44 protein-coding genes, 1 pseudogene and 1 other annotated feature are annotated in these 43546 nt (G+C 29.6%); of the genes and pseudogenes, 10 read left to right on the top strand and 35 right to left on the bottom strand.

The window, feature by feature from the left end; all coding sequences use genetic code 11:
- Positions 1 to 113: 113 nt before the first annotated feature.
- The 3 genes from CLLI_RS00225 to murI form a co-directional block, all read right to left on the bottom strand.
- On the bottom strand, positions 114 to 1904 hold the full coding sequence (locus tag CLLI_RS00225) for an N-acetylmuramoyl-L-alanine amidase (protein ID WP_106062278.1): 1791 nt from the start codon (positions 1902 to 1904) through the stop codon (positions 114 to 116).
- 243 nt (positions 1905 to 2147) lie between these two features.
- Positions 2148 to 2492: a DUF3870 domain-containing protein gene (locus CLLI_RS00220; RefSeq protein ID WP_106062277.1), complete on the bottom strand. Its 345-nt coding sequence runs from the start codon at positions 2490 to 2492 to the stop codon at positions 2148 to 2150.
- A gap of 186 nt (positions 2493 to 2678) precedes the next feature.
- Positions 2679 to 3464 carry a glutamate racemase gene (gene murI, locus CLLI_RS00215; RefSeq protein WP_106062276.1) on the bottom strand — a complete coding sequence of 262 codons (786 nt, stop codon included), beginning with the start codon at positions 3462 to 3464 and terminating at the stop codon, positions 2679 to 2681.
- Positions 3465 to 3771: 307 nt separating this feature from the next.
- Between murI and CLLI_RS00210 the strand changes: the two genes are divergently transcribed.
- Entirely contained in the window at positions 3772 to 4413 is a 642-nt protein-coding gene (locus CLLI_RS00210; protein WP_106062275.1) for an MBL fold metallo-hydrolase, read from the top strand.
- Between the two features lie 39 nt (positions 4414 to 4452).
- Here CLLI_RS00210 and CLLI_RS00205 read toward each other — a convergent pair whose 3' ends face one another.
- The 4 genes from CLLI_RS00205 to CLLI_RS00190 all read right to left on the bottom strand — a co-directional run bounded on the left by CLLI_RS00205 (position 4453) and on the right by CLLI_RS00190 (position 9793).
- The gene (locus CLLI_RS00205) at positions 4453 to 4818 is read right to left on the bottom strand and encodes an ArsR/SmtB family transcription factor (RefSeq protein ID WP_106062274.1); all 366 of its coding nucleotides are present in this window, start codon (positions 4816 to 4818) and stop codon (positions 4453 to 4455) included.
- 74 nt (positions 4819 to 4892) lie between these two features.
- A complete protein-coding gene (locus tag CLLI_RS00200) occupies positions 4893 to 7094 on the bottom strand; it encodes a Mur ligase family protein (protein ID WP_106062273.1) in 2202 nt (733 codons plus the stop codon).
- Between the two features lie 69 nt (positions 7095 to 7163).
- Positions 7164 to 7673, bottom strand: a complete 510-nt coding sequence (gene nrdG, locus CLLI_RS00195) for an anaerobic ribonucleoside-triphosphate reductase activating protein (protein ID WP_106062272.1) — start codon at positions 7671 to 7673, stop codon at positions 7164 to 7166.
- Between the two features lie 2 nt (positions 7674 to 7675).
- Complete coding sequence (locus CLLI_RS00190) at positions 7676 to 9793, bottom strand: anaerobic ribonucleoside triphosphate reductase (protein ID WP_106062271.1); 2118 nt, start codon at positions 9791 to 9793, stop codon at positions 7676 to 7678.
- 313 nt (positions 9794 to 10106) lie between these two features.
- Between CLLI_RS00190 and CLLI_RS00185 the strand changes: the two genes are divergently transcribed.
- The gene (locus CLLI_RS00185; RefSeq protein WP_170063610.1) at positions 10107 to 11108 is read left to right on the top strand and encodes a DUF3048 domain-containing protein; all 1002 of its coding nucleotides are present in this window, start codon (positions 10107 to 10109) and stop codon (positions 11106 to 11108) included.
- 104 nt (positions 11109 to 11212) lie between these two features.
- Here CLLI_RS00185 and CLLI_RS00180 read toward each other — a convergent pair whose 3' ends face one another.
- Entirely contained in the window at positions 11213 to 12307 is a 1095-nt protein-coding gene (locus CLLI_RS00180; protein ID WP_106062269.1) for a sensor domain-containing diguanylate cyclase, read from the bottom strand.
- A 186-nt stretch (positions 12308 to 12493) separates the two neighbouring features.
- On the opposite strand from CLLI_RS00180, the gene CLLI_RS14390 reads away from it, so the two are divergent.
- Entirely contained in the window at positions 12494 to 12670 is a 177-nt protein-coding gene (locus tag CLLI_RS14390) for a hypothetical protein (RefSeq protein WP_170063609.1), read from the top strand.
- A gap of 36 nt (positions 12671 to 12706) precedes the next feature.
- Here the strand turns inward: CLLI_RS14390 and CLLI_RS00175 are convergent, their stop codons facing one another.
- From CLLI_RS00175 to CLLI_RS00105, 15 genes and pseudogenes are all read right to left on the bottom strand, one after another.
- Positions 12707 to 12898 (bottom strand): ferredoxin, encoded by a 192-nt coding sequence (locus tag CLLI_RS00175; protein WP_106062268.1) that lies wholly within the window; start codon positions 12896 to 12898, stop codon positions 12707 to 12709.
- 144 nt (positions 12899 to 13042) lie between these two features.
- Entirely contained in the window at positions 13043 to 13888 is an 846-nt protein-coding gene (locus CLLI_RS00170; RefSeq protein ID WP_106062267.1) for an Mrp/NBP35 family ATP-binding protein, read from the bottom strand.
- 65 nt (positions 13889 to 13953) lie between these two features.
- The gene (locus CLLI_RS00165; protein WP_242975481.1) at positions 13954 to 14796 is read right to left on the bottom strand and encodes a YhfM domain-containing protein; all 843 of its coding nucleotides are present in this window, start codon (positions 14794 to 14796) and stop codon (positions 13954 to 13956) included.
- 18 nt (positions 14797 to 14814) lie between these two features.
- Positions 14815 to 15591: a prolipoprotein diacylglyceryl transferase gene (locus CLLI_RS00160; RefSeq protein WP_106062266.1), complete on the bottom strand. Its 777-nt coding sequence runs from the start codon at positions 15589 to 15591 to the stop codon at positions 14815 to 14817.
- A gap of 122 nt (positions 15592 to 15713) precedes the next feature.
- The gene (locus tag CLLI_RS00155) at positions 15714 to 16304 is read right to left on the bottom strand and encodes a PsbP-related protein (RefSeq protein WP_146127060.1); all 591 of its coding nucleotides are present in this window, start codon (positions 16302 to 16304) and stop codon (positions 15714 to 15716) included.
- A gap of 118 nt (positions 16305 to 16422) precedes the next feature.
- The gene (locus CLLI_RS00150) at positions 16423 to 17613 is read right to left on the bottom strand and encodes a DUF7922 domain-containing protein (RefSeq protein ID WP_106062265.1); all 1191 of its coding nucleotides are present in this window, start codon (positions 17611 to 17613) and stop codon (positions 16423 to 16425) included.
- A gap of 90 nt (positions 17614 to 17703) precedes the next feature.
- A complete protein-coding gene (gene rsmA / locus CLLI_RS00145; protein ID WP_106062264.1) occupies positions 17704 to 18540 on the bottom strand; it encodes a 16S rRNA (adenine(1518)-N(6)/adenine(1519)-N(6))-dimethyltransferase RsmA in 837 nt (278 codons plus the stop codon).
- A gap of 1 nt (position 18541) precedes the next feature.
- Positions 18542 to 19084, bottom strand: a complete 543-nt coding sequence (gene rnmV / locus CLLI_RS00140) for a ribonuclease M5 (protein ID WP_106062263.1) — start codon at positions 19082 to 19084, stop codon at positions 18542 to 18544.
- Between the two features lie 222 nt (positions 19085 to 19306).
- Positions 19307 to 19843, bottom strand: a pseudogene (locus CLLI_RS00135) (RNA-guided endonuclease InsQ/TnpB family protein); the annotation flags it as partial.
- A 163-nt stretch (positions 19844 to 20006) separates the two neighbouring features.
- A complete protein-coding gene (locus tag CLLI_RS00130; protein WP_106062262.1) occupies positions 20007 to 21047 on the bottom strand; it encodes a 3D domain-containing protein in 1041 nt (346 codons plus the stop codon).
- 303 nt (positions 21048 to 21350) lie between these two features.
- On the bottom strand, positions 21351 to 22118 hold the full coding sequence (locus CLLI_RS00125; protein ID WP_106062261.1) for a TatD family hydrolase: 768 nt from the start codon (positions 22116 to 22118) through the stop codon (positions 21351 to 21353).
- Positions 22119 to 22148: 30 nt separating this feature from the next.
- Positions 22149 to 23255 (bottom strand): DUF362 domain-containing protein, encoded by a 1107-nt coding sequence (locus tag CLLI_RS00120; protein WP_106062260.1) that lies wholly within the window; start codon positions 23253 to 23255, stop codon positions 22149 to 22151.
- A 62-nt stretch (positions 23256 to 23317) separates the two neighbouring features.
- On the bottom strand, positions 23318 to 24238 hold the full coding sequence (locus tag CLLI_RS00115) for a glycoside hydrolase family 73 protein (protein ID WP_106062259.1): 921 nt from the start codon (positions 24236 to 24238) through the stop codon (positions 23318 to 23320).
- Between the two features lie 153 nt (positions 24239 to 24391).
- Positions 24392 to 26332, bottom strand: a complete 1941-nt coding sequence (gene metG, locus CLLI_RS00110) for a methionine--tRNA ligase (protein WP_106062258.1) — start codon at positions 26330 to 26332, stop codon at positions 24392 to 24394.
- Between the two features lie 79 nt (positions 26333 to 26411).
- Positions 26412 to 26649: a binding site (T-box leader), on the bottom strand.
- 79 nt (positions 26650 to 26728) lie between these two features.
- Positions 26729 to 27295, bottom strand: coding sequence for a uracil-DNA glycosylase (locus CLLI_RS00105; RefSeq protein WP_106062257.1), 567 nt, complete (start codon positions 27293 to 27295; stop codon positions 26729 to 26731).
- Between the two features lie 101 nt (positions 27296 to 27396).
- Here CLLI_RS00105 and CLLI_RS00100 point away from each other — a divergent pair, with 101 nt between their 5' ends.
- The gene (locus CLLI_RS00100; protein ID WP_106062256.1) at positions 27397 to 28770 is read left to right on the top strand and encodes an MATE family efflux transporter; all 1374 of its coding nucleotides are present in this window, start codon (positions 27397 to 27399) and stop codon (positions 28768 to 28770) included.
- Positions 28771 to 28844: 74 nt separating this feature from the next.
- Here the strand turns inward: CLLI_RS00100 and CLLI_RS00095 are convergent, their stop codons facing one another.
- On the bottom strand, positions 28845 to 29363 hold the full coding sequence (locus tag CLLI_RS00095; RefSeq protein ID WP_106062255.1) for a spore maturation protein: 519 nt from the start codon (positions 29361 to 29363) through the stop codon (positions 28845 to 28847).
- Positions 29290 to 29445, bottom strand: a complete 156-nt coding sequence (locus CLLI_RS14385; protein ID WP_170063607.1) for a hypothetical protein — start codon at positions 29443 to 29445, stop codon at positions 29290 to 29292. Before CLLI_RS14385 ends, CLLI_RS00095 begins: the two co-directional genes overlap by 74 nt.
- A 151-nt stretch (positions 29446 to 29596) precedes the next feature.
- On the opposite strand from CLLI_RS14385, the gene CLLI_RS00090 reads away from it, so the two are divergent.
- Entirely contained in the window at positions 29597 to 30649 is a 1053-nt protein-coding gene (locus tag CLLI_RS00090) for an RNA-guided endonuclease InsQ/TnpB family protein (RefSeq protein WP_423236785.1), read from the top strand.
- Positions 30650 to 30790: 141 nt separating this feature from the next.
- Here CLLI_RS00090 and CLLI_RS00085 read toward each other — a convergent pair whose 3' ends face one another.
- Complete coding sequence (locus CLLI_RS00085; RefSeq protein ID WP_106062254.1) at positions 30791 to 31366, bottom strand: nucleoside recognition domain-containing protein; 576 nt, start codon at positions 31364 to 31366, stop codon at positions 30791 to 30793.
- A 143-nt stretch (positions 31367 to 31509) separates the two neighbouring features.
- Here CLLI_RS00085 and CLLI_RS00080 point away from each other — a divergent pair, with 143 nt between their 5' ends.
- Positions 31510 to 31752, top strand: coding sequence for a metal-binding protein (locus CLLI_RS00080; RefSeq protein WP_106062253.1), 243 nt, complete (start codon positions 31510 to 31512; stop codon positions 31750 to 31752).
- Between the two features lie 38 nt (positions 31753 to 31790).
- On the opposite strand, the gene CLLI_RS00075 is transcribed toward CLLI_RS00080, so the two are convergent.
- Positions 31791 to 33287 (bottom strand): N-acetylglucosaminidase, encoded by a 1497-nt coding sequence (locus CLLI_RS00075; RefSeq protein ID WP_106062252.1) that lies wholly within the window; start codon positions 33285 to 33287, stop codon positions 31791 to 31793.
- Between the two features lie 222 nt (positions 33288 to 33509).
- On the opposite strand from CLLI_RS00075, the gene rluF reads away from it, so the two are divergent.
- Together rluF and CLLI_RS00065 are read left to right on the top strand one after the other, a co-directional pair.
- Complete coding sequence (rluF, locus tag CLLI_RS00070) at positions 33510 to 34268, top strand: 23S rRNA pseudouridine(2604) synthase RluF (RefSeq protein WP_106062251.1); 759 nt, start codon at positions 33510 to 33512, stop codon at positions 34266 to 34268.
- A 37-nt stretch (positions 34269 to 34305) separates the two neighbouring features.
- Positions 34306 to 35325 carry an AI-2E family transporter gene (locus CLLI_RS00065; RefSeq protein WP_106062250.1) on the top strand — a complete coding sequence of 340 codons (1020 nt, stop codon included), beginning with the start codon at positions 34306 to 34308 and terminating at the stop codon, positions 35323 to 35325.
- 26 nt (positions 35326 to 35351) lie between these two features.
- Here the strand turns inward: CLLI_RS00065 and ispF are convergent, their stop codons facing one another.
- Both ispF and CLLI_RS14380 read right to left on the bottom strand, forming a co-directional pair.
- Positions 35352 to 35819, bottom strand: a complete 468-nt coding sequence (gene ispF / locus CLLI_RS00060; RefSeq protein WP_106062249.1) for a 2-C-methyl-D-erythritol 2,4-cyclodiphosphate synthase — start codon at positions 35817 to 35819, stop codon at positions 35352 to 35354.
- Between the two features lie 154 nt (positions 35820 to 35973).
- Entirely contained in the window at positions 35974 to 36141 is a 168-nt protein-coding gene (locus tag CLLI_RS14380; RefSeq protein WP_170063608.1) for a hypothetical protein, read from the bottom strand.
- 605 nt (positions 36142 to 36746) lie between these two features.
- On the opposite strand from CLLI_RS14380, the gene CLLI_RS00055 reads away from it, so the two are divergent.
- A complete protein-coding gene (locus CLLI_RS00055; RefSeq protein ID WP_106062248.1) occupies positions 36747 to 37682 on the top strand; it encodes a polysaccharide deacetylase family protein in 936 nt (311 codons plus the stop codon).
- Between the two features lie 399 nt (positions 37683 to 38081).
- Here the strand turns inward: CLLI_RS00055 and fsa are convergent, their stop codons facing one another.
- Entirely contained in the window at positions 38082 to 38723 is a 642-nt protein-coding gene (fsa, locus tag CLLI_RS00050; RefSeq protein WP_106062247.1) for a fructose-6-phosphate aldolase, read from the bottom strand.
- A gap of 475 nt (positions 38724 to 39198) precedes the next feature.
- Between fsa and CLLI_RS00045 the strand changes: the two genes are divergently transcribed.
- Positions 39199 to 39441, top strand: coding sequence for an AbrB/MazE/SpoVT family DNA-binding domain-containing protein (locus CLLI_RS00045; RefSeq protein WP_106062246.1), 243 nt, complete (start codon positions 39199 to 39201; stop codon positions 39439 to 39441).
- A gap of 168 nt (positions 39442 to 39609) precedes the next feature.
- On the opposite strand, the gene CLLI_RS00040 is transcribed toward CLLI_RS00045, so the two are convergent.
- From CLLI_RS00040 to CLLI_RS00020, 5 genes are all read right to left on the bottom strand, one after another.
- Positions 39610 to 40707, bottom strand: coding sequence for a C40 family peptidase (locus CLLI_RS00040; RefSeq protein ID WP_106062245.1), 1098 nt, complete (start codon positions 40705 to 40707; stop codon positions 39610 to 39612).
- 169 nt (positions 40708 to 40876) lie between these two features.
- Entirely contained in the window at positions 40877 to 41722 is an 846-nt protein-coding gene (rsmI, locus tag CLLI_RS00035; RefSeq protein ID WP_106062244.1) for a 16S rRNA (cytidine(1402)-2'-O)-methyltransferase, read from the bottom strand.
- A complete protein-coding gene (locus CLLI_RS00030; protein WP_106062243.1) occupies positions 41715 to 42476 on the bottom strand; it encodes a tRNA1(Val) (adenine(37)-N6)-methyltransferase in 762 nt (253 codons plus the stop codon). Before CLLI_RS00030 ends, rsmI begins: the two co-directional genes overlap by 8 nt.
- 146 nt (positions 42477 to 42622) lie before the next feature.
- Entirely contained in the window at positions 42623 to 43099 is a 477-nt protein-coding gene (locus CLLI_RS00025; protein ID WP_106062242.1) for a PTS sugar transporter subunit IIA, read from the bottom strand.
- Between the two features lie 61 nt (positions 43100 to 43160).
- The gene (locus tag CLLI_RS00020; protein WP_106062241.1) at positions 43161 to 43331 is read right to left on the bottom strand and encodes a DUF362 domain-containing protein; all 171 of its coding nucleotides are present in this window, start codon (positions 43329 to 43331) and stop codon (positions 43161 to 43163) included.
- Positions 43332 to 43546: the final 215 nt, after the last annotated feature.

Below are 43546 nucleotides of genomic sequence, written 5' to 3'. Positions count from 1 at the left end.
GTATAGTAATATCAACTTACATTATAATGGATTTTTTATGTATGTGGGAGATACTTTTTGTATCTCCTTTTAATTTTTTAAGCAGTAATTATTACTACTTTTGCCTACTAAAATTATACTCTAAGTCCTAGAGCTTTCAATATTCCATTAGCTATAGCTTCTGCACATTTATTTTGGAAAGCATCATTGTTTAAATTTTTCTCCCCTGTTGGATTAGATATAAATTCCAGTTCCGTAAGGATAGCCGGACAATATGTATTTTTTAATACATAAAAACCTGCAGTTTTTATTCCTCTATTGGTAGTACCTAATTCTTTTATAAGTTTATCCTGAACATATGAAGCTAGCTTTTGGCCATCTGGACTTCCACTATCATAAAAAGTTTCTGTACCATTAGCAGCAGCTACATCATTGGAATTACAATGTATAGCTACAAAATAATTTGCTTTTGCACCATTGGAAATATCACATCTTTTTTGAAGATCTTTTACCTCTACTGATGGCCATGAAACGCTATCATTAGCCCTTGTATAGACTACCTTTACGCCTTTGCTTTGAAGAATGTTTCCCACTTTAAGTGCTACTGATAGTGTAACATCTTTTTCTTTTACCTTTGAAGGCCCAACAGCTCCAGAATCATACCCTCCATGGCCAGGATCTATGCATACCACATATCTGCTATCTACCTTAGGTGTTACAAGTAAAGTTAAACTAACAGTGCCTTTATATCCATCAATGGTTCCCTTATAAACATAGGTTCCCGTTTTGCTTGTATCTATGGATGTATTATTCCAAGTTGCAGGAACTTCTACAATATTGCCATCCTTTGCTTTAGCTTTAACTTTATCTGGCAATGTATATTTTCCTCCTTCAGTTACATTATGCATTATATCTTCCACAGAAACATATTTTATTGACTCTTCTACACCTTCTAATTCTTTAAATCTAATAATACCGGCAGCTATAGCTTCACCATATTTATTTTGTATATCAGCACTGCCTAGCTTTTTTTCTTCCTCTGGGTTGTTTAAAAATCCCAAAACAACTTTAGTTGATGGTACATTAATAGATGTTAACTCTGGATAGCTTCCTGTCTTTATTCTTCTATCCCTAATACCTGTATAGGAAACTATTTTTTTCTGTATATTATCTGCCAACTTTTCACCTTTTGAGTTTCCACTAAGATAATAAGTTTCCACTCCATTGGCATCATTATTCCCTGCCGTATTACAATGAATACTTACAACATAATCTACGTATTCTATGTTGGATATTGCAAAACGGGATTTCATATCATCCTTTCCCCAATTAATATTATCATCTTTTCTTGTATAAACTACCCTTATTCCACTTTGTTCTAATATGCTGCCAGCCTTTAACGCAACATTTAAATCTACGTCCTTTTCCATTACACCGCTAGGACCCGTGATTCCAGAATCATTTCCTCCATGTCCTGGGTCTATACATACAACAAAATCCTTATCTTCTAGTTTAGGTGTTATGTCTTCTTTGATAGTAAATTTCATTTTCACTGGCTTTGATAACGATTTACCTGATAACTTTTGTACATTTCCAGTTACTATTAAGAAGTAACTCTTGCCAGCTTCATATTTATAATTGTCTTTTAAAGAAACTTGTACAGTTTTATTATCTTCAGCAATTTGTATATTCATAGGAATGGTTTGTCCATTTTCACTTGTAACATAAATATTACTTTCATTTACACTACTTCTTTTTAATTCACTATTAAATTTTATAATCCAAGTCTTATTTTGTTCCACTTTCCCCTTAGAAGGCCATATCTGATAGTCTGAGGCTGCTTTTACTTCCCCCATGTTTAAAAGCAAAAATGCCACCAGAAAAAATGTAAAGATTGCTATGGATTTTATTCTTTCCCCTTTCAAATAACCACCTCACTTATATTTAAAAATTAAAATGGTATTTCATATTACATGAATAAATGAAACCTTAAAAAAGTGTAAAGCCTTTTTTTAGTTGACAGTTGACAGAGGACAATTGACAGTTAAGGATAATTTTTCTCCATTATCATTAGGTCAAATTTTAAATTTGCAGGTAAGTAAGAAATAATAGTTGCGGTGAAAATTCAGCTTTGCTGAATTTCTTCATAAACTCTTACTTTTTACTTATTAGCTCTTATCTAATTTATTATGCTTTTTAATTTCAATTAAGAATTTATTATGAGCATCCTTTAAAGCCACTGTTAAAGCTTTTTGTGCTGTACCTAAAAATCTTTCATGTATTTCATTTATCATCACTTCTAAATCATTTAAAAAATTATATCCTACAAGTATAGATCTTATAAAATCTGTTGTTGAATTGCTAATTGTATTGCAGGTTATATCTATAATAGTGCCATCATCCTTATTAACTATTACCCCTAGAAAGAAACAATTATACATTATTGTAATTGGATCAGTGCTATTAGATCTAGATATGCCTGTTATGTATATAGTATTTTTACCATAATTCACTTAGTACCACCCCTTAATCTCTAATATATAGTTAAATTATACACTAGTTTTTCAGCTGTAAACTACTGACTATTTAAAATAAATTAAATTAATTTATTAGAGTAAGCGTTAGCCCATTATATTAAAAGAATTCAGACTGTTAATTATATATAAACAGTCTGAATCCTTTTTCTGAAAATATATTTATCATTCTCTATATTGTATTATCTCCTGAGGCATTTGTAGCTTTAACATATTCATTATTGAATGGTACTGATCCTGGCTTCCTGAAGTGTATATTTTAAAGTACTTATCCCCTTCTTCTTTAAGTAATCCCTCTTCTCTCAAATAGTTCTTTATTGCCTCTGCTTGTTGAAAAGCTGGATTTATAAAGTTAATATTAGGATAACATTCCTGGAATAAATCCATTAATATTGGATAATGAGTACACCCTAATATTATTGTATCTACATTACCTGCTTCAATTATCTTATCTATATGACCCTTTATTATTTTCTTAACTTGTTCTTTATCTATCTTTCCACTGTCAACGATTGCAGCAAGCTCACTTGATCCTCTTCCAAATACTTTTATATCCCCTAACATCTTATCATAATATCCACTGTTAACTGTAAAATTAGTGGCTATTAGACCTACCTTGTCCTTTTTTAATGTATTCTTAATATTATCCACTACTGGATCAATTATTTTAATGATTTTCACATCATAATCCTTGCTTATCATGTCAATTATAGTAGATATTGTATTGCAGGCTACAGCGATAACCTTTACATCTTCACTTATAAGGAATTCTATCATCCTTCTGGTTAAAGCTATAATTTCTTCTTGGGTCTTATTTCCATAAGGTACATTCTTGTTGTCTCCAAAATATATTATATTTTCCTTTGGCAAAAGCTTCTGAAGTTCTTTTACGGTAGTAAGCCCTCCTACCCCTGAATCCATTACTCCTATTGCACTGTTTCTTTTTATCATGATAATCCCCTCCACAAAAAAATATAAGCCGCTTCCCTGTTAAATCAGAAAACCGGCTTCATTATATTTCTATATACAAAATTTTATGTAATCATTATTTGTATACCAATATAATGAACAGTAGATATTAGATTCTTTTGAGAATATTGTAACAAAAGATAAGCATTTTGTCAATTATTTTGTTTTTTTATGTTTTCAGAATATTGGCTTGCCTAATCATTATATATTCTTATTATCAATTATTATATTAATAATTAAATTTAGGATATAATAAATAGTATAAAATAACATTATAGAGGTGTAGATTATGGAGATAAAATGGCTAGGACACTCTTCTTTTCTTATCAAAGATTCCAATGGGAGAACTATTTTGACAGACCCTTTTGATGATTCTATAGGATATAGCACTTTTTCAGGAGATGTAGATATAGTAACAATTAGCCACCATCATTTTGATCATGATTATACAAAAGAAATTTCCTCAAAAGATGCAAAAGTAATTGATAAAGTAGGAAACTTTTATATTTGTGACATTGCCATACAAGGTATACCTTCCTATCATGATGAAGTAAAAGGTGCAAAAAGAGGAGAAAATACTATATATCTATTTCAAGTTGATGGATATAAGTTATGCCATCTAGGGGATTTAGGATATGTTCCATCTATAGAGGAACTTAAAGATATAGGGAATGTAGATATATTATTTATTCCCGTAGGAGGACATTATACCATAGATGGAAAGGAAGCTTTACAGATAACAAAATTAATTAAAAATCACATTATAATACCAATGCATTATAAAACTCCTTCTCTTACTTTTCCTTTAGATGGGCTTGAAAATTTTCTTAAACATATGAAAAACGCCCATAAAATAAACAGTAATTCTATAACCATTAGTGGGGATTTAAATGACTTAGAAAACCATGTAGTAATATTAGATTATGAGTAAGCTCCATATGATGGTATAATTAAAGAGTCATTTGACTCTTTAATTATGCTCTACATGTTCTAATCCTGAATTAAAAATTTGACTTATGTGCTCATCATCTAACGAATAAAATACTGTTTTGCCTTCTTTTCTAAATTTAACTAATCTAGCAGATTTCAATATCCTTAATTGATGGGATATAGATGATTGGCTCATATCTAATAATTCTGCAATATCGCAAACGCATAATTCCTTAGTAAATAACGCGTATATTATCTTGATTCTGGTATAATCACCCAAAACCTTAAATAACTCTGATAGTTTTATAAAGGTTTCATTATCCAGCATATTCTTTTTCACACAATTAACACAGTCATCATGGATTTTACAACAGCTGCAAACCTCTATTTCTTCAGTATCTTTCATCTTTTCACCTCAATATACCAAAATATCTTCATATGTATTATATATTCTTTTGGTTTTTTATTCAACTTTATCAACTAATGTGAAAAATCTAAGCCTTCACCTATCTTATCCATGCCTTTACTTTCTAAATATAAATTTATGGTTTCTATTATTAACCCTAAGCACTGAGTAAATAATACTATTACTTCTCCTTGTATAGCCCTCTCCATAGCATATACTATGGCATCTTCTTCTTTATATATTATTTGTAAGTTTTCCGGACTAAATCCCTTGTTTAATGCTCCTTCTTTTATAAGTAATGCACTTTCACCCTTTTTCCTTGACCTTAGATCTGCCTGCTCTCTTATTATTATGTGATTGCTGTGCTCTGCAGATATTTGCCCTAATTCTTTTATGTATTTATCCATTCTGTCCCCTGGAGCTGCTATTATAGCAGTTATCTTGCTTGGTTTTAAAGCTTCTGCTATGCTAAACACTTCTCTAAAAGCCTGACTGTTATGTCCATAATCTAAAATTATTTTGTATTTATTCATATCTATTATATTTTGTCTTCCCGGATTTATATATAAATCACACTGAGTGTTATTTATTATCCTTATGATATCTTCTATATTGTTATGTATAGAATAAACCGCTGCTATAGAACTCATTACATTCATAATATTACTTTTGGATTTTCCATAATGAGTAAATGGTATTCTGCTTACGTCTACAATCTTATTCTTTTTTCCATCTATGTAGTATACTATAAAACTATCTTCAAGATATAATGCCTCTTTTCCTTCCTTTATATGATTCTTTATAAAGTTGTTCTTCTCAATATTAAATAGGCATACCTTTATATCTTTATTAAAATTAAACATATAACTTAACTCTTCTTGAGCTTTTAATATAGCCTTCCCTCCTGGCTTTAGCTCATTTATAACAGTGGATTTCACCTGTATTAAATCCTCTATATTCTTTGTTCCCTCCATGCCTATGTGGTCTTCTGATATAGATGTTATTATACCAACAGACCCTTGTTCATAGCCAAGACCATTTCTAGCAATCCCTCCTCGAGCAGTTTCCAAAACGCATGCTTCTACTTCCCCATTAGTTAATAACTCCCTAGCACTTAAAAACCCCGTAGTATCTCCTTTCTTTATTTTATTAAAATCTACAAAAATTCCTTCTGTAGATGCCATACCTGTCTTATATCCCAGTTTGCTCATAATATAATGAATAAGCCTTGTGGTTGTAGTTTTTCCATTGGTTCCCGTAACAGATATTATTGGGATTAACCCCACCTGTTCCCTTATATTATCCACAAAAAAACTTATTACTTCTTCCTCTGTTTGAAATAATTCCATATAAAATGCAGAACCTAAATCTATAACTTTCAGCTTATTTTCGTCAAAGTTATCCTCATATAAATCTACATACATAAATTCAATTTTAAATACATTATAAACTTTATTAATTAATTCCTTAATATTATCATGTATCTTTTCATTTTCTAATTTTATATAATCTCCCTGTTCCTGTGTTTTAAAAACTAAAATATTTTTACCCTTATATGCAATAACCCTATAATCCATAGATCCGTGGTAAACCATTGCGCTGCCATACATATCTATTATATTATTTACTGTAGTTTTTAATTGTTTTAAGCTTTTGCAAATAAATTGCATATTATCCTTTTTATATATATTTATAACATTTACCGGATAACTCATATTCAATAGATAATCTTTTTTCAAATTGTATAAAATTTTCATATCTACTTTAGGTAAATTATTATATCTTAAAAGTTCAAATAAGCTTTTTCTATTCATTGTTTGTGCTACTTTAACCACATTTTCATAACTCTGATATTCAGGGCTAATAATTATAGATTTAGCTCCATATCCTAACTGAAACAGTCCCTCTGAAAGTTCAATATTAGGTATCCCCATATTTTCTGCAGCTTTAACAATGTTTTTTAAAAAACTTTTATGAAGAAACTTATTTATCTTCTTTTTAATAATTTCCTGGCTCACATTCTCTTCTAAGAGATTATATATTATATAATTTGAAATATCTTCTTCAGTATAAGTAACCCATACATGTATATGAGTTTTATCTTCCTCCATATCAATAAACTTTTCATAATATCCTATAGATGCAGAAATATTAATATAGCTGTTTATATATTCTTTTAATTCTTTCTTTGAACTGTTTTCTATTCCAATTCTTAATAACCTTTTTTGGTCTTTTATATTATTTCCTTGAAAAAATTTAACAGAAAAAATATGCATAATCTCACCACCAAAAACTTATTATAGCTATAAGTTTTTGATTTTCCTGCGAAATTATGCATTACCTTTTTAATCTACATTATAGATAGTTATATTATTATTTTTTAGACTTTCTTTTACATCTATAATCCTTTGATTACTGGAGCCTCTATATCTTAAATCCTTTGCAGCCTTTTCTTCTTCAAATCTGCCATCTACTAAAACATCTATGCTGCTTATCAATTCTCTCCAGCCCTTATTATTTAGGTTATCTAATATATATTCCAAAGTATATCCTGTATAACACCAAATATTAAGTCCTTCACTTTTAACCGCCCATGCTAGCTTATACAATGTATCAGCCTGTTCAAAGGGCTCTCCCCCTGAAAAGGTCACTCCCTTTATTAAAGGCATATTGTTTTTTATCCTTAATAAAATCTCTTGTATACAAACCTTTTCTCCATAGCAAAAATCTTGCATGGCTTTATTATGGCATCCCTTGCAATTATGATGACAACCAGAAAGAAATAATACCGCTCTTAATCCCTTTCCATTTACCAAAGAATTATCTAAAAAACCTGCTACTTGAAGTACATCCATTTTTAATTCCTCACATCATAGGAATGTATTCCATGGGTATGGGATATTCTATCTTTTCTTTCCGCTACCTTACCTGCTCCAAACCTTTCGTCTAGGCTTAAATATCCTGTAACTCTAGATATACCTTGAATATTTGAGCTTCCACAATGATGACAGCTGATTTCAGTATTTTGGAGATATGTACCACAACCTCTACAGTATTTTATATGAAAATTTATTCCTATATAGTTTATATTAGTGCTTTCATATGCGTAATTTAATATATCCATTATTACATCCTCTGTTGGGTAATCATCTAGTTCTATATATGTAATATGTCCTCCATTGCATATTTTATGATATGGAGCTTCTATATCTATTTTGTCTTTTATAGAAATAGGGTATCCCACTGGAATATGGAAGCTGTTAGTATAATAATTTTTATCTGTAACACCCTTTATTTCTCCAAAAATCTTCTTATCCTGCAAAATAAACTTACCACTTAATCCTTCTGCTGGGGTAGCATAACAGCTCCAATTTAAATGAGTTTCTTCTGTAGTTCTATCTGTAAATTCTCTTATATAATTTACAATTTTCAAACCCAACTCTCTTCCTTTTTCTGATTCACCATGATGTTCTCCAATCAAAGCGGTTAAAGTTTCTGCAAGGCCAATAAAACCTATAGCCCAAGTTCCTTGTTTTAAAATTGAATCTATGCTGTCTTCTGGTGATAAATTCTCAGAACCTTTCATTAATCCCTGTCCAGCTACAAAAGGTAAATCCTTTATCCTAAGTCTCTTAAGCACTTCATATCTATGTAACAAAGATTCCTTAGCCAAGTTTAATCTATTTTCTAAAAGTACAAAGAATTTGTCTATATCTCCCTTAGACAGTATTCCTAACCTAGGCAAATTAATAGTGGCTGGAGCTATATTACCTCTCCCTTTTACTGTAGGCTCTCCATTTATATTGGATTGTACTCTAGTTCTACAACCCATAGTTGCTGGCAAATATCCCTTTTCATAGTATTCTAGATTAAAATCAGAATCTATATTCATAAATGTTGGGTTCATTCTTTTGCTGGCTACTCTGCATGCTAGTTTAAATAAGTAATAATACGGATCCCCTGGATTTTTATTTACACCTTTTTTCACCCTAAAAATAATATTAGGGAAAATTGGCTGCTCACCTTTTCCTAAACCTTTTTCATATTCTTTTAAGAATATTTCACACACAAGTGCTGCATCTTTTGTCTGAGGAATACCTATATTTATTGAACTAAAAGGCACCTGGGAACCTGCTCTTGAATGCATTGTATTTAGATTATATACTATGCCCTGCATCGCCTGGCTTACATTCTTTCTTAATCTTTTTTCCACTAACTTTTCTATTTTTAAATTGTCCAAATTCATTTCTGATAATTCTTCTCTTATGTCATCCCTTGTTGGTTCCACAAATACAGACATATCATTGTCGAAATCAGGATGAGATTGTCCTCCGAACATATCATTTTGGGTGGATTGTAAAAGAATACATGATAATTCGCAAGCTGATTCTATTCTTCTTGGAGGTCTTATATATCCATATCCTGTATTAAATCCTCTAAGTAAAATTTCCTTAGTGGGTATATGTAAACAATTTGTAGTTAAATTGTAACTATCTAAATCATGATAATATATATCTCCATTTTCATGTGCCTTTGCTAAGTGCTTAGGCATTGTAGATAAATTATACCATTTATTGGATTCACTAGCTATTCTTAATAACTTAGATGAAAAATTGTTTCCTACATTGGCATTATCTCTATCTGTTTCTACACCTATTTTTTCTATTGCTTTCATTAAATCAGATTTTATTTCTCTTATTTTAGTTCTTTCTTTTCTATAACTTGCATAAGCTATTCCTATTTCTTTATAACTATTTTCTAAAAGGGTTTTTTCTACTATATTTTGAATTTCTTCAACAGAAATTTCTTCTACTTCAATATCTTCTAACTTTTTTATTATCTTTTGAGTTATATCTATAAGTTCACTTTCCTTTAGATTATACCCCATTTCTTCAGAAGCACCCTTTATAGCATTGGTAATCTTTGTTGAATGAAAAGGTGTCTTCCTTCCATCTCTTTTTACAACATGTAGCACAACTAATTCCCCCTAACTACTATATATTGTGTATGCACCATGACATTATACTATGGCAAATTATTTTAAGCAATTTTAAGAATAACATTGAAATGATAATATACCTGGTTACTACTCATTACCTTCTTATTCTTCATTTTCTTATACCTATGATGACGTTGATATTTTAAAAATAGAGAATTTAGTATATACATTACTTTAAATGAAATAAATGCAAATAATTCTACACTAAATAGATATTTATTAATTTGCGCTAAATGGTAATTTATGTATACAATAAAGTTGAACTAATTATAGACTGGAGGAAATGATTATGAAAAAACTTATATCTTTATTCCTATGCTTACCACTTATGATTTTTAGCAGCTGCAGCAAAAGCTCTGAAAAGAAAACCAATATTAAAAACCAGGATCCTGCTGCAAAGGTTGAGGAGGAATATTTTTCTCCCTATACAGGAGAAAAAATTACAAAGGAAACATATAATAAAATTCCATTCATGGTGATAATAGAAAATTCAAAGGATGCCCGTCCTCAATCTGGATTAATTAATGCTGATATAGTATATGAGACCATGGCAGAAGGCGGAATTCCTAGATTTATTGCCTTATACCACAAAGAAGATTCTGAAAAAATTGGTCCTGTAAGAAGCGCTAGGCCTTACTTTCTAGATATAGCTATAGAAAATAAACTTCCCTTCGCTCATTGTGGATATAGTGAGGAAGCTAAAGAAAGAATAGAGAAGGAAAACCTGCCAAGTTTAAATGAGTTTAAATATGGAAATGCCTATTGGAGAGATAAAAATAGAATATACGAACATAGCCTTTATACCTCTTCTTCTAAATTAAGGGGTTTAATAAAGGAAAAAAATATTTCTATTACCCCAAAATCCTCCCTTAAATTTAATAAAGATTATTGGCAAACCAATAATCTTCCTGCTGCTGCTAGTGCAACATTAAAACTTAATAAATATTATACTACTTCTTATATCTATAAAAATGGATTGTATTATAAGTATATTTCATCAGATCAATGTCTAAACAGAGAAGATTCGGCACCCTTAACAGCAAGCAATATTATAATCCAAATAACAGATATAACATTACAAAAAGATGGTTTACATCTAGATATAAAACTTATAGGAGAAGGGGAAGCCTATATTATAAGCAATGGTAAATTTGTTAAATGCAAATGGTTTAAAAAGGATTCTAATTCCAATACTATTTTATTGGATGAGCAGAATAAGGAAATACCTCTATCCCCCGGAAAAACTTGGTGGAATATTATAGATAAAAAATCTCAAATAGAAATTAAATAAAAAAGACGAGAAATCGTCTTTTTTATTGAAAATTAAAGGATATCCAATTAGTTTCTGTTGTTGCCGCTGGTCTATTCTGTATATTTTAAATAAACAACTTAACTTTATACATTGCAGTGCCATATTTTTTTGTACTTATACATCTGTCTATCCACTTTTATTAATATATCATCTGGAGATATATTATTTCTATCCGTGACACAATATACGCCATAGCTGAAATCCAAATTAGTATTATGTAAATTTAAATCACTTAATGTATCTCTAATTTCCTCCATCTTATTGCGAGATTCTTCTAAGCTATAATTCTTTAGCAGTATTATAAATTCATCTCCTGCTATTCTAGCGCATATATGTTCTTTAGAAATATTATTTTTTAATACTTCTGCAAAAGCTTTTAATACGCTGTCTCCAACATTATGACCGTAGGTATCATTAATAAATTTAAAATTATTAATATCTATAGCTACCACTGATAGCATAGTACCTTGATTTTTTACTATATCTACCCCGCTGTAAAAGATATCTTTAAAACGTCTTCTATTTATAAGACCCGTAAGTTCATCATAATTTGCCATATATCTTAGCTTCTTTTGTGTTAAGGAATTCTTTAGTACTAATTCCAATTCATTTTTTATGTAATCCATAAACATCCTATCTTCTTCGGTAAAAGTTTTATTATAGCTTGTACTATCAATGTTTAATAATCCTATTAAGCTATTATCTATATACAATGGAGAACTTATAGTACAACTAATATCCAAAGCATTATTTTTTATTAATTTATTGTTTTTTTCTTTACTTAGAAAGTTTTCATCAAATTTAGAAGGATTTTTTATAATTATACTGCCTTTAGATTTTATATTGTTTATAAATAGCTCTTCCTTTGTAAGTGAAATATCCTGTAATACTTTGGGATAACCTACTAATGTTTTATAATAAAATCTATTATTATCTTCTAATATGAGTATGCTTCCTTTAGATGCATAAGGAATTAGATTTATGGATACATTTAATATTCTAGAATATATTTCTTCTTCATTATCAGTATTACTTATGGTATATGAAACATCATATAATGTTTCCCTTATTTTCTTTATTGTCTTGATATACTTTTTCATTTTCTTAATTCTTATTAACTGTATGAAGATCATACCTATAGATAATATCAACAAGAAAATTAGCAGCTCTTTGCCCATATCTTCCTCCAATTTATACCACGTTTTCAATTAAAATTATATCTCTATTAAATTTAATTTACAACTAGACTTTACACTATTATTGTGAGTTTAATCAATTTAACTTATATATTCATATATACATTTAGGTTAAATTAATTAAATATGTAAATACTATTAATGATAATTATTAAGGAGGGGCAGTAAATGATAGGCAAAGTAATAGACATGAACAATACAGAAGCTTTCGTAAGTTTTGAGAATGGAACAACTACGGGTGTAAGCAAATTTAGCCTCCCTCAAAATGTAAAGATAGGAGATTCAGTAAATATAGATCCTAATGCTACAAGGCTTACTAATGACAAATTAGTTGATTTCTTCTAAAAAAATAAGGAGAAACTTTTCTCCTTATTTTTAATATTATTCTTCTACTGAAATTGCATTTGTTGGACAGCTTGTTTCTGCTTCTTTAGCTGCATCCTCAGATCCACCTGGAACATCCTCTGCTATAGCCTTAGCCTTTCCATCATCATCCATTTCAAAAACATCTGATGCTATTGATGGACATAGCCCACATCCTATACAGGCCTCCTTATTTATAAAAGCTCTCATTGCTGATTACCTCCTTTTTAATATAAAAATACTGTTACGTATATATTTTTCCCCCATTGCGTTTTATTTATAACAATACTAGTATGGTAAATATAACAAAACCATATAACCTCTATATAAAAGACTATATGGTTTGCATTTTTATTACTTACATAACCTTTTAAAGCTATCTAGTAGTTTATTATATTCTTCATACTGGCTTACAAACTTTTCAGCTTCACCTTTTTCCATGCTTTCTACTAAATTTAGATTTATTGGCATTTCAGAAATCAATGGAATTCCTAAGTACTTAGCTTGTTCTTCTGCGGATTTTTTGCTGAATACTCTTATTTTTTCACCACATTTTTCACATTGAACATAAGACATATTTTCTACTACGCCCAATATATTTACATTTAGCTTTTCTGCCATTATTACAACCTTTTTTACTATCATAGAAACCATTTCTTGTGGAGTAGAAACTACCACCATTCCCTCTAAGGGGATACTTTGCATTATAGTTAAAGCTACATCTCCTGTCCCTGGCGGCATATCAATAAGCAAGTAATCTAAATCCCCCCATTCAGTATCCGTATACATTTGTGTTAAAACTCCTGTAATAACAGGGCCCCTCCATATAACAGGCTGTTCTTCCTCTTCAGTTAATAAATTTAAAGAAATAACCTTTATCCCAAAAGAAGTTTCCACAGGTACAAACTTAACTTCTTCAGTATTTCCTATTTGATATATCTCTGCTCTCTTTTCATTTATGCCAAAGAATCTTGGCATTGATGGTCCTGTTATATCTCCATCTAAAACTCCAACCTTATATCCAGCTTTTCTTAATTGGACTGCTAATATTCCAGTAACTGTAGATTTCCCAACTCCACCTTTACCACTAATTACTCCAATTATATTTTTTATTCTACCATATTTAGGAACTAATTTAGAACAACTGGATTCTTTACTATCACATTTCCCTTTACTTGGACAACTATCACAATTACTCATAAGTCTTCCTCCTAACTATCTTCTTTATGTGAATGCCTTAATAATTATAGCACTAACAAGTATCTTTAAAATCCATCTGGTTTACTATTGTATACTCCTATATCCCAACTTCTGTTTACATATTCAGCTTTTATATAATATTTAGTTTCACTTTTTTCTGTTCTATCATAAAAAGTTATAGTTGATTTATATAGAAGTCGCTTATATCCCTGAGTTTTTACTGTCATCAATACATTATATTTAGAATTATCTCCCTCTACTAAATTTGCATTAGTATATTTATCTTTTAGTTTACCTTTAAAATCCTCTAGATCTGTAGAAAGAATAAATTTTGCTATATCTATATCTTCATCTAAGTTAATTCCTATACTTTTGTTACTCTTAGTATCCTTTAAATATTCATTTAAGGTTTTTAGAATTGAATTATAATATATATCCGTAAAATCTTTAGGAATTCTTATATTCCAAAAGTTTTTTATTATATCATTATCTATTCTCTTTGAAACTATATATATTTTATCATCACTATATAAGTTCCCTCCGTTTGACTTATCTAACCCTGCAACATAATTAAACTTATGAACTTTATTATGACCTTCATGCATCTCAAAGACATAATCAGGTTTTAAAGTTGATTTTTCCTTTACTTCCTTAGCAGAGGATAAGATTTCATAAAGCTCCTGGATAGCCTTTTTATCTGTTACAACAAATCTATATCCTTGATCTCTAGTATTCTGTATAACTATTTTTTCTATTTTATTTTGTTTTATATATTCAAAATCATTATTTTTTAGCCCTAACTTTACTTTCATTGAATCCAATTTACTACAACCGGTAAAACATAAACTAAAAATCAATATTACTGCTAATATAATACTTCTATTAATTCTATTTGTTCCCTTAAACAATCTATTTAACCTCCTAGGTTAATTGAAAATATTTTTATTATCAGTTTTTAATTTTTTAAATCTATCTAAATTAAAGATGATAATTCCTATTATTATTGCAAATAAACTTATAAATTGGGAGGTAGATAGTGCTCCTACTTTTCCCCTAGGATCATCTCTGAAAAATTCTATTATTATTCTGCCAATTCCATATATTATGATATAAGCTGAAAATATTCTACCGTCTTTTCTTTCTTTCCTATTATACCATAATAAAAATAAGGCTAGGGAAAAATCAAAAACAGCTGAGTAAAGTTGAGTGGGATGTCTTGTTACTCCGGCAGAAACAAAAGGAGAGTTAGTAAACTCAATTCCTATTGGTAATGTTGTTGGTTTTCCATAACAACATCCTGCAAGGAAACAGCCTATTCTTCCAAATCCTTGGGCCAATGGAATAGATGGAATTACTATATCAAACATCTTTAATGTTTCCCATTTCTTTTTTTTGCAAAATAAATATACTGCTAAGGCTCCTCCAATTATAGCACCATATATTACAAACCCATTCCCTATATCTTTCAATATAGAAGGATCTTCAATTATATTTTTAATATCAGTTATAATATATAGTAATTTACCGCCTAATACTCCGGAAATTATAGCAACTATAGACATATTAAAAATATCGTCTTCATTATAGCCCTTATTTTTAATTCTATAGTTCAATAATAATAATGCTGATAAAATACCTATTGCTATCATTGTTCCATATCCATATATATCTTTCCCTAATACTTGGAATAATACTGGTTTCATATTTATAATTTCCTCCTGCGTAATAAATCACTTAGTAGTAAAACTTTAATAATATTATAACACATAAAATAAACAATATTTATACTTTATTTTTAATATTAATTACCTTTATTCCTATTTTGCTATTGATTTTTGTAATTTAAAGTTTGTACTATTGTTTTAAATATAGCCGGCATATTCTCCTTAAAGTTATCCTGACGTACGAAAAATGAAAATCTAAATAGCCTATCATCATTTTTTATAAAGTATTCGTAACTCTCAAATTTTGCATTTTGGGAGTTTTCAATTGTATATTCTACCAAGTACCAATCCTTATTATTTATTGAAATTACTTTAGCCTTATAATTACTAATTATATTTTGTATTTTTGATATTTCCTCACTTTTTTTAAGGAATTCTTTTAAATCTTCTTTCATATTCCACACTTCTACAAAACCATGTATTTTCAAATCATTAGATTGGAAATCATTATGATAAATTATTTCATTTCCTTCAAATGCTTTCTCACTGGTAGTCCACTCAGCAGGCAGCTTATATGTTAGCTCTTGGTTTAAAGCTTTATACTCTTTTAATGAATTGATATTACTTTGCATTAAAGTAGTTAATTTCATTCTATCCTTAAATTCATTTTGTATGCTAAACATTACAACCATGAGCCCTATTATAATTATTGAAACTCCTAATCTCTTCTTATTTAATATAATAACTTTCATACTAATCATACCCCTCTTTATATTAAGAAGTGAAATCCACCTCCATAATTCTCTAATATTAAAGTATATGATAATGATTTCGAAAATATTAACAAAAATAGGTATGCATTTTGCATACCTATTTAACAGGAATCAATATAGTAGAAGCCCTGAAATCATAGAACATTAGCCAATAACCTTCGCATCCATATCTTCCTGACTTAGCTGGTACCCAGGTTACAAATCCAGATTTTCCACCAAAAGGCTGATCCTTTACAGACTTTCCACCAGGTATACCATATACTAAATATTTCATTTTACCTTCATTATCACATTTATATCCTACAAAATAATGTCCATAAGGTCTTATATAATTATAATAGTTTATCATGGGATAGTAAATCACTGAATATTTGTTATAATCAGATATATAATACATTTCATTTACATCTTTTATAGGCACTTTATACCATACACATTTTTTTATATCTATTATTTCCCCTTTTACTTCTTCAAGATCCTTAGCTATTGCCTTGAAAAATTCCCCTGTTTTACCCTTTGGCCATTTTTCATATCCTTTATAATCTCTACTATATTCATTTGATACTATTATATTTTCCTCGGCTGCCTCTTTTCCCTTTGATATATCATCTGATATATTGTCTTTTATTTCTTCTTTCATATCCATAACTTGTACAGTAGTCTCTTCTTTCTGTACAGTAGTATCTTCTTTTTTCTGTTCAGCTTCAGTTATGTCAACTCTTAAATCTTCCCCCTGCTGTCTTGCTTGCTCGATACTTTCTTCATACTTATCAAATATACTCTTTTCTTCATCTATTTTTACTTCATCTATTTTTACTTCATCTATCTTTTCTTCCTCTGCTTTTTCTTCCCTAGCCATGACTTCAATTATTTCATATTCTCTCCACTTAGGTATATCTGATGTTAAAAACCCACTAAGTACTGATATTATATTCTTATCTAATAATTTAACTATGGCTGCCCCTGATACATTATCCATTGACATACCTGTATCTGCTATGTTATCAGCTAAGTATTCATAGGATACATCAGCCCTTCCGTAGTTATCTATGTTCAATTCTCCTATTTTTATTATTTTATTAATATCTTTTTTCCCTAGTATTAGCGCCATGTAGTAAGGTGCTAATTCCTTCTTTAAGTTTTGAACATAATAAGATACCTTACACTTATCATTCCTTAATTCTAATTTAACGTAACCTGTAGGCAGTTTATCGGAAGCAAGGGCATATCCTCTTTCATCTTCTTGCAATATAATAAAGTATCTACTATAACTCTTTTTTTGTGCCAACTTAATTTACCTCCATATATTTTATTCATTATAATATATGAGGTATTATTCAAAAAGTGAACAACAACAGTGAAAAGTTACAAAAGATTTTTATAATAATTCATTTATACAGTCTGATAACCTTCCAAATTCATCTATTGATAATGTTTCTCCTCTTCTTTTGGGGTCTATTTCTGCTTCTCCTAAAGCTTTTTCTAATAAATCCTTATTTATTCCTAAACTTTTAAGAGCATTCCACAAGGTTTTTCTTCTCATATTAAAGGATGCCCTAACTATTTTAAAGAATAACTCCTGATTTTTAACTTTAACCTTTGGTTCATCTAATCTATCTAATCTAATAACTATGGACTCTACTCTCGGCTTAGGCATAAAAGAGGATGGCGATACTTTCCTTATTATCTTTATATCACAATAATATTGTACTAATAATGATAATGCTCCATATTCTTTAGTATTTGGCTTTGCTGCTATTCTTTCTCCTACTTCCTTTTGAATCATTATAGTTAAGGATTTAAATTTATAATGTCCATTTAATAACTTAGCAATTATGGGCGTGGTTACATAGTATGGTAAATTGGCTACTAACTTTACAGATTGCTCTTCTCCAATTATTTCATTGAAATCAACCTTTAAAGCATCTTTATTTATAAGCTGGAAATTTTCATAGTCTTTTAGCTCTTCTTTTAGTATAGGTACTAAATCCGAATCTAATTCTATTGCCATAACCTTTTTAGCTGCTTTAAGAAGTTCCTTAGTTAACGTACCTACTCCTGGACCTATTTCTATAATAAAATCATTATTATTTATTTCTGCTCCTTCTACAATGTCTGTTAAAACCTGTGAATCTATTAAAAAATTTTGTCCTAGGCTTTTAGTAAATTTAAAATTATACTTATTTACTATTTCTTTAGTACTATTTTTCTCCATACTAATTCTCCTTATCAATAATTTCTATAGCCTTTATAAATTCCTCTTTTGTTATACCATAATTATTAAGTCTAGTTAGAAACTGAGCTGTATTACAGTAGCCTATTCTAAGAATCCTTCCTAACTTTTCTCTTTTCTCCTTAGCTTTATTATTACCACAAAGCCCAAAATACATCATATCCTGTATATTAAACTCAATTCTCTTCTCCTTTACTTCAAATTTAGCAGCCTCTAATGCATTGATTATACTTTCAGGAGATGCATTTTCCACTCCTATATCCCCATCCTTTAATCCCTCATTTTTAGAAATATAAGCATGTTTTACTCCGGCAACTCTTTTCGATATTATTTTTCTGATTTTTTCCCCAGCAAAATCTGGATCTGTTAGAATTATAACTCCTTGTCTCTTTTGAGCTTCCTTTATTCTTTCTATGACTTTCCCATTTATACCAAAACCGCCTACTGCTATAACTTCTGCATCTACAGCTCTTTTTACAGCGGTAACATCATCTCTTCCTTCCACTACAATAACTTCCTTAATCATGGTTCCCGTTACCAAAACTCTATAAAACTCTATAAGAAGATTATATAAGTTTAAAGTTTTGTTTCTTTCCTACTTCATAATGTCCGATTTTGCCCATTTTATTACCTCCTGCAAAAAGGTTAAATTGCGGCTACCTTCGTTTGTGTAACACTCCATAGGCTTTGTTACCTAATAAGGTAATGGGTTGTAACGATTACCCAATTTAGTTAATCTTTTAAGTGATTATACTAAATCATAGTTTGCAAGGTTGTAACTAGCATTTTTATCTCTATCACAAATAAAACCACAACTACATTTATAAGTTCTATCTGAAAGTTTTAAATCTTTTTTGATAGTACCACAATGACTGCAAGTTTTACTTGAAGGATAAAATGTAGGTACTTGAACAAATTTGATACCATACTTTTCACATTTATATTTTATTTGATTAAGAAATATATTAAATCCTTGCTCTGCTATTGCCTTTGATAAGTGTTTATTCTTCATCATATTAGATACTTTTAAATTCTCCATAACTATCCTATATGGTTTGGCTTTCACCATTTTGGAGGTAGTTTGGTGTATATGATTTAATCTAATATTTTTAATTTTACTATGAAGTTTTTTAATCTTCTTTTCAAGTTTTACAATGTTCTTAGTCTTTTGGTAACTCTCTCCTTTCTTATTCATAATATATTTTCTTGAACATTGTCTTTGAAGCCTTTTTAACTTTTTGCTTAGTTTTTTAACTTTATTTGCTCTTGTGTTGGATATAGCCTTATATTTAATGCTTTTATCATGTTTTATCACCTCACTTTGCTATTTATTATATCAGTATGTTCAATAACTTATTTTATATAATATTTCGAGGTGATTCTACTAGATAATTTTGAAGTATATAGAAAAAAATAGGAGCCATTGGCTCCTTTTACATTGCTTCAATTTACTTCACTATATAAACATTTACCCATTTTACTCCCCAGTTATTTACTTCGTTATTAGAATCAAAGAATACATCTATTTTGTCACCTTTTATTGCTCCTCCAGTGTCTTCAGCTATTGCATATCCATAGCCTTCTACATATACTTTAGTACCTAGGGGAATTACTCTTGGGTCTACAGCTATAGAACTATATCCTCCGTTATTTCTTTTTGCTACAGTTCCTGTAGCTGTTATTCCATATCCATGATCTCCAGGTCCTTTACCTGTGGAAGCATAATCTGCCGTATAAGCAGTTGCCCTCATCCTCATAACATTTGAATAATGAACGCTACTACCACGAGAAGGAGTATATACTCCTAAGGTCCCCATAGCCACTAATTTTTCAACTGGCTTTTTGGTAACTACTTCACTAATTACTTTTTTAGAAACTTCTTTTCCGTTTTCATATACTACTCTTGTTGTTATAACTTTTTCCCCAGGCTTTCCTTCCTGGATTACTTTGTTTTTTCCTTCTTCTAAGTCATTATCCTTTTTTGTAACTGTAGCATAATCTATTGGTTTTGATTCTTTTATTATTTTAGTTTCCACCCTAGTAACAGCTACTGTTAATCCATCCTTTAATGGCTCATCTCTTGATGGCGAAACTTTATCATATTCATTGATTTTTATTCCTTCAGCAGAGAGCATTGTGCTTACATCATTTTCTGCAGAATGGACAGTTAGTTTCTTACCATCAACTTCTACTTCAACATTTACTGCCTTTTTGATGTATATTTTATCATTATTATTTATCTTACTGTCGAGGCCAATCGTTGTCTTGTCCTTTGGTCCTACTACAATATCATTTGCAGATAAAGCGTCTTTTAGATGTGTTCTAAAAGTAATTATCTTCTTCTCTTTACCATCTACGTAAACATACAAAGTCTTTCTTGTGTTAATTATTACAATTGTAGAAATCATCAAAATTAACAATACGATAAAGATTGCCTTAGGACCATTGGAAAAATAACTTTTCATAGAATTTTTAAATTTTTCCACCATAAAAACCTCCCTTTGGCAAAACGCATAGACAATTGAACATTATAACTATCAAATTACGTTTTGTCAAATTTCCTTAAAAATTTTGACTGCCTAATGCAACGCTGTGCATAAATATATAAAAAAATAATTGCGGTCTTAATACACTTGACAGCTCAAATCAGGTGGAATAACTTATCAAAAGTTATTATATTATATGCCTATTGTTTTTATTTTAATCATTTTCAAATAAAAAAGCTACCTTTCTGTTCCATTTAATTTGAATAAATTTACCTTCTTAATATTACACAAGGATATTTTACACTATTATTTTAAATTTAGCAACTCCTTAACATTTAAAATAGTCTGATGGCTTAAATCCTCTGGTGGTACCCCTTTAATTTGTGCCAATTTCTCTATTATATATTTTATATATTCAGATCTATTTCTCTTTCCTCTATAGGGAACTGGTGCCATATAAGGGCAATCAGTTTCAACTAAAATCCTATCTAAGGGCACTTCTTTTGCCACATCTATTATTTTCCTAGCATTTTTAAAGGTTACTACCCCCGTAAATCCTATGTAATAACCTAACTTTAAGCACTCTTTTGCAAACTCAGCACTGCCTGAAAAACAGTGTATTACCCCCCTTACTTCAGGAAACATCTTTAGAATTTCAAGAGTATCCCCATGTGCATCCCTATTATGTATTACTACTGGAAGGCTAAGCTCATGAGCTAATTTCATTTGTTTTATAAAAGCCCTTTTTTGCACTTCCCTTGGAGGATTTTCATCATCATAATAATCAAGACCTATCTCCCCAATGGCCCTTACTTTTTCATATTTGCTAAGCTTCCTTAATTCATCTATTACTAAATCATCTACAATATCTGCAAACTCCGGATGTATTCCTATGGCTGCATAAAAAAAACTATTTCCTTTAGCAAGTTTTACAGAATCCCTAGCCCCCTGTAAAGAAGCACCACAATTCAGCACTCCTACTATATTATTTTCTTTTAAATCTTTTATCACTAATTCTCTATCTTCATTAAAGGACTCGTCATCATAATGTGCGTGTGAATCAAATATATACATTAAAATTCCTCCTAAAATCCGTTTCCTTACTTATACAACTATTAATTCATATTCTTCTTTTCCCATTCCCATTTTTGCTCCATGAATTAAACCTGCTTCCCAATTTGTATTAGAATGAATATGAGTAAATTTATCCCCTTCATGATAATGTTTATCTTCAAGAATAGTATTATGCAACATTGGTGCTTTATTAACTAAATCTACACAAGCTTTGTCTAAGGCTATAGGATCAAAAGAAGCTGCTATACCTATATCAGGAACTATAGCCGTATCATTACTATCCCAGCAATCACAATTAGGAGAAACATTCATAATAAAATTTATATGAAAATTTGGTTTATCCTTTATTACTGCATAGGCATATTCAGCTATTTTTTCGTTAGCAATATCAGCAGACTCATTCCATATTACTTCAGCACCATCAAATTGACACATTGCCACACACTGACCACAGCCTATACACTTTTTATAATCTATTTCTGCCTTTTTATCTTTATCAAGGGTTATAGCTTTTTGAGAACACCCCTTAATGCACTGACCGCACCCTATACAGTTCTTCTTATTAATTTTAGGCTGAGATGCTGAATGCATTTCAAGCTTTCCGCCTCTTGAACCAGATCCCATTCCTAAATTCTTTATTGCACCTCCAAAACCTGTCATTTCATGCCCCTTAAAGTGGTTCATGGAAATTATTATATCTGCGTCTGCAATTGCTGCGCCTATTTTAGCTTTCTCACAGTGCTTCCCATGTATCTCTATTTCCCTATAATCTGTTCCTTTAATCCCATCTGCAATTATAATATTACACCCTACCGTAAGGGGATTAAATCCATTCTCCATTGCTGCTTCAAGATGCTCAATTGCATTAGCCCTTCTACCAGTATATAGGGTATTTGAATCTGTTAAGAAAGGCATCCCTTTTAATCCCTTGATTATTTGAACCATCCTTCTAGCATAATTAGGTCTTATATAAGCTAAATTTCCTGGTTCTCCAAAATGGATCTTTATAGCTACAAATTTATTCTTAAAATCTATATTCTCTATGCCTGCTTTTTTTACTAATCTTTCTAGCTTATCTAAAAGATTTAAGCCAGGTTTTGTCCTTAAGTCTGTAAAGTAAACCTTTGATTTTTCCATGCTTTATCACCTCATATATATTTATTTGCTTATAATAAATAATAATTTTACTAAATATTTTTTTATAAATCTCGTCCATTTTCATCGTATTTCCACAACTCATATCTCTCAATTAAGCTGCAAATTTTATCTACATATTTAGGATCTGTAGCATATCCTGCATTTTTTATAGCAGTTATTTGTTCTTTATAATTTGTAGCGTCGAATACCCCTGCTTTAGCATACCAAGGTCTTGTATATAAAAATTTGCCATGATCCTCAATGGATTCCTTAAAAGAAGGATAAACTCTCCACTCCGTCATGACTGGAACGTATTTTCCACCCACCCATTCCATTGTTGGCAATTCCATTTTTTCACCTGTCCAGTACTTATCCGCTTTTATACCAAAAATATTGTTACATTGTACCGCCTTATCACTTCTTCCCCAATTACTTTCTAATATTGCTTGTGCTATAGTAACAGATGGAAAAATGCCATAACTTTTATAAGTTTCTATGGCTCCAGGTGATACCATATCTATAAATTCATATTGAGGAAGTTTTTTGCCTCCATCCATATTATCACTTGGTAAAGAGTTTATTGTTTTAACCTTAATTGGACAAATTGATCCATTTTTTATCCATCCCTTACTATTTCCATCACTATTTATAACTAGGCAATATGCTTGTCCATAATTTAATTTACCTTTAGCTGTTACTTCAATTTTATTATCTATTATATTTATATCTATAGGAATACTATTCATATTACTATCCTTTATCTCTATAAACCCATCTTTTATTAAATTCTTATCTATCTTTTTAGAAAAACAGATTGTGAATTTTTTATCTATTGGTACATCATTGAATTCAGTAAATATTTTATAACTAGGATAATAATTATTCCAGTTGATATTATTTGAAGTTGCTGCTTCTACCTTTATATCAAAGGAAAAAAGAATTATAAATAAACAAAAAAACATCTTATAACGTATACCTTTCATGATTACCCTCCTATTATATATTACATAATTATCACTAGTATAGAAACCCAACTTTAATTATACTAAAGGTTGCATTAATTTTCCATAGCTTCATAAATTATCACCAAAAAAAATTAATTCCCTAGTATAGGAAATTAATTTTTTTATTTTACCTTATCTTACAACACTACCTGTTGGGAGTTCCTTTGGAATGGTAACTGCGAATAATTTGCTATCATCATCTGTTGAAGCAGCTAAGATCATTCCCTGTGAGATTTCTCCTCTTAATTTGGCAGGTTTTAAATTTGCCACAAGAACTACATATTTTCCAATTAACTCTTCTGGTTTATAATATTTTGATATTCCTGATATTACCTGTTTTTCTTCTCCACCTAAATCTACCTTTAATTTAAGAAGCTTTTTAGCTCCTTTTACTGGTTCACAATTTAGTACTTTTACTACCCTTAAATCTACCTTTTCAAAATCCTCTATGGTTATTTCTTCTTTCAAAGGCTGCATCTGTGCTTTTGGTGCATTAGCTTTCATTTGTTCTTCCTTTAGCTTATTTAATTCCTCAATTTTTGCTTCTACATCTATTCTTGGGAATATTGCTTCTCCTTTAACTATTTTACTTCCTGCCCTTGTGCCATCAAAAGATTTTATACTATCCCAAGTTGTAAGTTCTATATTTAACTGTTCATTTATTTTTATGCTAGTCTCTGGCAAGAACGGCGATATTAATACTGAAACTATTCTTAAGGTTTCTGATAAGTTATAAAGAATAGTTCCTAATCTTTCTTTTTTACTTTCATCTTTAGACAATATCCATGGTGTAGTTTCATCTATATATTTATTAGCTCTTCCTATAAGTGCCCAAATTTCATCTAAGGCCTCTGGGATTCTTAAATTATCCATGTGTTTTTCTACTTTTTTATGTGCATCTACTGCCATTTCTATTAAACTGTTATCTATTTCTTCTTTAGCTGATTGAGCTGGCATTACCCCTTGAAAATACTTTTCAATCATAGCTGTAGTTCTTGATAAAAGATTCCCTAAATCATTAGCTAAATCTGAATTTATCTTCTTTATAAATATTTCATTATTAAATATACCATCTGAACCAAAAGGTATTTCTCTTAAAAGATAATATCTTACTGGATCTGCTCCAAATTGGTTAACAAGTACTACAGGATCCACTACATTACCTTTTGACTTTGACATCTTGCCTCCATCAACTAGTAACCATCCATGTCCAAATACCTGCTTTGGTAAAGGTAATCCTAAAGCCATTAACATAATTGGCCAATATATAGTATGGAATCTTAAAATATCTTTACCAACAAGATGTACATCCGCTGGCCAGTACTTATTTAATAAATCCTCATTTCCGCTATTATATCCTAATGCTGTTATATAGTTAGCTAGTGCATCTATCCATACATATATAACATGTTTTTTATCAAAAGTTACAGGAATTCCCCAATCAAATGTAGTTCTTGAAACGCAAAGATCCTGTAATCCTGGTTTTAAGAAGTTATTTAACATTTCATTTTTTCTTGATTCTGGTTGAATGAATTCAGGATGAGATTCTATATATTCTATAAGCTTAGGTGCATATTTTGACATCTTAAAGAAATATGCTTCCTCTTTAGCTTTTTCTACTGGTCTTCCACAGTCAGGACATTTCCCATCTTGAAGCTGAGTTTCTGTCCAGAAAGATTCACAAGGTGTACAATACCATCCCTCATATTGGCTTTTATATATATCTCCTTGATCATATAACTGTTTAAAAATTTGTTGAACAGCTCTTACATGATAATCATCAGTAGTTCTTATAAATTTATCATAACTTACATTCATCATCTTCCATAAGTCTTTGATTCCTGCAACTATTTCATCTACATATTCCTTTGGTGCCACTCCTTTGGCTTCCGCTAATCTTTGAATTTTTTGTCCATGCTCATCTGTTCCTGTTAAAAACATTACATCATAACCTGTAAGTCTTTTAAATCTAGCTAATGCATCAGCTGCTATAGTTGTGTACGTATTTCCTATGTGTAAATTAGCTGATGGATAATATATAGGTGTAGTAATATAAAAAGTTTTCTTTTCCATGAAAACCCCTCCTTTATTTTAAATAAACTATAATCTTCCTTTAATTGTATAAAAAAAAGCCTCCATGCAGTATAAACTGCATAGAGGCGTATTTAACGCGTTACCACCCTAGTTCGTCTTATTTTCACAAATAAAACCTTATCAAGTGACTATATAATCACTCTGCAATATAACGGCTGCTTTCCGTATTACTCTACTTTAGTTTGGAGTAATATGCTCTGGGGCCATGTTCATAAACTTCTCTGTTACTGGCTTTCACCTATCCCAGTTCTCTTTTAAACAGTTCCATTTACTACTCTTCCCATCATTGCACTTCAAATTTAATGATAATATATATAAATTTTACTGTCAACTACTTTATTTCAAATATTATTTCCTCAATTCAATTTAAATATACTATGAATCTTTTTTTAATTCATCAAGCTTTCCTTTAACGCTTTTTAAGTCCTCCCAAAATAGTACTTTCTTACTCTCATCTCTAAAAAGAGCTGCTGGGTGAAAGGTTGCCATTATATAACACCCTTTTCTTTCCACCCATTTTCCTCTATCTCTGGTTATTCTCCAGTCTGCACCAAGTATATATTTCATGGCAGTAGATCCTAAACATACAATAACTTTGGGTTTTATTAAAGCTGTTTGATTTCTTAAATAGGGTAAGCAGGCTTCTGCTTCTTCTTCCCTAGGAGTTCTATTGTTTTCAGGTCTGCATTTACATATATTGCATATATAATAATCTCTTTCCCTTATTAAATCTAATGTAGTTAATCCTTTGGTAAGCAATTGTCCTGCCCTTCCAACAAAAGGTTTCCCAAGCCTATCCTCGTCAGCTCCTGGAGCTTCCCCTATAAACATAATCTTAGACCTAGGATTTCCATCTCCAAATACCATATTGTTACTGCTGTATTTAAGTGAACACTTATTACAATTTAAACATTCATTATAAAGTTCCTTCCACTTTAACAATTTTGTCACCTCAAATTGAAATTTTATATTATAATATTCATATCTATATTTTACTCTACTTATAATATTTGTAACAGTGAAAGTTTAAAGGGGATGACTTTATGTTTAATAGGGGGATTATAAAAGAAGTATTATCTTTGGCCTTACCAGCTGTAGGTGAAATGATTCTATATATGATGATATGGGTTTTAGATACAATGATGGTTGGTCAATATGGTGGACAAGTTGCCGTAAGTACCGTAGGTCTTAGCTCAGAGATAATGTATACCTTAAGTAATATTTTTATTGCCTATGGAATTTCCGTTGGAACTGTTTCCTTAATTTCTAGAAAATTAGGAGCTAATGAAAGGCATAGCGCCGAAGAATATGCAACTTTAGGATTACTAAATGGCTCCATTTTGTCTTTTTTAATATGCTTTAATGCTTTTATTTTTGCTCCTAAAATTTTATACTATGCTGGTGCTAGATCAAAGATTTTATCACAGGGAATAATCTATATGAAAATAACCTCTATTGGGTTGTTTTTTAATATGTTAATGAATATCCTAAATTCTATATTAAGGGGTTCAAAAAATACTAAGATACCCCTTGTTGCATCAATTATAATAAATATAGTAAATATATTTTTAGATTGGGCACTGATTTTCGGAAAATTTGGTTTCCCTGAATTGGGTATAAAAGGAGCTGCTATAGCCACTGCCATATCTCATATAAGTGGATTTACTTTTATAGTTTTTTATACAATAAAATTCTCAGAAATAAAACCTAGATTTAAATATATTCAAAATTTAAAAATGAGTAAATTAAAGAGATTACTTAAACTGTCTATACCTTCCTCCCTCCAAGAGGCAGCCTTTAACTTAACACGACTATTAGGCACTGTAATGATTATGTACATTGGTGGAGTAGCCTTTGCTGCAAATCAAATAACCACTACAATAGAATCAATTTCATTTATGCCTGGTTCTGGTTTTGCAATTGCAGCAACTACTTTAGTTGGTCATAAAATCGGTGAAAACAAAATACATGAAGCCAAACACTACGCATATGTTTGTACTGTTTTAGGCACTATTATAATGATGCTTTGTGGTTTAACATTCCTATTGTTCCCTAAATTTCTTATTTCACTTTTTATAAACAAATCAGAAACAGATGTAATAAATTTAGGTACCATATGCCTTACAATAGCTTCACTAGAGCAAACCCCAATGGCTATTTCTATGATACTTGGCGGCTCCTTAAAAGGTGCTGGAGACACCAAAACTCCTTTTATAGTATCATTAATTTCCAGCTGGCTTATTAGACTTCCACTTATGATATATTTTATATATTTATTAAAGGCATCAGTCACTTATGTTTGGTGGATTACATCTATTCAATGGATTATAGATGCAATAATTATGGTTATTTTATTTAAAAAAAGATTTAATCAGCTTATTTTAAAATCAGATAATAAAGTACAGATGACAGAATAGTTCACAAAACTACATTAAAAAATGGCCCTATGTTTATAATAAAATCCATAGGGTTTTAATTTCATATTATATTATTAGTAAAAGATAAAGGTCACTACTATAACTGCCATAACTATTGCTGTTAAATCTGCAATTATAGCTGCCCAAAGAGTATGTCTAATCTTTTTTATGCCTACTGCTCCAAAATAAACTGTGAGAGTATAGAATATTGTTTCTGTAGATCCCATTATTGTAGATGCTATTCTTCCGACATAGCTGTCTGCCCCATAGTTATTTATTATATCCGTAAACACACCTAGTGCACCACTGCCAGATAGCGGCTTTATTAATGCAAGGGGTACTACCTCACCTGGCAATCCTATATATTTTACTATAGGATTTACTAAGCTTATTATATAATCTAATGCCTTAGATTCCCTAAGTACAGTGACTGCAAGTATCATGGCTAATAAATATGGAAAAATCTTAAAGCATATAGTTACACCATCTTTAGCTCCCTCTATGAAACACTCATATACTTTAACACCTTTCAACATGCCATATGTTATTATTAAAATAATTATCACTGGTATTATTATGTTCCCTATATTCATCCAATCGTGGCAAGGATACTCCAACTTCTATAAGTGGGGGAGAAATTGCCACTTGCCGACAGGCAACTCCATAACTTGCCACTTATACACCTCGCTTTCTTATTGTAATACCTTCACTAATATGATATAACTATATTAATTAGTGAAAAGGAGTTGATATTATAAAAATCACTATAACATCTAAAATACAAATATATCCTACTCATGAGCAAATAGAAATTTTAAATAATACAATGTTCCAAATAAGAAAAGCATTAAATTATATATCTAAATATATCTTTGATAATAATTGCTTAAATCAAAGTAAGATAAATACTGATACTTATTATTATTTAAGAGAAACTTATAATTTAAAATCTCAAATGGCTCAAAGTTGTATAAAAACTGCTATTGCTAAATATAAAACTAACAAGTCCAATGGACATGATTTTAATTTAGTGCAGTTTAAAAATTTAGAATATGACCTTGTTTGGAATAGAGATTATTCTTTAACTAAAAATATATTCTCTATTAATAGCCTACACGGTAGACTTAAAATACCTTATGAAACTAAAGGTATGGAAAAATATTTTGATGGTTCTTATAGCTTTGGTACTGCTAAATTAGTATATAAACATAATAAATATTTTTTACACATACCAATGACTAAAGATTATCCTCAAACTACACCTTTTGAAATCAATAAAATTGTAGGTATCGACCTTGGCATCAACTTTTTAGCAACTACCTATGACAGTTATGGCAAAACCACTTTTTACAATGGTAGGCATATAAAAGCTAAAAGAGGTCATTATAAAGTTTTAAGAAAACAGCTACAAGAATGTGGCAGTAAATCGGCAAAACGTAGAATTAAATCTATTGGTTCAAGAGAAAACCGTTATGTTAATGATATTAACCATACCATTACAAAGGCACTCGTTGATAAGTATGGAGCAAATACATTGTTTGTTCTTGAAGATTTAACTAACGTTAGAACTGCTACTGAAAAAGTAAATATAAATAATAGATATGTTTCTGTATCTTGGTCTTTCTATCAATTTAAGCAACTACTTGAATATAAGGCTCAGATGAATAACTCTATACTTATAGTAGTTAATCCTAAATATACAAGTCAAACTTGCCCTAAATGCGGACATACTGAAAAAGCAAACAGAGATAAGAAAAAACATATCTTTAAATGTAAAAATTGCAACTATCAATCTAATGATGATAGAATTGGAGCAATAAATCTTTGGAGAAAAGGTCTTGAATATATTGAAAGTAACTCCAAAGAGCATAGCGAGTAAACTTGCCATGTTGCGGTGGTGTCAATCACCGTATCGTAACCTACGTTTGAGATGGGAGATATTTTGTATCGTTAGTACCATGTGTAGTAGAGTTACAAGCCCCCATTTCTAAAGTGGGGTGTAATTGACACATTCCTCCTGCTAAGAATACTTCTGTAATATTTTACAGCTTATAACCCCAACTAATGCAGCAGTTCCTGTAGTTAATATAGCAGGTAATATTATCTCTGCTGGGCTATTAGATCCTGAGGCTGCTCTTATGGATATTACAGTTGTAGGTATAAATTGTATGCAGGCACCATTTAATACTAAGAATAAGGCCATATCATTGGTAGAAGTGTCTTTATTACTATTTAGCTTTTGCATATTTTCCATAGCTTTAATTCCAAAGGGTGTGGCCGCATTAGATAATCCCATCATATTAGCTGTAATATTCATAACTATGGCCCCTAAAGCCTCCTCATCTCTACCTTCTTTTTTAAATATTAATCTTAAGACAGGCTTCAGCACCTTAGCTATTTTATCAGTCAAACCGCTTTTTTCAGCTATTTTCATAACTCCACACCATAGACACATTGTCCCTAAAAGCTTAATTGTTAATTCAACAGTAGAATTGGCGGAAGTTAGTATGGCTTTAGAGATAATGTCTCCCCTTCCAGTAGCTAATCCTATAATAATGCCAAAACTTAAGATACAAAACCAAATATAATTTATCATTTACCCCTCCTGCTAAATATTTATAAACCTTGTAATTATTACTCATTTAATGTATATGTACAATGCCGCCTTTGTATTGCAATTAATTTTTAATAGTGTTACCATGTATGATGTATATAAATTTGTTGTATTGGAGGATTCCTATGACCATAAAGGAGATAATGAAATATATTGAAAGTGAATATAATATTATAAATAGTACCCCTTGTGAGGTTTGTGGGGGAGAGTATTTTGCAGATAATTTACAAATAGATCTTATAGATGGAATACCTTATGATGTATGCAGCTGTGTGTGTTCACACTGTGGTCACGAAAAGACATTTGAATTCTATGCACCTTTTGTAGATGAGAAAGACAAAAAAAAATTAAAAAATGCTCTTAATTAAAAATATTGGCTTATCCTTATAAGGATAAGCCATTTATATTATTCTTTATACTTAGGTACTTCAAATATTAAAGTGGGATTTTTACATTGGTCAAGTAAAGCTTTAATATTTTTCACTTGTTTATATGCCCAGCCTATATCTGCTGCGTATTGATAGGTACCGGGTGCAACTGGATTCCATTTCATTTTATATAAAGTATCCCTTTTTTCTGTAGGATTATTGATATATTTTTCTGCTATATATTTAGCTCCACCTATTATGGCAGCTTCTGGAGTAAACCATCCTTCATTATAGGCATATTCTGAACCGTATTTTTCTGGATCTGAATCGTAAGCCTTAACTCCATACATATTATAAACTATCTTTTTACCTTGAGGCCCGTCCACTTCAATACCATTAGCAAGTTTAGAAGTCCCATTTCCAGTTTCATGCAAAACATGAGAAACTAAATACACTGAACTTATATTATTTTCTTTACCTGCTTCCAAAAATGCCTTACCTGTGTTTTCCAATATACCCTTGCCTTTAAGTATATTATTTACATCCTCCTCTGTTATGCTGTCATCCACATAATTTAACTTTAAAAATATATATTTACCATCATCGTCTGTAAAATTATTAGGATTTAAATAATATCTAATTTGATTATTACTTGCTCCTACCCAAGAAGAAGGCCCTTCATCTGTTACTGAGACCCCCGGTTTTGCTTGGTTACTTAAAACATCCTCTAAACTTTTATCATAATTTACTTTGGTTACACCTTCATTACTTATATCTTTAACACATCTAAAGTAATCTATATAATAATTATCAAAATCTGTATTGTCATCCGAATATGCCCCTTTTATATTAGCTCTTTTCACATATATTAAAACCTTATACTTTTCTCCATCTTCCCCTGCATCGAATAGTTTATTAGAAGCTATCTTACCATTGGCAGCATATGTATATCCATTAGTTATCTCTTCATAAGGTGCATAGTTATCGGTCTTATATGTATATTTACTAACATATATCCTATATTGCACTGGAGAGTCTACAGAAGAATTTAAATAAAAAGTTTGATTTTGATTAGGCAATATTGGCTCATATTGCATTTTTACTCCTGTGATCTTAGGAAGATTTTCATAATTTGACATATCTGAATATCTATCTACTATTGTAAACTTCATTCTAGCGGGTTGTACTAAATTCTTTCCTCCCAAGGATTGAACTCCTGTACCTAAATTCAAGTAATAAGTGTTAGCTGGAATATATCCTTCTGTTTTTGGAATTACTATAACGCTATCATCAGTCCCTCCAGGCATTATACAAGTGTTTATTTTATTTCCTTTTGAATCTGTTACAGTTACATTATCATTATTAATGGTTTCCTTATTTAAGCTAAAGTTAAATTTAATTGTCCACTTTTTATCCATAGAAATATTTGTTTTTGTTTCTAATTCTTTAATAGAACTGTCCGCAGCAAATACCCTGCCTGTAAATATCATACTTGTAAATGTTAATGTTAATATAATATCTCTTAAGATTTTCATCAAAACTTACCCCCCTATGCAAAAATATTCTATATAATAATTATACGAAATATTCTACATTTTTACCATAAAGATTAATTTATTAGTAATAGATATATTAGAATTATCTAAACTTCAAGAAGGTACTTATAAATTAAATATGGTATAATAATATCCATTAAAGATAATGGTATAGGTCATGATAAAAACTAACCTTAGCCGGAAATGAGGTTTTATTACTATATGAATGATAATATGCAACATAATGATAAAAATCAAATAAGAATAAATAAATTTATTAGTGAAAAAGGTATTTGCTCTAGAAGAGAAGCTGATAAACTTATAGCTGATGGAAAAGTCACAATAAATGGTGAAGTTGCTCTTACTGGATCAAAGGTATATCCCAAAGATGAGGTTAAATTAAATGGTAAAATTATAAGTAAAAGGCCTAAATTAGTATACATAGCATTAAATAAACCTGCAGGGATAACCTGTACTACTGAAAGAAAAGTAAAGGATAATATTATTGACTTTGTTAATTATCCTAAAAGAATATTTCCTATAGGAAGGCTGGATAAGGATTCTGAAGGTTTAATATTTCTTACAAATGATGGAGACATAGTAAATAAAATTTTAAGGGCAGGAAATAACCATGAAAAAGAATATATAGTGACTGTTAATAAACCTATAACAAATGAATTCATAAAAAAAATGTCTTCTGGTGTGAAAATACTTAATACAGTAACAAATCCTTGTAAAGTGTACAAAGAAGGTAAATATATGTTTAGAATTATACTTACCCAAGGGCTAAATAGACAAATTAGGCGTATGAGTGAAGCCCTAGGCTATAAAGTTATTAAGCTAAGAAGAATACGAATTATGAATGTAACCCTTTCAAATATCCCTCTAGGCAAATGGCGATACATTACGGAAGATGAAATGAATAAAATAAATAAGTTGGTGGAAAACTCCGTAAAAACTGAAGAAGCATCCAAATTATAATTATATACAATTTTATATACAGAGGAGAAAAATCACTATGGAAGCGTTAAAAGGATTAATGAAAAAGGACTTTACAAAAAGGATTTTAGTATTTCTAACAATAGTTTTGTTTTTTTACTTATTAAGAGATTTTCTAGACTTAATATTATTAACATTTTTATTAACTTATCTTATATATAGCCTTCAGCATTTTATAGTAATGAAAATAAATAATCACATTCATATTAATGAAAAATTTGTTACTATACTATTATATTTATTTTTGCTTACAGCATTTTCTTTATTTATCTATAAGTATGTGCCTATAATAATAAATCAAAGTGTAGATATTTTAAAAGAATTCAGTGAATTTAAAACTAATACTAAAAAATATAATATAGAACAATACCTAACGCCTATATTTAAGCAAATAAATATTGATGCTTACTTAAAAAGCAGTACTAATTTTTTAATAAAATTTGCTACCAATATAGGAAAATGGGGATTTAATATTGTAATAGCTTTTGTTTTAAGTACTTTTTTTATGCTGGAGAAAAAGGAAATAGGTAAATTTTTAGATAGATTTAAAGATAGCAAACTAAAGGGTTTTTATGAATACACCAAGTACTTCGGTATAAACTTCCTAAACTCTTTTGGAAAGGTAATTCAAGCTCAGATTTTAATTTCTATTATAAATACTACATTATCTGTAATAACCTTAAGTATATTGAATTTCCCCCAACTTCTCAGCCTAGGATTAATGGTATTTTTATTTGGTTTAATACCTGTAGCAGGAGCCATAATGTCCTTTATACCTTTGTCCATAATAGCTTTTAATATTGGAGGATTTCCAAAAGTATTATCTATAGCTGTAATGGTAGGCATGTTACATGCATTAGAAAGTTATGTATTAAATCCAAAACTTATGTCTGCTAAAACTCATTTACCTGTATTTGTTGTATTTTTGGTTCTTATAATATCTGAACACTTTCTGGGAGTATGGGGACTGCTCATAGGAATACCTTTATTTATTTTCTTATTAGATCTATTAAGTATATCAGCCAATGATAAAGGATAGGTAAAATGTTATCTATCCTTTACTTATTAGTCTATAAGACAAATGCCTTGGGCAGCTATACCTTCACCTTTCCCCGTAAATCCTAATCCCTCCTCTGTAGTAGCTTTTACATTTATCATATCTATTGATATATCTAGTACTCCAGCTATATTTTCCCTCATTTTTTCAATATATGGGGAGACTTTAGGATTTTGGGCTATTATTGTAGCATCAACATTTATAATTTTATATCCATTATGTCCTATTAAATTCTTTACTTCTTCTAAAAGCTTCATACTATTTATGTTCTTATACTTTACATCACTATCAGGAAAATGCTTACCTATATCACCTAAAGCTGCAGCTCCTAATAAACTATCCATTATTGCATGCAACAATACATCTGCATCAGAGTGCCCTAATAGTCCTTTTCCATAGGGTATATGCACTCCTCCTATAATAAGGTTTTTTCCTTCAACCAATCTATGAACATCATATCCTGTACCAATTCTCATATTCATTCTCCCTTCTATTTTAACATATTATATTTATATAAGTATATATTAAGATAATCAAGTAGGAAAGGCGTAGAAAAAAAGACACATAAAATATATGTGCCTTTATCTATTTACTATACTTTATGCGCTGTCATATACTGCAATTTATATTCTAGGATATATTTTTTCTGTAAATGATTACATTCTTAGGTGTGGAAACTCTTTTATTTAAATGAAATATGGCTTTTACTCTATTTATGATCCTTCTATAGAAACTTTTATTTCTATTTTTGCTATTGTGCATTTTTGAAAAATCAACATAGATTACATTATCTTTCATCTTTGTCACACCCTTTAACAATTTATTTTATATTATAATAATATCATAAAATATACAAATTGTTAAGAAAATTCTTAAAATATAATATTAACTTAGAAAAATATGCACTTAAAAAAATTATTTAAGTGCATATATCAATTTAAAATGATATAATTTTGGTAATCATACTAGTATATTGTTACATCAATGGGCTATACAGTAACATACTTTATTATATTTAAATATTATGAATTTTGATACTTAACCTAGATATAATAATTATTAAAAATACTTTATTGAAATTTATGATAAGTTGTATCATAAATCTATAGTTTGTCCACATATTATCCACATTTCTGTGGATAATGTGTATAATATTTTTCTATATAGTAAAATCTATATAAAATATGTAATAAAAATTTATGTATAATAACCTATATTCCTTATATTTAGCTCTACAATATTAAAAATCAACATTAATTTCACAAGTTATGCACAGCTAAATTGTGGACAATGTTAATAAGTGTATTGTTACACATACAAATTACTTCCATATATTAAAAAATAACTTATGAGAATGCTTAAGAATCAATATGTACATCACTTTTTATTGAGAGGTGAAAAAAATGTTACCCAATCCAGCTAAAAAGTACCAAATACTCCTTATTATCTTCATATTTTCTTTTTTATTTGCATCATGCTCTAAAAAACTCAATAATACTACAGAAGATAGCTTGAAAAATAATAATACACAGGTTATCAACAAAGAAATTAACATTGCTGAGGAAAATAATAAATATGGCTATGTAAACGACAACATGGAACCTTCTATAAACAAAGAAAGTGGATCTAATAATAGAACTTTTACAGGATCTAATTTAAAATATAATACTAAAGGTATTCCTGTATTAATGTATCATTCAATAGATTATGAAAAAGGAAATGAATTAAGGGTACCAAAAGAAAAATTTAGACAGCAAATGTCTTTACTTAAAGAAAAAGGTTATACTACCCTTACATTAAATGAATTGTATGGATTTTTCATCAATGGTAACCCTATACCAGAAAAATCTGTAGTAATAACCTTTGATGATGGTTATGTAGACAATTATTACAATGCCTATCCTATATTAAAAGAATTCCACTTTAATGCAGTGGTATTTGTAATTACAAATAATATAGATAAAGTAAAAAATTATTTAACCTCCGATCAAATTATAGAATTAGATAATAATGGTGTAGAAATTGAAAGCCATACAGTAAATCACGAGAAGCTTTCTACATTAGGTTATGATAAACAATTTGAAACCTTAAAAAATTCAAAAGAATTTTTAGAAAATCTCTTAAATAAAAGTATAGATTATATTGCTTATCCTTATGGGGATTGGAATAAAAATACTCTATTAGCTGTTAGAAATGCTAACTATAAAATGGCTTTTTCTACAAGCGGCACCTGGTCGGATAAAAGTGATGGTATATATACTTTAGATAGAGTATATGTTAGTGCTGATTTTGATATAAATGAATTCGAGATAAGACTAACAAATAGAAATTATAAATAACCAGCCTCTATTTAAGACTTTTCTATATATTAAGTTTACAGAAAATATTATTTTTCGACAATATGAAATAAACCAAATTTTAATCAATTATGCATCAAAAAATTGAATTTATTATATCTGTCCACACTCATTAACTTAATTCATAATGTTATCCACAGTTTTTGTGTATAACATTATGAATATTAGTCTTTGATTTGCTTAAATTATAAGTACTTATCAACATTATTCACATTACTCACATTTTTGCTGTTGATAACTTGTCTACTAAGCTGTGGAATAATTAGACAAGATATAATTGATTTCTTTCAATTGTTTATTTATTTTTACTTTATAACAATGTTTTCACTTACAATTAATTGAAATATTTTATTAATTAAATTAATACATTAATCTTAAATCTTATTTCATGCTTTTATAATCCTCTAAAAATTTTTCTATACCTATATCTGTTAAAGGGTGTTTCAACATTTGAGTTAATACCTTATATGGTATAGTAGCAATATCTGCTCCAACTTTTGCACATTCTAATACATGCATTGGAGTTCTTATACTAGCAGCTATAATCTCAGTATCTATTCCGTATATACTAAATATTTCAGCTATATCGCTAACAACTTCAATTCCACCATTTCCTATGTCATCCAATCTCCCTACAAAAGGACTAACAAAACTTGCTCCTGCTTTTGCAGCAAGTAATGCCTGTTGTGCTGAAAATATTAAAGTAACATTGGTCTTTATATTCTTCTTACTTAATCTATTTACAGCTTTAAGCCCTTCTTCACACATAGGTATTTTTATTACTATATTTTTATGTATTTTAGAAAGCTCCATTGCTTCTTTTACCATACCTTCTGCCTCTAAGCTTATAACTTCTGCACTAATAGGTCCATCAACTATAGAGCATATTTCTTCAACAACCTCTTTTAAATCTCTTCCTTCCTTTGCAATTAATGAAGGATTAGTAGTAACTCCATCTAGTATCCCCCATTCTGCTACCCTTTTGATTTCTTCCACATTGGCTGTATCAATAAATATTTTCATTTATAAATCTCCCCTTTCAGGTTTTTTATATAATCATTATATCACATTAATAATTTTTATATTTTATAAAATTAATATGCACTACTTTTTATATTTATTTATATATAACATTTTATAGTTCGATATTTTTCGCATAAGTCCCATTAAGTTACTATTTTTTTAATAATACTCCAATATATTGTTCTTTATATAATAGCATATATTTTGCCATATACTTCTTTAAATCTCTATATGCTTTGGTGTATAAGTGCTTGGTCTATTAGTAAAAAAATGTATTTCTATTTCAAAAGCATATTGACATTTGTATAAATTGGTAGTATAGTTACATTAGATGGAATTACATGAGAAATTTGTAATATTATAAAATAATTCATAATTTACATATTGACTTTTAATGGCACCTATGGTATTGTTTTATAAGTAATATGTCGAATTATGCAATTTAATAATTTAAATTATAAGGAGGAACTTCATAATGAAATCAACTGGAGTTGTAAGAAGAGTAGATGAACTTGGTAGAATTGTTATCCCAATAGAATTAAGAAGGACTTTAGATATTGCTGAAAAAGATGCTTTGGAAATTTATGTTGATGGAGAACAAATCATACTAAAGAAATATGAACCTGCTTGTATTTTCTGCGGAGATGCAAGAGATGTTGTTAATTACAAAGGTAAAAACATTTGTAAAAATTGTTTAAAAGAATTAAAAAGCGAGTAATTAAGTATTAAAATATATATCATTCTTTGTTTCCCACATGTTTTCATGTGGGTCTTTTTATTTTCCATATGCTTATGCTAAGTATATTTTATAAATTAACAGTGAAATAAAAAAAATCCAACACCTTATGAAAATGTTGGAAAATATATTTATCTAATTATATAGAATTTATCTTACCCTTCTTCCTCCGCTAAAATCTGATCTATTCAAAGGAGATATTTTAACTACATCTCCTGTTTTTGGAGCATGAATATAGCAGTTATCTCCTACGTATATTCCTACATGATGTGCAGCAGGATATCCAAAGAAAACTAAATCCCCTGGTTGTAATCCATCTCTTGATACTGCTGTGCCTACATTCTGCTGGTCTTCTGATACCCTTGGTAAATTCACTCCAAAATGCCCGTACACATATTTTACATAACCCGAACAGTCAAAGGTGCTAGGTCCATTTCCTCCCCATTCATAAGGTGTCCCCAAAAAGTTTGATGCATATGCAACTATAGCATTAGATGATATAGTTGTAGATCCTCTTGAAGGAGTATATTTAGGTACTGACTTTCTTGCATTTTCAATTTGTGACATAGCTGAATTTATGTATGATTGTGATTCATCAATTTTTGAAGCATACATCCTTTCTTGATTATTTAGCTCAGCTATCAATTTATCTTGTTCTTGCTTTTTACTATTTATTTCTGATAATTTTTTTTCATTATCTGCCTTAAGGGCTAATAACTTATTATTTTCATTATTTAAAACTTCTTTTTTCCTCTCTATAGCTACTTTCTTATCGTTAAGATCTGCAATTATTTTATTATCTAATTCTATAATCTTTTTAACTGCCTCTGCGTTGGATATTAAATCACTTAATCCTTTAGAATCTAGTAGTATATTTAAATAGCTTCCTGTACCACTTATATACATTGCTCTAACTCTTTTATTAAATAAATCTTGTTTATCTTTTATATCGTTTTCAGCCTTCACAATATCCTTTTCTACAAGTTTTATATCATCCTGAGTTTTTGAAATTTTCTTTTTTGTATCTCCTATGTTATTCATAAGCCCTTCAATTTGGCTATCCGTCTTTTCTATATTTACCTCTAGATCTTCTCTCTTTTTCTGAACATCCTTTAATGATTTAGTATTATCCTGAACTTTTTGCTGCTGAATCTTTATCTGTTCAGATAGCGGTTCTGCTAATACTGACGCATTTAATGTTGTAACCATTGTTAATGCCGTAATAACAGACACTAGTTTTTTATTCACCTCAACACCCCCTGAAATTTTTAAAGCAAGTAATTTTGTATTTTTTTTTAAGATTATGTATTTTTTATGTCTATTTTATTATAACATCTCTTCATGAAAAATCTCAATGTAAAAATGTGCATTTATTATAAAATATTATCTACTTTTTAAATATTCTATAAAATCTATACTAAATGTCCAAAGAATACTTATACACTTCAGACTTTGATAGCTTTCTATCTTTAGCAGTTTTTTTAATAGCTTCCTTTTTGCTTAAGCCTTCATCTATATATTTTAATATATGCTGTTCTATAGTAAGACCTTCCCATTTTGAAGCTTTTTCTCGTTCTATATCCTTTTCACTTTTCCCTTCTACAATAAGTACATATTCTCCCCTTGGATTATTAATTTTATAATGTTCTATAGCATCCTCAATTGTAAATCTTATGATTTCTTCATGAAGTTTTGTTAATTCTCTACATATAGATATTCTACGTATTCCTATATTCTCCTTTAAAAATTCTAAAGTATTTATTAATCTATGAGGTGCTTCATAAAATATTAAAGTTTCTTTTCTATCTTTTACTTCCTCTATAACTGCCTTTTTATCTTTATTATCCCTTGGAAGAAAACCTATAAATAAAAATTTGGTAGTATCCATACCTGAATAAACAAGGGCAGTAATAGCAGCAGTGGCCCCTGGAAGTACCTCAAAATCTAAATTTTCTTCTATACATTTTGAAATAATAACACTGCCAGGGTCTGATATTCCAGGTGTACCAGCATCACTTACCAAGGCTATATTTTTACCTTCTTTAAGCATTTCTATTAAGTTATCACTTTTACCTTGTTCATTATGTTGATGATAACTTATCAATGTTTTTTTTATATTATAATGATTTGTAAGTTTTAGAGTTTGTCTTGTATCTTCTGCAGCTATTATATCCACAGAATTCAAAACTTCTAAAGCTCTTATAGTTATATCCTTTAGATTTCCTATAGGTGTTGGTACTACAAAAAGTTTTCCATTAGTCATGGCTATCCTCCATTTTACCATAAATCATATTTATTTCTTCTGTATATTTCCCATTTTCATCATATACATATAAGGTATTTTGCCACTTTAAAAACTTTCCTCCATTTTTTTGTCCTTCAATTAGTAGTAAATTAGGTACCTTATTTATATTGGGCTGAACCATTCTTATTAATTTAGGTTCTATTTTATACTTTCTCATTGTACATAATACATCTGCTATTCTCTCAGGTCTGTGAATCATAAATAGCTTTCCATTATCTTTTAAAAGAATACTTGACGCCTTTATTACATCATCTAATGTACAACATATCTCATGTCTAGCTATGGCATTTTTATTATTCTCATTTATTATACCTGAATTTTGCAGCTTATATGGTGGATTAACTGTTACTACATCCACTTTCTCAATGGCTTTTAATAATTCTTCATTTTTTAAATCTCCATGTATAAAGTTTATTTTATCTTGAAGATTATTATATAAAACACTCCTATTACTCATTTCCACCATATCACTTTGTATCTCTATTCCAGTTATATGATCTATTTCGTTTTTCCCAGCTATTATAAAAGGTATTATACCTGTACCGCTGCATAAATCTACAATGCAATCTTTTTTCTTTACTTTAGCGAAGTTAGCTAATAGCACAGCATCTACTCCAAATCTAAACCCGCTTTTTTTCTGTATTACACAAATTTCTTTTAACTGTAAATCGTCTAAGGTTTCATCTTCTCTAACTAATTTATTTTCTAACATAAAAATATTCCCTTTCTAATATAACTTCCATTAATATTATTAGCTAATTACCTTAGAATGTCAATTTTATTATAATCTATATAACAAAAAAAGAAACAAATAATCTTTACTATTATTTGCTTCATAATTATTAATAGTATATTTGTTTATAAAATATAGGTTAAAATCACATCTTCAGCTGCTTTTACATCTACATTTGTATTACAGGTAATTTCTCTAACATCTTGGGAATTAGTTATTATTATTGGAGTTATTAAGGAATACCCTTTGCTTAAAATAAAATTTCTATCTATTTTTATTACTGGATCTCCAGCTTTTAAAAGGTCTCCTTCTTTAACTAAAGGCTTAAATCCATGGCTGTCTAAGCCTACTGTATCTATACCTATGTGAACTAAAATTTCTACTCCATTATCTAATATCATACCAAAGGCATGATTAGTATTAAATAATAAGCTCAATCTGCCATCTGCAGGAGCTACAACTATATCACCTGTAGGTTCTATTGCTACACCTTCTCCGGCCACTTTCTTTGAAAAAACTCCATCTTCTACTTTTTCTAAATCTATAACTCTACCATCTACAGGGGCTATAATTGAAAAATTCTTTCTTAAGAATTTTAACATAATAACCCTCCATAAATATATTAATTCATAAAAAAGACCACTTTCACAGTGGCCTTTTCTATTATTCTTGAACTGGTGCTCCCACTGGGCAAACATTAGCACAGTTTCCGCAATCGATACAAGCATTTGCATCTATAACGAACTGAGTATCCCCCTGGCTTATAGCATTAACTGGGCATTCTGAAGCGCATGCTCCACAACTTATACAAGTATCTAATATTTTATATGCCATAATATGTACACCTCCTTAACGTTTTGGACAAGTATATCCGCTTTATATTTTACCACGTTTATAAAAATTTTTAAAGTGATTTTTATAAAATGTTTGTGTCAAGTTAAAGTGGGCAATTTATTTTTTGAATTTTTCCCATTATAAATTCAGTTGAAAATTTTATCCAATAGGGCTTCGCCCGCGGCCCGAAAGGGCGTACTTATCCCCTTAATTTT

The sequence above is a fragment of the Clostridium liquoris genome, assembly GCF_002995785.1.
In the GTDB taxonomy this organism is placed as follows: Bacteria; Bacillota; Clostridia; order Clostridiales; family Clostridiaceae; genus Clostridium_AO; species Clostridium_AO liquoris.
This window is presented reverse-complemented; position numbering and strand designations above follow the sequence as displayed.

Bases quoted from the DNA above. Each gene is read 5' to 3' on its own strand.
- murI (WP_106062276.1), bottom strand. From the start codon at position 3,464: ATGATAAAAAGAAACAGTGCAATAGGAGTAATGGATTCAGGGGTAGGA.
- CLLI_RS00210 (WP_106062275.1), top strand. From the start codon at position 3,772: ATGGAGATAAAATGGCTAGGACACTCTTCTTTTCTTATCAAAGATTCC.
- CLLI_RS00205 (WP_106062274.1), bottom strand. From the start codon at position 4,818: ATGAAAGATACTGAAGAAATAGAGGTTTGCAGCTGTTGTAAAATCCAT.
- CLLI_RS00200 (WP_106062273.1), bottom strand. From the start codon at position 7,094: ATGCATATTTTTTCTGTTAAATTTTTTCAAGGAAATAATATAAAAGAC.
- nrdG (WP_106062272.1), bottom strand. From the start codon at position 7,673: ATGGATGTACTTCAAGTAGCAGGTTTTTTAGATAATTCTTTGGTAAAT.
- CLLI_RS00185 (WP_170063610.1), top strand. From the start codon at position 10,107: ATGAAAAAACTTATATCTTTATTCCTATGCTTACCACTTATGATTTTT.
- CLLI_RS00180 (WP_106062269.1), bottom strand. From the start codon at position 12,307: ATGGGCAAAGAGCTGCTAATTTTCTTGTTGATATTATCTATAGGTATG.
- CLLI_RS14390 (WP_170063609.1), top strand. From the start codon at position 12,494: ATGATAGGCAAAGTAATAGACATGAACAATACAGAAGCTTTCGTAAGT.
- CLLI_RS00175 (WP_106062268.1), bottom strand. From the start codon at position 12,898: ATGAGAGCTTTTATAAATAAGGAGGCCTGTATAGGATGTGGGCTATGT.
- CLLI_RS00170 (WP_106062267.1), bottom strand. From the start codon at position 13,888: ATGAGTAATTGTGATAGTTGTCCAAGTAAAGGGAAATGTGATAGTAAA.
- CLLI_RS00160 (WP_106062266.1), bottom strand. From the start codon at position 15,591: ATGAAACCAGTATTATTCCAAGTATTAGGGAAAGATATATATGGATAT.
- CLLI_RS00155 (WP_146127060.1), bottom strand. From the start codon at position 16,304: ATGAAAGTTATTATATTAAATAAGAAGAGATTAGGAGTTTCAATAATT.
- rsmA (WP_106062264.1), bottom strand. From the start codon at position 18,540: ATGGAGAAAAATAGTACTAAAGAAATAGTAAATAAGTATAATTTTAAA.
- rnmV (WP_106062263.1), bottom strand. From the start codon at position 19,084: ATGATTAAGGAAGTTATTGTAGTGGAAGGAAGAGATGATGTTACCGCT.
- CLLI_RS00130 (WP_106062262.1), bottom strand. From the start codon at position 21,047: ATGGTGGAAAAATTTAAAAATTCTATGAAAAGTTATTTTTCCAATGGT.
- CLLI_RS00125 (WP_106062261.1), bottom strand. From the start codon at position 22,118: ATGTATATATTTGATTCACACGCACATTATGATGACGAGTCCTTTAAT.
- CLLI_RS00120 (WP_106062260.1), bottom strand. From the start codon at position 23,255: ATGGAAAAATCAAAGGTTTACTTTACAGACTTAAGGACAAAACCTGGC.
- CLLI_RS00115 (WP_106062259.1), bottom strand. From the start codon at position 24,238: ATGAAAGGTATACGTTATAAGATGTTTTTTTGTTTATTTATAATTCTT.
- metG (WP_106062258.1), bottom strand. From the start codon at position 26,332: ATGGAAAAGAAAACTTTTTATATTACTACACCTATATATTATCCATCA.
- CLLI_RS00100 (WP_106062256.1), top strand. From the start codon at position 27,397: ATGTTTAATAGGGGGATTATAAAAGAAGTATTATCTTTGGCCTTACCA.
- CLLI_RS00095 (WP_106062255.1), bottom strand. From the start codon at position 29,363: ATGAATATAGGGAACATAATAATACCAGTGATAATTATTTTAATAATA.
- CLLI_RS00090 (WP_423236785.1), top strand. From the start codon at position 29,597: ATGTTCCAAATAAGAAAAGCATTAAATTATATATCTAAATATATCTTT.
- CLLI_RS00085 (WP_106062254.1), bottom strand. From the start codon at position 31,366: ATGATAAATTATATTTGGTTTTGTATCTTAAGTTTTGGCATTATTATA.
- CLLI_RS00080 (WP_106062253.1), top strand. From the start codon at position 31,510: ATGACCATAAAGGAGATAATGAAATATATTGAAAGTGAATATAATATT.
- CLLI_RS00075 (WP_106062252.1), bottom strand. From the start codon at position 33,287: ATGAAAATCTTAAGAGATATTATATTAACATTAACATTTACAAGTATG.
- rluF (WP_106062251.1), top strand. From the start codon at position 33,510: ATGAATGATAATATGCAACATAATGATAAAAATCAAATAAGAATAAAT.
- CLLI_RS00065 (WP_106062250.1), top strand. From the start codon at position 34,306: ATGGAAGCGTTAAAAGGATTAATGAAAAAGGACTTTACAAAAAGGATT.
- ispF (WP_106062249.1), bottom strand. From the start codon at position 35,819: ATGAGAATTGGTACAGGATATGATGTTCATAGATTGGTTGAAGGAAAA.
- CLLI_RS14380 (WP_170063608.1), bottom strand. From the start codon at position 36,141: ATGAAAGATAATGTAATCTATGTTGATTTTTCAAAAATGCACAATAGC.
- CLLI_RS00055 (WP_106062248.1), top strand. From the start codon at position 36,747: ATGTTACCCAATCCAGCTAAAAAGTACCAAATACTCCTTATTATCTTC.
- fsa (WP_106062247.1), bottom strand. From the start codon at position 38,723: ATGAAAATATTTATTGATACAGCCAATGTGGAAGAAATCAAAAGGGTA.
- CLLI_RS00045 (WP_106062246.1), top strand. From the start codon at position 39,199: ATGAAATCAACTGGAGTTGTAAGAAGAGTAGATGAACTTGGTAGAATT.
- rsmI (WP_106062244.1), bottom strand. From the start codon at position 41,722: ATGACTAATGGAAAACTTTTTGTAGTACCAACACCTATAGGAAATCTA.
- CLLI_RS00030 (WP_106062243.1), bottom strand. From the start codon at position 42,476: ATGTTAGAAAATAAATTAGTTAGAGAAGATGAAACCTTAGACGATTTA.
- CLLI_RS00025 (WP_106062242.1), bottom strand. From the start codon at position 43,099: ATGTTAAAATTCTTAAGAAAGAATTTTTCAATTATAGCCCCTGTAGAT.
- CLLI_RS00020 (WP_106062241.1), bottom strand. From the start codon at position 43,331: ATGGCATATAAAATATTAGATACTTGTATAAGTTGTGGAGCATGCGCT.